At 65.7% G+C, this 55,778-nt stretch carries 55 protein-coding genes and 1 pseudogene; 29 read left to right on the top strand and 27 right to left on the bottom strand.

Annotated features, from left to right (window positions below):
* Positions 1-214 precede the first annotated feature (214 nt).
* Positions 215-709, top strand: coding sequence for a hypothetical protein (locus tag AC1ROK_RS07245; RefSeq protein WP_492845304.1), 495 nt, complete (start codon positions 215-217; stop codon positions 707-709).
* Positions 710-782: 73 nt separating this feature from the next.
* Here the strand turns inward: AC1ROK_RS07245 and AC1ROK_RS07240 are convergent, their stop codons facing one another.
* The gene (locus AC1ROK_RS07240) at positions 783-4,640 is read right to left on the bottom strand and encodes a peptidoglycan-binding protein (protein WP_492845302.1); all 3,858 of its coding nucleotides are present in this window, start codon (positions 4,638-4,640) and stop codon (positions 783-785) included.
* Between the two features lie 240 nt (positions 4,641-4,880).
* Here AC1ROK_RS07240 and AC1ROK_RS07235 point away from each other — a divergent pair, with 240 nt between their 5' ends.
* The 10 genes from AC1ROK_RS07235 to AC1ROK_RS07190 all read left to right on the top strand — a co-directional run bounded on the left by AC1ROK_RS07235 (position 4,881) and on the right by AC1ROK_RS07190 (position 14,911).
* Entirely contained in the window at positions 4,881-5,540 is a 660-nt protein-coding gene (locus AC1ROK_RS07235) for a response regulator (protein ID WP_326870037.1), read from the top strand.
* A gap of 588 nt (positions 5,541-6,128) precedes the next feature.
* Complete coding sequence (locus AC1ROK_RS07230) at positions 6,129-7,418, top strand: ABC transporter substrate-binding protein (RefSeq protein ID WP_492846363.1); 1,290 nt, start codon at positions 6,129-6,131, stop codon at positions 7,416-7,418.
* 6 nt (positions 7,419-7,424) lie between these two features.
* Entirely contained in the window at positions 7,425-8,309 is an 885-nt protein-coding gene (locus tag AC1ROK_RS07225; protein WP_492845300.1) for a carbohydrate ABC transporter permease, read from the top strand.
* Complete coding sequence (locus AC1ROK_RS07220) at positions 8,309-9,160, top strand: carbohydrate ABC transporter permease (protein ID WP_492845299.1); 852 nt, start codon at positions 8,309-8,311, stop codon at positions 9,158-9,160. The genes AC1ROK_RS07225 and AC1ROK_RS07220 overlap by 1 nt, the downstream gene beginning before the upstream one ends.
* Before the next feature lie 43 nt (positions 9,161-9,203).
* Positions 9,204-9,971, top strand: coding sequence for an SDR family NAD(P)-dependent oxidoreductase (locus AC1ROK_RS07215; RefSeq protein WP_492845298.1), 768 nt, complete (start codon positions 9,204-9,206; stop codon positions 9,969-9,971).
* Between the two features lie 44 nt (positions 9,972-10,015).
* Positions 10,016-10,696: an RraA family protein gene (locus AC1ROK_RS07210; RefSeq protein WP_492845297.1), complete on the top strand. Its 681-nt coding sequence runs from the start codon at positions 10,016-10,018 to the stop codon at positions 10,694-10,696.
* Between the two features lie 7 nt (positions 10,697-10,703).
* Positions 10,704-11,564: an amidohydrolase family protein gene (locus AC1ROK_RS07205; RefSeq protein ID WP_492845295.1), complete on the top strand. Its 861-nt coding sequence runs from the start codon at positions 10,704-10,706 to the stop codon at positions 11,562-11,564.
* A 21-nt stretch (positions 11,565-11,585) separates the two neighbouring features.
* Complete coding sequence (locus AC1ROK_RS07200; RefSeq protein ID WP_492845293.1) at positions 11,586-12,758, top strand: mandelate racemase/muconate lactonizing enzyme family protein; 1,173 nt, start codon at positions 11,586-11,588, stop codon at positions 12,756-12,758.
* A gap of 10 nt (positions 12,759-12,768) precedes the next feature.
* Positions 12,769-13,806 carry a M14 family metallopeptidase gene (locus AC1ROK_RS07195; RefSeq protein ID WP_492845291.1) on the top strand — a complete coding sequence of 346 codons (1,038 nt, stop codon included), beginning with the start codon at positions 12,769-12,771 and terminating at the stop codon, positions 13,804-13,806.
* A gap of 67 nt (positions 13,807-13,873) precedes the next feature.
* A complete protein-coding gene (locus tag AC1ROK_RS07190; protein WP_492845289.1) occupies positions 13,874-14,911 on the top strand; it encodes a LacI family DNA-binding transcriptional regulator in 1,038 nt (345 codons plus the stop codon).
* Here the strand turns inward: AC1ROK_RS07190 and AC1ROK_RS07185 are convergent.
* A complete protein-coding gene (locus tag AC1ROK_RS07185; RefSeq protein WP_492845287.1) occupies positions 14,908-16,524 on the bottom strand; it encodes a hybrid sensor histidine kinase/response regulator in 1,617 nt (538 codons plus the stop codon). The genes AC1ROK_RS07190 and AC1ROK_RS07185 overlap by 4 nt on opposite strands.
* Positions 16,525-16,757: 233 nt before the next feature.
* On the opposite strand from AC1ROK_RS07185, the gene mscL reads away from it, so the two are divergent.
* Complete coding sequence (gene mscL / locus AC1ROK_RS07180) at positions 16,758-17,186, top strand: large conductance mechanosensitive channel protein MscL (protein WP_492845285.1); 429 nt, start codon at positions 16,758-16,760, stop codon at positions 17,184-17,186.
* An 86-nt stretch (positions 17,187-17,272) separates the two neighbouring features.
* Here the strand turns inward: mscL and maiA are convergent, their stop codons facing one another.
* Positions 17,273-17,908 (bottom strand): maleylacetoacetate isomerase, encoded by a 636-nt coding sequence (gene maiA / locus AC1ROK_RS07175; RefSeq protein WP_492845283.1) that lies wholly within the window; start codon positions 17,906-17,908, stop codon positions 17,273-17,275.
* A 233-nt stretch (positions 17,909-18,141) separates the two neighbouring features.
* On the opposite strand from maiA, the gene AC1ROK_RS07170 reads away from it, so the two are divergent.
* Both AC1ROK_RS07170 and AC1ROK_RS07165 read left to right on the top strand, forming a co-directional pair.
* A complete protein-coding gene (locus tag AC1ROK_RS07170; protein WP_492845281.1) occupies positions 18,142-18,855 on the top strand; it encodes a glyoxalase superfamily protein in 714 nt (237 codons plus the stop codon).
* A gap of 176 nt (positions 18,856-19,031) precedes the next feature.
* Positions 19,032-19,631, top strand: a complete 600-nt coding sequence (locus tag AC1ROK_RS07165) for a glyoxalase superfamily protein (protein WP_492845279.1) — start codon at positions 19,032-19,034, stop codon at positions 19,629-19,631.
* Between the two features lie 76 nt (positions 19,632-19,707).
* Here the strand turns inward: AC1ROK_RS07165 and hemA are convergent, their stop codons facing one another.
* Positions 19,708-20,988, bottom strand: coding sequence for a 5-aminolevulinate synthase (hemA, locus tag AC1ROK_RS07160; RefSeq protein ID WP_492845277.1), 1,281 nt, complete (start codon positions 20,986-20,988; stop codon positions 19,708-19,710).
* Between the two features lie 384 nt (positions 20,989-21,372).
* Between hemA and AC1ROK_RS07155 the strand changes: the two genes are divergently transcribed.
* The gene (locus tag AC1ROK_RS07155) at positions 21,373-22,698 is read left to right on the top strand and encodes a hypothetical protein (RefSeq protein WP_492845275.1); all 1,326 of its coding nucleotides are present in this window, start codon (positions 21,373-21,375) and stop codon (positions 22,696-22,698) included.
* A 78-nt stretch (positions 22,699-22,776) separates the two neighbouring features.
* Here the strand turns inward: AC1ROK_RS07155 and AC1ROK_RS07150 are convergent, their stop codons facing one another.
* Entirely contained in the window at positions 22,777-23,784 is a 1,008-nt protein-coding gene (locus tag AC1ROK_RS07150; RefSeq protein WP_492845273.1) for an endonuclease/exonuclease/phosphatase family protein, read from the bottom strand.
* 169 nt (positions 23,785-23,953) lie between these two features.
* Here AC1ROK_RS07150 and AC1ROK_RS07145 point away from each other — a divergent pair, with 169 nt between their 5' ends.
* Together AC1ROK_RS07145 and AC1ROK_RS07140 are read left to right on the top strand one after the other, a co-directional pair.
* Positions 23,954-24,724, top strand: coding sequence for an SDR family NAD(P)-dependent oxidoreductase (locus AC1ROK_RS07145; RefSeq protein ID WP_492845271.1), 771 nt, complete (start codon positions 23,954-23,956; stop codon positions 24,722-24,724).
* A gap of 131 nt (positions 24,725-24,855) precedes the next feature.
* Positions 24,856-25,521 carry a YiaD family glycine zipper/OmpA-like lipoprotein gene (locus tag AC1ROK_RS07140; protein WP_492845269.1) on the top strand — a complete coding sequence of 222 codons (666 nt, stop codon included), beginning with the start codon at positions 24,856-24,858 and terminating at the stop codon, positions 25,519-25,521.
* Between the two features lie 47 nt (positions 25,522-25,568).
* Here AC1ROK_RS07140 and AC1ROK_RS07135 read toward each other — a convergent pair whose 3' ends face one another.
* Positions 25,569-25,841 (bottom strand): hypothetical protein, encoded by a 273-nt coding sequence (locus AC1ROK_RS07135; RefSeq protein ID WP_492845267.1) that lies wholly within the window; start codon positions 25,839-25,841, stop codon positions 25,569-25,571.
* A gap of 132 nt (positions 25,842-25,973) precedes the next feature.
* Between AC1ROK_RS07135 and AC1ROK_RS07130 the strand changes: the two genes are divergently transcribed.
* Positions 25,974-26,195: a hypothetical protein gene (locus AC1ROK_RS07130; RefSeq protein ID WP_492845265.1), complete on the top strand. Its 222-nt coding sequence runs from the start codon at positions 25,974-25,976 to the stop codon at positions 26,193-26,195.
* A gap of 65 nt (positions 26,196-26,260) precedes the next feature.
* Here the strand turns inward: AC1ROK_RS07130 and AC1ROK_RS07125 are convergent, their stop codons facing one another.
* The 4 genes from AC1ROK_RS07125 to AC1ROK_RS07110 form a co-directional block, all read right to left on the bottom strand.
* Positions 26,261-26,956 carry a L,D-transpeptidase gene (locus tag AC1ROK_RS07125; RefSeq protein ID WP_492845263.1) on the bottom strand — a complete coding sequence of 232 codons (696 nt, stop codon included), beginning with the start codon at positions 26,954-26,956 and terminating at the stop codon, positions 26,261-26,263.
* 87 nt (positions 26,957-27,043) lie between these two features.
* A complete protein-coding gene (locus tag AC1ROK_RS07120) occupies positions 27,044-27,877 on the bottom strand; it encodes a sugar phosphate isomerase/epimerase (protein WP_492845261.1) in 834 nt (277 codons plus the stop codon).
* Between the two features lie 105 nt (positions 27,878-27,982).
* The gene (locus AC1ROK_RS07115; protein ID WP_492845259.1) at positions 27,983-28,357 is read right to left on the bottom strand and encodes a cupin domain-containing protein; all 375 of its coding nucleotides are present in this window, start codon (positions 28,355-28,357) and stop codon (positions 27,983-27,985) included.
* A 238-nt stretch (positions 28,358-28,595) separates the two neighbouring features.
* Positions 28,596-29,552 carry a S1C family serine protease gene (locus tag AC1ROK_RS07110; protein ID WP_492845257.1) on the bottom strand — a complete coding sequence of 319 codons (957 nt, stop codon included), beginning with the start codon at positions 29,550-29,552 and terminating at the stop codon, positions 28,596-28,598.
* 137 nt (positions 29,553-29,689) lie between these two features.
* Between AC1ROK_RS07110 and AC1ROK_RS07105 the strand changes: the two genes are divergently transcribed.
* Together AC1ROK_RS07105 and AC1ROK_RS07100 are read left to right on the top strand one after the other, a co-directional pair.
* The gene (locus tag AC1ROK_RS07105; protein WP_492845255.1) at positions 29,690-30,553 is read left to right on the top strand and encodes a S1C family serine protease; all 864 of its coding nucleotides are present in this window, start codon (positions 29,690-29,692) and stop codon (positions 30,551-30,553) included.
* The gene (locus AC1ROK_RS07100; RefSeq protein WP_492845253.1) at positions 30,501-31,106 is read left to right on the top strand and encodes a helix-turn-helix transcriptional regulator; all 606 of its coding nucleotides are present in this window, start codon (positions 30,501-30,503) and stop codon (positions 31,104-31,106) included. The genes AC1ROK_RS07105 and AC1ROK_RS07100 overlap by 53 nt, the downstream gene beginning before the upstream one ends.
* Positions 31,107-31,178: 72 nt before the next feature.
* On the opposite strand, the gene AC1ROK_RS07095 is transcribed toward AC1ROK_RS07100, so the two are convergent.
* The 8 genes from AC1ROK_RS07095 to AC1ROK_RS07060 form a co-directional block, all read right to left on the bottom strand.
* The gene (locus tag AC1ROK_RS07095) at positions 31,179-31,634 is read right to left on the bottom strand and encodes a cyclic nucleotide-binding domain-containing protein (protein ID WP_492845251.1); all 456 of its coding nucleotides are present in this window, start codon (positions 31,632-31,634) and stop codon (positions 31,179-31,181) included.
* A gap of 65 nt (positions 31,635-31,699) precedes the next feature.
* Positions 31,700-32,644 carry a type I pantothenate kinase gene (gene coaA / locus AC1ROK_RS07090; protein WP_492846361.1) on the bottom strand — a complete coding sequence of 315 codons (945 nt, stop codon included), beginning with the start codon at positions 32,642-32,644 and terminating at the stop codon, positions 31,700-31,702.
* A complete protein-coding gene (gene coaBC / locus AC1ROK_RS07085) occupies positions 32,644-33,867 on the bottom strand; it encodes a bifunctional phosphopantothenoylcysteine decarboxylase/phosphopantothenate--cysteine ligase CoaBC (protein ID WP_492845249.1) in 1,224 nt (407 codons plus the stop codon). Before coaBC ends, coaA begins: the two co-directional genes overlap by 1 nt.
* A 79-nt stretch (positions 33,868-33,946) precedes the next feature.
* Positions 33,947-34,936, bottom strand: a complete 990-nt coding sequence (locus AC1ROK_RS07080) for an ABC transporter ATP-binding protein (RefSeq protein ID WP_492845247.1) — start codon at positions 34,934-34,936, stop codon at positions 33,947-33,949.
* 8 nt (positions 34,937-34,944) lie between these two features.
* The gene (locus AC1ROK_RS07075) at positions 34,945-35,967 is read right to left on the bottom strand and encodes an ABC transporter ATP-binding protein (protein ID WP_492845245.1); all 1,023 of its coding nucleotides are present in this window, start codon (positions 35,965-35,967) and stop codon (positions 34,945-34,947) included.
* A 3-nt stretch (positions 35,968-35,970) separates the two neighbouring features.
* Entirely contained in the window at positions 35,971-36,885 is a 915-nt protein-coding gene (locus AC1ROK_RS07070) for an ABC transporter permease (RefSeq protein WP_492845243.1), read from the bottom strand.
* Entirely contained in the window at positions 36,882-37,850 is a 969-nt protein-coding gene (locus tag AC1ROK_RS07065; protein ID WP_492845241.1) for an ABC transporter permease, read from the bottom strand. The genes AC1ROK_RS07070 and AC1ROK_RS07065 overlap by 4 nt, the downstream gene beginning before the upstream one ends.
* An 81-nt stretch (positions 37,851-37,931) precedes the next feature.
* Positions 37,932-39,563, bottom strand: coding sequence for an ABC transporter substrate-binding protein (locus AC1ROK_RS07060; protein ID WP_492845239.1), 1,632 nt, complete (start codon positions 39,561-39,563; stop codon positions 37,932-37,934).
* A 365-nt stretch (positions 39,564-39,928) separates the two neighbouring features.
* On the opposite strand from AC1ROK_RS07060, the pseudogene AC1ROK_RS07055 reads away from it, so the two are divergent.
* The 3 genes and pseudogenes from AC1ROK_RS07055 to AC1ROK_RS07045 all read left to right on the top strand — a co-directional run.
* Positions 39,929-40,060, top strand: a pseudogene (locus tag AC1ROK_RS07055) (GH116 family glycosyl-hydrolase); the annotation flags it as partial.
* Positions 40,029-40,373 (top strand): TOBE domain-containing protein, encoded by a 345-nt coding sequence (locus AC1ROK_RS07050; RefSeq protein WP_492846359.1) that lies wholly within the window; start codon positions 40,029-40,031, stop codon positions 40,371-40,373. The pseudogene AC1ROK_RS07055 and the gene AC1ROK_RS07050, both read left to right, overlap by 32 nt.
* Before the next feature lie 47 nt (positions 40,374-40,420).
* Entirely contained in the window at positions 40,421-41,692 is a 1,272-nt protein-coding gene (locus AC1ROK_RS07045) for an L-fuconate dehydratase (RefSeq protein WP_492845237.1), read from the top strand.
* Positions 41,693-41,853: 161 nt separating this feature from the next.
* On the opposite strand, the gene AC1ROK_RS07040 is transcribed toward AC1ROK_RS07045, so the two are convergent.
* A complete protein-coding gene (locus AC1ROK_RS07040) occupies positions 41,854-43,269 on the bottom strand; it encodes a homospermidine synthase (RefSeq protein WP_492845236.1) in 1,416 nt (471 codons plus the stop codon).
* 152 nt (positions 43,270-43,421) lie between these two features.
* On the opposite strand from AC1ROK_RS07040, the gene AC1ROK_RS07035 reads away from it, so the two are divergent.
* Positions 43,422-43,730: a hypothetical protein gene (locus AC1ROK_RS07035; protein ID WP_492845234.1), complete on the top strand. Its 309-nt coding sequence runs from the start codon at positions 43,422-43,424 to the stop codon at positions 43,728-43,730.
* A 42-nt stretch (positions 43,731-43,772) separates the two neighbouring features.
* On the opposite strand, the gene AC1ROK_RS07030 is transcribed toward AC1ROK_RS07035, so the two are convergent.
* Positions 43,773-44,024, bottom strand: a complete 252-nt coding sequence (locus AC1ROK_RS07030) for a hypothetical protein (RefSeq protein ID WP_492845232.1) — start codon at positions 44,022-44,024, stop codon at positions 43,773-43,775.
* Between the two features lie 410 nt (positions 44,025-44,434).
* Between AC1ROK_RS07030 and AC1ROK_RS07025 the strand changes: the two genes are divergently transcribed.
* From AC1ROK_RS07025 to AC1ROK_RS07015, 3 genes are read left to right on the top strand one after another with little or no spacing between them, the layout of a single operon-like run.
* Positions 44,435-44,938, top strand: coding sequence for a PepSY domain-containing protein (locus AC1ROK_RS07025; RefSeq protein WP_492845230.1), 504 nt, complete (start codon positions 44,435-44,437; stop codon positions 44,936-44,938).
* The gene (locus AC1ROK_RS07020; RefSeq protein WP_492845228.1) at positions 44,938-45,603 is read left to right on the top strand and encodes a response regulator transcription factor; all 666 of its coding nucleotides are present in this window, start codon (positions 44,938-44,940) and stop codon (positions 45,601-45,603) included. Before AC1ROK_RS07025 ends, AC1ROK_RS07020 begins: the two co-directional genes overlap by 1 nt.
* Positions 45,600-46,958 carry an ATP-binding protein gene (locus AC1ROK_RS07015; RefSeq protein ID WP_492845226.1) on the top strand — a complete coding sequence of 453 codons (1,359 nt, stop codon included), beginning with the start codon at positions 45,600-45,602 and terminating at the stop codon, positions 46,956-46,958. Before AC1ROK_RS07020 ends, AC1ROK_RS07015 begins: the two co-directional genes overlap by 4 nt.
* 43 nt (positions 46,959-47,001) lie before the next feature.
* On the opposite strand, the gene AC1ROK_RS07010 is transcribed toward AC1ROK_RS07015, so the two are convergent.
* The 5 genes from AC1ROK_RS07010 to AC1ROK_RS06990 form a co-directional block, all read right to left on the bottom strand.
* The gene (locus AC1ROK_RS07010) at positions 47,002-47,424 is read right to left on the bottom strand and encodes a DUF1236 domain-containing protein (RefSeq protein ID WP_492845224.1); all 423 of its coding nucleotides are present in this window, start codon (positions 47,422-47,424) and stop codon (positions 47,002-47,004) included.
* 129 nt (positions 47,425-47,553) lie between these two features.
* Entirely contained in the window at positions 47,554-47,832 is a 279-nt protein-coding gene (locus AC1ROK_RS07005; RefSeq protein ID WP_492845222.1) for a DUF4242 domain-containing protein, read from the bottom strand.
* 15 nt (positions 47,833-47,847) lie between these two features.
* Complete coding sequence (locus AC1ROK_RS07000) at positions 47,848-48,402, bottom strand: hypothetical protein (protein WP_492845220.1); 555 nt, start codon at positions 48,400-48,402, stop codon at positions 47,848-47,850.
* 90 nt (positions 48,403-48,492) lie between these two features.
* The gene (locus AC1ROK_RS06995) at positions 48,493-48,801 is read right to left on the bottom strand and encodes a nickel-binding protein (RefSeq protein ID WP_492845218.1); all 309 of its coding nucleotides are present in this window, start codon (positions 48,799-48,801) and stop codon (positions 48,493-48,495) included.
* Positions 48,802-48,896: 95 nt separating this feature from the next.
* Complete coding sequence (locus tag AC1ROK_RS06990; RefSeq protein WP_492845216.1) at positions 48,897-50,672, bottom strand: winged helix-turn-helix domain-containing protein; 1,776 nt, start codon at positions 50,670-50,672, stop codon at positions 48,897-48,899.
* 165 nt (positions 50,673-50,837) lie between these two features.
* Between AC1ROK_RS06990 and AC1ROK_RS06985 the strand changes: the two genes are divergently transcribed.
* The gene (locus AC1ROK_RS06985) at positions 50,838-52,256 is read left to right on the top strand and encodes a sensor histidine kinase (protein WP_492845214.1); all 1,419 of its coding nucleotides are present in this window, start codon (positions 50,838-50,840) and stop codon (positions 52,254-52,256) included.
* On the opposite strand, the gene AC1ROK_RS06980 is transcribed toward AC1ROK_RS06985, so the two are convergent.
* Entirely contained in the window at positions 52,253-52,978 is a 726-nt protein-coding gene (locus tag AC1ROK_RS06980; protein WP_492845212.1) for a response regulator, read from the bottom strand. The genes AC1ROK_RS06985 and AC1ROK_RS06980 overlap by 4 nt on opposite strands.
* Complete coding sequence (locus AC1ROK_RS06975) at positions 52,956-53,933, bottom strand: hypothetical protein (protein WP_492845211.1); 978 nt, start codon at positions 53,931-53,933, stop codon at positions 52,956-52,958. Before AC1ROK_RS06975 ends, AC1ROK_RS06980 begins: the two co-directional genes overlap by 23 nt.
* Positions 53,934-54,212: 279 nt before the next feature.
* Between AC1ROK_RS06975 and AC1ROK_RS06970 the strand changes: the two genes are divergently transcribed.
* A partial coding sequence (locus tag AC1ROK_RS06970) for a cadherin-like domain-containing protein (RefSeq protein WP_492845209.1) occupies positions 54,213-55,778 on the top strand: 1,566 nt, incomplete at its 3' end.

The following is a 55,778-nucleotide window of genomic DNA, read 5'->3' as shown; positions in this document are numbered from 1 at the left end:
AAGCCTGCCGGTCCCGACGACAAGGCAGTCGGGACCGGTTGCCGAACCGCACAAAGTCCGCTTCCGACCACGGAGCGGACTTTCCGCATTGACTGTCCACGCAACGTCCTCAGAATGATTGCGGCGCGGTCAACCCTTACAAATTGCCACCGGACAGTGCACCATCAGAATCAACGGATGAAGGTGACCATGCGAGGCCGATTACTAGCGTCGTTTGTCTTCGTTCTGGGGGGGGCTGCCGTCGGTAGCGACAGTTGCCTGCGATCTCGTGCCCCCGAGCCGAGAGCCCACGATCGCCGAGCAAGTTGCCGGGCTTAAGGTGATCTTTGGCGGCACGGTTATTGGGTATGTCACAGGCGACGGCGCCAGACGTGTCGGCCCGCTGCCTTCGCAATGCCGTGACGATGCCGGCTACCTTCGGTACGATGAGTCGCTCGCGCCTAAATGCACCGACTACCTCGATACCAGGGCGGCGCTGTTTCGCGTGGATGTCTCCATCGTTGGTCCCGCTGCAGGCGAGGCGATCACGTACGCAATGCACTGGGGCGATGGCGACTGCGACATCGACTTCCGGATCGGCGAAAAGTGGCTGGTAGCGGGCAACGGGTTTACCCAGGAACTGCGGGCCCCCATCCGCGATAATGAAGTCGCTCTACTGCGGCGGTTGGCGTCTCATCCCCCGTTCGATTTCGATCAGCTCTATCGCTGAAGGATACGGCGTTTCTCTAAAAGGCATCGGAGTGCGCTGCACAGAAGCGGGCTGTGCTCGGCAGCCAGTCTAGCTAAACCGGCTGGCTCCCCAGCACCGCCAGCAGCCGCGGGTTGATTTCGCCGCTTTCGCTCATCCCGGTCGAGCGCTCGAAACTCTTGATCGCTTCGGCGGTCTTGGGGCCGGTCATGCCGTCGGGGGTGCCGATGTCGAAGCCAAGCTGGCGGAGCGCCATCTGCACGCCCTTCACCACCTTGATGTTGGTGATCGGAACGCCCGGGTCGAACGTGTCGCTCCAGGTGCCGATCGGCGCGAAGTTGGCGACGAAATCGATGGGTTGCGGCTGGAAGGCTGCAACCTCTGCCGTCACCCTCTGCACCGTCGCCGCATCGAGCGAGGCGGCGATATCGTCGCGCGACTTGGCCGCATCCTTGTCGCCCTTGCTGGCCGCGAGGCTGAACCACTTGAACGAGGCGGCGAGGTCCTGCTTCACCCCCAGTCCGCGGGCGTACAGCATGCCGAGGTTGAACTGGCTGTCCTTCATGCCGCGGCTTGCCGCTTCCTCGAACCACTTGGCGGCCGCGTCGAACTGCTGCGTGCCAAGCCCGCCGCCGGCATAGAGCGCGGCAAGGTTGTGCATCGCCATGCGGTTACCCGCCTCGGCGGCCTGCTGATACCAGAGGCGGGCCTGGGCGATATCCTTCTCCACGCCGCGGCCGTTCTCGTAGAGGTTGCCGAGCCGGTACTGCGCCGGGGCAAAGCCCTGGCCGGCGGCGCGCTCGTACCACATCGCCGCGGCCTTGAGGTCCTCCGGCACGGCGCGGCCTTCGGTGTAGATCGCCGCGACTTCGAATTGCGCCCGCGCATCGCCATTGGCGGCAGCAGCCAGCAGCGGCTCAGGGCCGACCGAAGCCGGTGGGCGGTCGACCTTGACCGGGCTCTCCATCGCGTCGACCAGCGGCTCGATCTTGTCGCTCAGGCTGGCAACCCCGGCGGGCGCCTTCGCCTCGCCTCCGGCCGGCGCCTTCTCGGCCACGGCGGTCGCGGCTTCGAACGCCTGCGGCATCTTCGGCGCTTCGGCGGAGGCGACGAATTTCTGCGGCGCGGCGCCGCCGATCGAGGCGGTGGTCAGCTTGTCGAGCGTCGGGATCACCCGCGGCGTCGCCTTGCCGGGTTGCGCCGAGAAACCCTGCTGGGCCAGCGGCACCGGGGTGAGGGCCGCATCGCCGACATCCTGCGCCGCCTCGGTGGTCGGCGCCGGCGTTTCGGCTTCGGACGATTTCATCCGCTGGTTGATCAGGTTGATGGTGAGAACGGCGAGCGCCACGACGCTGGCTGCGAGCAGGATCGGCTGCTTGTGGCGGAGCAGGAAGCTCTGCCTGGGCTTGGCGTCGTCTGCCGCGGGGCTGGTTTCTTCGGCGCCGAGCGCCACGTGGCTCGGCTCCGGGGCGACCGGCAGCACGCGCGCGGCCGGCTCATCCGGCTGCCACTGGCTTGCCGGTTCTTTGTCACCCGCCAGTTGGCGCGGCGCCTTGGCCTTGAACAATCCGGCGAACGGCAGACCGCCTTTGGCAGTCTCGTCGCCGACCGGCTTTGCCTCCTTGGCCTTGGCGAGCTTTCCCGCCTTCACCGGCTTGCTCTTTTCCGCGGCCGGCTTGGTCGGCATCGTCACTGCCGGAGCGACAGCGGGCGCCTCGGTGTGGCTCGCCTGGAAGCGGGCGAAAGCCTTGCCGATCAGTGAGCCGCCAGCGGCGGAAACCGGTTCGGCCTTGCCGGCTGCTGCCTGGCGGGCAGCGCGACGATGCGCCTCGATGAAGGTGTTGCGGTTGGGCATCGGCGGCTCTTCGGCCACTAGCGCAGCCGGACGCAGCTCGGCCTTCGGGCTGGCGACGAACACCTCCTCGGCCGGCAGGTCGAGGCTGGATTTCGGCTGCGGCGGACGCTCGGCGAGGCTCGGGTCGAACGCCGGTTTTTCGGGTTCGTCTATCAGGTCGAGCGAGGGCACCGGCGCCGGCGGCAGTTCGGAGATCGGCTCGACCGGGCGCTTGCGCGGCCCATTCTTTACTTCGAGCGCCGTGCGCAGCGGGTTGGGGTCGTCGCCGAACGGCCTGTCGAGCAGCGGCGCATCGACGCTTGGGTCGCTCGGCATGCTGTCACCGAGGTCGACGCGCTGCGGGCGCGACGGCAGCTCGTCTTCGAACGACAGGTTGTCGAGCAGCGGCGCGATCGGGTTGACCGGTTCGCTGACCACCGCCGCGGGCGCCACCGCCAGCGGCTTGCTCTCCGGTTTCGCCATCTTAAGCTGGGGCGCCGGTGTCTCGGGGAGCTTGGCGAAACTTGCCGGAGCCGCAGCAGCCGGAGCAGGGGCTTTGGCCTCCAGCGAGCTCTCGAGCCGCTTCAGCCGCTCGTTCACTTCACGGATTGTGGCGTCGAGCGCGACGGTTTCGGCGGCCGGCTTCTCCTTGGCGGCCGCCTTCATCGCCTGGCTGACGCGCTTTTCGATCTCGGCATAGCCGGCCTCGTCGAGCCCGGTCTTGGTCGGCTGGTCGAGCTGCCGCATCGCGTCCGAGGTGCGCGCTGCCACCAGATCGGCGAGCTGGTCAAAGTCCGGCGCCTCTGCCGCGGCCGGCGCCGCATAGAGTTTCGCCAGCCCGGTGAGCTGCTCGCCGGTCTGGTCCATGCGCGCCACCAACTGGCGCACCTGCGCTTCGAGCTGGCTGATGCTGACCTCGGACGAGCGGTCGTCGACCTTGTCGCTCAACACTTCGAGCTGCTGTTCCAGCGCCGCGAAGCGCGGCTCCAGCGCCCCGAGCACAGTGTTGCGCAGCGCCTCCATATCGAGCTTGAGCTCGCCGACTTCGGCGTTACGCCCCTCGATATCGGAGATCCTGACGTTCAGCGCATCGATCAGCTCGATCAGTCCCTGCGGCTGCTGCGGCGATTTCATCGCCTGCGCCACGCGCCCCAGTTCCTCGGTGATCTTTTCGAGTTCGGCCGGTGGCATCGCCATGGTCCGCTCGATCGCATCGACCCGGTCGTAGATATTGCGGACGCCATCCTCGATGGCGCCCATCGCCTCCTTGAGGCCGTCTTTCGGGCTGTCGACCCGATTGGCATACTGCACCTGCAGGTCGGCGAGCCGGCCCACCGTGGCGCTGACGTCGTCGAGCCGCGCCGTCATGCCGCTCATGTCGGAGCGGTCGGCATAGTGCTTCTGCAGTTCGGCGAGCTTGCCGACCGTCAGCGACACGTCGTCGAGCCGCTGGTTCAGCGCCGTCATGTCGACCTTGGGGCCATCGGCGATGAGCTTGGCGAGCCCGGCGATGTGGCCCTCGAGCCGCTTCACCTGCCCGGTTTCGCCCACCGCGCCGGCCAGCAGCTCCACCACATGGCTGAGCTGGCCGACCTGGTCGGCGATCTCGCGCACATTGGCGGTCTGGCCCTTGGCCTGCACCCGAAGCTCGCCCTCGAGCCGCTCGAGGCGGGTGGAGATACCACCCACGGCTTCCGCCAGTTCGTCGAACTGCGGCGCACCCTGCGGCGGCAACTGCTGGTGCGGCAGTTGCGGGGCCGGGGCGACCGGCGCACCGAAATGGCGCGAACGAATCTGCTGGATCGCCGATTCGAGCGTGTCGCGCGGGTTGGTCGGCGCCGCCGGTTCGTCGCGGTCGGAGAACTTGTCGATGGCCCGCTGTACCGAGCGCAGCGCCTCGCGATGGCGCGTGTCGGGTTCGGCCTCGGTCACCTGGTGTCGCAGGTCCCGCATCCGTTCGGCGAGGCCCTGGTAAGACGGCTCGGGCCTTGCCGTGCGGGCGACTTGCGTCTCGACCTGGTCCAGGAGCGCCACCAGTTCGCCGCGCAGCTCCTGCCATTCACCGGAACCCGGCTGGCCGTAGTCTTGCGTCTGGAACGTGGAAGTCGCGCGGGCCATCGGTCGATCCCAAGCACCTGAAACGGAACACCTCAGACCCAGTTCGGGCCATGAGCAATCCGGTTACTCTTGGGAAAACATGGTAAAGATCGCGTTAAGCTCAATCGCATTTTGCGAATCGGCGCGAGGGAGCTGTGGAGAAGGCGAGCGCGCAAATCTCTGTCCCCACGCCCGTCTTAAGTGGGATACAAAAGCGGCAAGCTGCTTGTTAGGTAGGGTGCCCAGGAGTTCACGCGTAAGATGACCACCCGTCGCATCATCATCGTCGACGACCACCCGCTGTTCCGCGCCGCGCTGCGCCAGACGCTGGCCGGCGGCGATCCGTCGATTTCGGTCGAGGAAGCGGGCGACCTTGCGGCGCTCAGTGCCGCGCTCGAGGCCGATCGAGATTGCGACCTAGTGCTGCTCGATCTCAACATGCCCGGCGTGCGGGGCTTCTCGGGCCTGTTGCTGCTGCGCGCCCAGTACCCCGAAATCCCTGTCATGATCGTCACCGCCGTCGAGGATGGCGGCATCATCCGTCGCGCCTTCGAGCTCGGCGCCTCGGGCTACCTGCATAAATCGGTCGGCCCGGCCGATATCCGCCGCGCCATCGAAACCGTGCTGTCGGGCGAGGTGTTCGTCCCCGAAGGCATGGAGTTCCCGGCCGAGGACAACCAGTCCGCCCTGATGCGCCGCCTTGCAACGCTCACCCCGCAGCAGGTCCGTGTGCTGATGATGCTTTCGGACGGCCTGATGAACAAGCAGATCGCCTACGAGCTCTCGATCTCCGAGGCGACGGTGAAGGCTCACGTCTCGGCAATCCTGCAGAAACTCGACGTCGACAGCCGCACCCAGGCAGTGATCGCGGCGTCGAAGATCGAGGAAGGCCAGTTCGACGAGTTGCTGTCGGGGGCCTAAGCCTCCGCCAGCCCGACCCCGGCGGCCGCCAGTGCCGCGCATGGCTGGGCCTGAAACCTCCCGATATCAAGAGCCCTGTCGCTGAACTCACCGCCAGCGGTGCGTTTCGAACGGGATGGCCATCCCCAGGGCCGACAGCAGCGGGACGCACCGCGCTCCGAAGTTCAAGCCGGTTGCGTGGTTCCGCGGCCTCGCCGGCAACATGATCGCTCTCAACCAGGACTGATTTTTGGGTGGCACCCGCCGTGCGGCCCCAGGTGACGGCTGCCAGGGGGCGCCGTACTCGGCTCGCTTGGGCCCGCGCTGCCGTGGTCTTCGGCGAACGTCGCGATGTTGGGGGTCCGTAGGGCGGATCGATCCGGGCGCGCCGGGTCATGATCGTCGCCCAAATGGATTTATCGATATATGTCGGCTGGTTGGCCGGGTTGCGCGAGATGGTGCAGCAATCCGGATGCTTTCGTGCAATCCCGATTGACAAACCTCACGATCGTCGTGCAGTTTCACTTTATCGATAAATCTGGAGGGATACAGATGTCGTTGTCAAACCATAGTGCCGTTGCGCCGGTCACCCGGCGCCGTCTGTTGACAATGTCTGCCGCGCTGATGGCCGGTACCGCGCTCGCCGCGGCTGCCGGTCGCACTTTCGCGCAAGATGGGGTTGCGCTGCAGTTCTGGAAGATGCCGAACATGGCGGCGGAGAGCGAGAACGCCTACTGGGCGACCGCCGTCGCCGGGTTCAGGGAGGCGAGCGGCAACAGCGTCGAGCACCTGCTGGTGCCGTGGGCCGAGTTCCTCGCCAAGTACACCGCCGCTTTCGTTTCCGGCACGGCGCCCGACGTCTCCTACCAGGTCACCAACACGCTCAACCAGTTCGGCACGAATGGCCTCCTCGCCGATCTCAGGGCGATCGATCCGGCGCTCGATACCAGCGCGATCAACGAGGCAATGATCGCGTCCGCCACGCAGGACGGCAAGCTTTTCGGCTACCCTTACATCTCGAGCCGCTTCGTCCTCGCCCTCAACGAAGCGGTCTGGGAAAAGGCCGGCAAGCCGGCGCTGCCGACGACCTATGACGAACTGCTCCAGTTTGCGAAGAAACTGACCTTCGACGAAGCCGGCAAGCCGCTCGGCGATCCCGCCTTCGACAAGTCCAAGGTCGCGATCTACGGCATGGCCTGGCCGGGCTCCTACGAGGTGGTGATCAACTACATCTGGAACGTGCTGTTCTCTTATGGCGTGACGCCGTTCAGCGCCGACATGAAGGATATCGGCTTCGATACGCCCGAGGGCCGCGCCGCGCTCGAGCATCTGAAGGCGCTGCAGGATAGCGGCGCTGCGACGCCGCTCACCCTCTATGCCGATGCAACGCAGTGGGCCGAATTGCTGCCGGCCGGCAAGGCGGGCCTGCAATGGGTGGAAGCCAACGTCCAGCAGTTCGTCAACTTCCCCGATGCCCGGCTGCAAGTGGTGGAGCCGCCGGCGGGCCCGGCAGGGGCGTTCGTTTCGGGGGCGGCGGGCTATCTGGTGATCGCCGAAGCCAGCGCCAACAAGGCGGCGGCGCTCGACTTCATCAAGTATGTGACATCAGGCGCGCCGTACGACGACTATATCGCGCAGTCGCTGCTGTTCCCGGTCAGCACCAATGCCGATGCCGCCGCCATGTACGGCAAGGTGAGCGAGAAGCGGGCCTACGATTTCCTCGCCGCCGCCCTTCCGCAGACCAAGTCGATGCTGTTCCCGGCGGCCCTGCCGTATAACGGCTATGAGTATCTGGTGGGCGAGATCAACAACTACCTCAGCGGCCAGAAGCCGCTGGATCAGATGATCTCCGACGCCAGGCAGCAGACCGCTACCCTCGCCGCCAACGCCGGGCTCTAGCACCTCATGCAGGCGATCAAGGCACAGGCGAGGGCGGAGTTCATCTCCGCTCTCGTCTTCCTCACCCCGAAGGTCGGATTGTTCGGCGCGTTCGTCGTGGTGCCGTTCCTCTACACCTTCTACCTGATGCTGTTTCAAGGTGGCCTGATCGGCAAGTTCAGGTTTGTCCGGCTGGGGAACTTCGGCGCCCTGCTCGGCGATGGGCTGCTGCGCTCGACCATCGGCAACACGCTGCTGTTCATGGCCGTCAACATTCCGGTCACCGTGGGGCTGGCGCTCGGCGTCGGCATCCTGCTCGCCCGCCAGGTCAAGTTTCGCGGCGTCTATCGCTCGCTGATCTACGTGCCTTCGCTGCTCTCGGTTTCGGCCACGGGGCTGGTGTGGAAGATCATGCTCGATCGCGATGCCGGCCCGATCTACGGCTTTTTCAAGCACACATTCGGCCTCGAGCTCAGCTACCTGCAGTCGGGCACGGTGGCGATCATCGCCGTGGCGCTGATCAGCGCCTGGGCCTCGGTCGGCTTTTACAGCCTCATCTTCCTTGCCGGCCTCAACGGCATCCCCAGGGAGCTTTACGAAGCGGGTACCGTCGATGGCATCAGCCCGCGCGGCGCCTTCTGGCACATCACCCTGCCGTTGTTGAAACCGGTGCTGCAACTGGTGCTGATCCTCACCTCGATCAGCGCCATCCAGGTGTTCGACATCATCTTCGTGCTGACCCAGGGCGGGCCCGGCACCTCGACCTACACGGTGATGTGGTACATCTACAAATCGGTGTTCGGGGGCGGTTCGGTCGGCTACGCGGCAACCATCAGCGTCGCGGTGATGGTGTTCTCGATCCTCCTCGCCGGGGCGATCGTCTTGTTCACTCGCAGCCGGGAGGCGCGCTGATGGCGCCTCACTCTCGACCGCGGGTCCGCCTCAGCAGCCGCCAGGTCTGGGCGGCGCTGCGCACCCACACGCTGCTGATCCTCGTGGTCCTCGCTTCTATCTGCCCGGTGCTGTTCGTCGTCGTCGCCTCGTTCAAGCCGATCACCAGCTTCGACTCCCTGGCCAGCAGCACGGCGCCGTTCACCCTCGCCAACTATCTCGGGGTGTTTGCCGACAAGGTATCGATCCAGTGGCTGATCAACTCGATCATCGTCACCACGGCGGTGACCATCCTCACCGTCATCGTCGACATGCTCGCCGGCTACGCCTTCGCCAAGCTGAAGTTCAGGGGCAGCGCCTGGCTGCTCTCGGCGATGCTGGCCACCGTCATGGTGCCGTTCGCGGTGACGCTCCTGCCCAATTACGTGCTGGTGGCGCGGCTGGGGCTGGTCAACAGCTATGCCGGCCTCATCATCCCGCTGCTGTCGGCGCCGGTCGGGGTCTACCTGATGCGGCAGTTCATCTCCGAAATCCCCGACGCGCTGCTCGAGGCGGCCAAGATCGATGGCGCCAATCCGCTGCAGATCCTGTTGAAGATCATCGTGCCGCTGGCGCGCCAGCCGGCGATCGTCTTGGCGGTGTTCACCTTCGTCAACACCTGGAACAGTTTCCTCTGGCCGCTGCTGATCGCCCAGAGCGAGGACAAGCGTACCCTGATCGTCGGCATCGCCACCCAGAGCCTGCAGCACACGCAGAACCTCGGGGCGATGACGGCGCAAACGGTGATCAGCATGGTGCCGACGCTCGTCGTCTTCGCCATCTTCCAGCGCTACTTCCTCATGGGCCTAACGGCGGGGTCGGTGAAATCGTGATCGACAACAGCAACAAGCAGAAGAGCAGCGGGGAGGGCTGGCAATGACCGGGGCAATCTATCCGAGCCTCAGGGGGCAGGTGGTCCTGGTCAGCGGCGGGGCCAGCGGCATCGGCGCCGAGATGGTGACGCGGTTCGCGCGCCAGGGCGCACAGGCGGCGTTCGTCGATATCGACGATACGAGCGCCGAGGCGCTAGTCGCGGCGCTTTCGGCCGAGGGGCACGCAGCGCCGTTCTACCAGCACTGCGATATCCGCGACATCGCCTCGCTGCGGCTGGCGATCTCCACCGTGATCGCACGCTTCGGCCCGATCAATACCCTGGTCAACAATGCCGCCAGCGACGATCCGCACACGATCGCCGAAGTCGAGCCCGAATACTGGGACGAGCGCATGGCGCGCAACCTCAGGCACCATTTCTTCGCCGCCCAGGCGGTGCGCCCGGCCATGGCAGAGGCGGGAGGCGGCTCGATCATCAATATCGGCTCGACCGTCTGGCTGTTCGGCGCCCCCAGGACCATCGCCTATGCCACCGCCAAGGCGGCGATCTCAGGCATGACCCGCTCGATGGCGCGCGAACTGGGGCCCGAGAACATCCGGGTCAACTGCGTAATCCCGGGCTGGGTGATGACCGAGCGGCAGCTCTCCACCTACATCGACGAAGCCGCCGAACAGCAGATTTCGACCCGGCAGTCGCTCAGCAACCGGCGCATCCAGCCCGCTGACATCGCCAACATGGTGCTGTTCCTCGCCGCCGACGAGAGCCGCTCCTGTGCCGGGCAGAACTTCATCGTCGATGCTGGCTGGGTCTGACCGGGCCGCCACCGACCAACCTCCTACTAACGGAACTGACCAAAATGAACGCTGACCGCCAAAGCTCCGACCCGGTCGTGCACTTGATGCGCGAGAGCTTTTTCTCCGCCCTGCTTTCCGATGTGCTCGACGAACTCGGCCACCGCAGCCAGGCGCTCCAATCACGCATCCGGCCGCTCGATGACGCCCTCAAGATGGTCGGGCGGGCGCGTACCATGATCTACGCCGATATCTATCAGCAGCCCGGACCGGACGAGAACCCGCATGCCGGCGAGATCAAGCTGATCGACAGCCTCGCGGCTGGCGACGTGGTGGTCTGCGCCTGCGGCACTTCGGGCCGGATCGCGCCGTGGGGCGGTCTGCTCAGCACCGCATCCAAGGTGCGCGGTGCGGCGGGCGCGCTGATGGACGGCCTAGTGCGCGACATCGCCGAGATCCGCAGCCTCGGCTTTCCGGTGTTCCACGGTGGCATCGGACCGCTCGACAGCAAGGGCCGGGCGCGTGTCATCGACACCGATGTCACGGTGCAGTGCGGCGGCGTCAGCATTCACCCCGGCGATATCGTGTTCGGCGATGGCGATGGCGTCGTCGTGGTGCCCCAGGCCATCGAGGCCCAGGTGGTCGCCGCAGCGACGGAGCGGCTCAAGGGCGAGAACAAGACCAAGGCCGCATTGCTGGCCGGGCGCAGCCTCGCCGAAGTGTACGAAGAATTCGGCGTCTTGTGAGGGCACCATGATCGTCGATTGCCACGTCAATATCTGGAATCCCGAGCATGTCCGCCCGCTGCTGACCACCGGCACCGCCACCTCGCGGCCGGGTTCGGTCAGCCAGCTGGCCGATGCCGACACCGTCTACGCGGCGATGTCGAAGGTCGACAAAGCCATCATCTTCTCGCTGCGCTACGGCGACAGCGCCGGCATCGACGGCGATGACGAGGTGACGGCGGCGGCGGTGAAGAAATATCCCGACAAGTTTGTCGGCTTTGCCGCCATGGATCCACGCCGGCCCGACTACATGGACCTTTTGGTGCACGCCATCGACGATCTCGGGCTCAAGGGCGTCAAGTTCGGCCCGATCTACAACGGGGTGTCGTTGCTCGATCCGAGGATGGTGCCGGTCTACGAGTTCTGCGCGAAGCGCAATATTCCGCTGACCATGCATATGGGCACGACCTTCGCCGAGAACGCGCCGATCGAGTATGGCCGGCCGCTCGATGTCGACACCATCGCGGCGCGCTACCCTGACCTCAAGATGATCATGGCGCACATGGCGCACCCCTGGGCCGAGGAGTGCATCGCCGTCATCCGGAAGCGCCCCAACGTCTATGCCGAAGTGTCGGCGCTGTTCTATCGGCCGTGGCAGTTCTGGAACACCCTCGTCACCGCGCAGGAATACCGGGTGAACGACCGCAACAAGATTTTCTGGGGCACCGATTTCCCCTTCGCCGAGGTGCGGGAATCGATCGATGGGCTGCAAGCCATCAACGAGCAGGTCGAGGGCACGAGGCTCCCACGGATCAGCCAGACGACGATCGACTCGATCCTCTATTCGAACCCGTTCGAGCATTGGTGGCATGGCGGTTTCACCTCGTGATCCGTAACTGAAGAGGCAAAGATGAAGATCACCGAGGTCGAACCGATCCTGTTGCGCGGTACTGCCGCCTATGGCGCAGGGGCCAGCGGCGCCGAGGCTACTGACAATGGCGACTGGCAATTGCTGATCCGGGTCGCCACCGACGAAGGCCTCACCGGCTGGTCGGATGTGGAAACGCTGGCACCCGCGGCGGTCAGCATCATTGCCGGCGAGGGCATGGCGACGGTCGGCTTCCAGACGCTGGGGAGCCTGCTCGTCGGCGAGAACCCGCTCGATGTCGAGCGGCTGTGGGACAAGCTCTATGTCGGCAGCGCCTATTACGGCCGGCGCGGCATCGCCATGCACTGCATCTCGGCCCTCGACAACTGCCTGTGGTCGATCCGGGCCCAGGCGGCCGGCATGCCGCTGGCCGAGCTGCTCGGCGGGCGGCGGCGCCACAAGGTGATGGCCTATGCCTCGACGCTGTTCCGCTCGACGCCCGAGGGCATGATCGAAGCCGCCAACGGCTATATCGACAAGGGCTACCGCGCCGTGAAGTTCGGCTGGGGGGTGTTCGGCCAGGATCCGGGCAGGGACCGCGAACTGGTCGCGGCCGCCCGGCAGGCGCTCGGGCCCGATCGCTACCTGATGGTCGATCCCGGCTGGTATCCGACGGTGACGCCGAACCGCATGCAACCGCGCAGTCGCGCCGATAACCAGACGCTCTGCCAGTGGCTGGGCGACTATGACGTGCGCTGGGTCGAGGATTTCATCCACCCCGAGAATTTCGACGAGTATGCCGCGGTGCGGGCCGCGAGCCCGGTGCCGGTCGCGGCGGGCGAGCAGGTCTCGACGGTGTGGGAGTTCGCCCGCTTCATCGAGAGCGGCTGTGTCGACGTCATCCAGCCCGACCTGACGCGCTGCGGCGGCCTGACCGTGGCGAAACAGGTGGCGCAACTGGCCACGCGGGCAGGCATCGACCTCGTGCCGCATTCCTGGCTGACCCACCTGTTGACCGGTTACAGCCTGCAGCTCATCGCGACTTTGCCGCGGGCGCATTTCGTCGAGTTCAACGTTAGCCAGAGCCCGCTGACGGCAGGCATCGCGCCGACCTCGCTGATGCTGGATGCCGAGGGCTGCATCGCCATCCCCGCTGGCGTCGGCATCGGCATCGATGTCGACACCGATTTTGTCGACGCGCATCGAGCCCGCTGAGGAGACAGTCATGGACCGTCGCATCGTCAAGGCCGCCGAACTCGATCTCACCTCGCCGGGCCGCCGCGACTATTGGGTGGCGCTGCCGCATGATGGCATCTGGGGCGACCATCTGGTTCCGCTCACCGTGTTCGTCGGCCCCGAGGCGCAGCCGGGGAGGGGGCTGGTGGCTTTTGGTTCGACCCATGGCAACGAGTATGAGGGGCCGATAGCGATCAAGCACCTGCTGGGTGAGATCGACATCGCCGATGTGCGCGGCCGCGTCATCCTGGTGCCGGTGCTCAATGTCGCGGCGTTCCGGGTGGGGACGCGGGATTCGGTCGACGATGACGGGGTGAACCTCAACCGGGCCTTCGTCGAGCAGGCGGGCCGCACGCCAAGCTTGGGGCGCATTACGCACCGCATCGCCGATTTCGTCCGCACCACGATCTGGCCACACGTGCACGTGGTGTTCGACATGCATGCCGGGGGCGAGGTGGCGCAGTTCGCGCTGGGGCCGAGCTTCCACCCGATCCCCGATCCCGAGCAGAACCGCCGCATCGAAGAGACGGCGCGTTGGTTCGGCTCGCCGATTGTCCTCGTTTACCAGAACGAAACGCCGGGGCTGCTGACCAGCGAAGCGGAGCAGCTGGGCAAGATCACCATCGGCGCCGAGCTCGGCTGGGGCCGTTCGGCCCAGCCCGACGGCATTCGCTTCGCCCGCCATGGCATCCGTGCAGCAGCGATCCATTGGGACCAGCTCAGCGGCGAGGTCGTGCCGATTGCGCACCACGCCGCCGGCACGCAGCGCAAGATTTCGACGGTCGACCGCCGCTGCATCACCGTCGCCCCGTTCGATGGGCACTATGAGGCGCTGAAGAAGCCTGCCGATCCGGTCAAGGCCGGCGAGATCGTAGCCATGCTGCACGATTTCCAGCGGCCCGACGCAGCGCCCTGGCCGGTTCGCGCCGAGGTTGACGGGCTGCTCGCCGCGCAAGCCTGGGGCACCCGGGTCAGCCAGGGCCAGCACATCGCCATTATTGGCCAGATCGAGGACTGGGTGAGCTGACAGACATCGAGAGCTCAAGCGGATAATATGCCTCAAAAAGGCAGATTCTAATGCCCTTGGAGGAAACTTGCCCCCTAGCAAGAAGGCGGTAACGCTCAAGGACGTGGCGCGGCTGGCCCAGACAACGCCTATGACCGTCTCGAACGTGCTCAACAACCGAGCGGGCGCCGTGGGGCCGGACCTCTCGGCGCGCGTCCGGCGCGTGGCGCAGGAGCTCGGCTATCGCCCGCACGCGCTGGCGCGGCGCCTCAGGACGCAACGCAGCCAGATCATCGGCGTGGTGCTGGTCGATGCCTCGCCGTTCTTTCTCTCCGACCCCTTGACCGCCGCCATGCTCGCCGGCCTCACCGCCGAGCTGCATCGGCTCGACTACAACACGATCCTGCATGGGGTCGGCCCCGATGAGGTCGAGCAGGCCTCGTTCCTGCGCAATATCGAGACCGACGGCTTCTGCATGGTGCTCTCCGGCTCCAGATCGACCCGCCGCCGCGTGGTCGAACGCATCGCCGCCACCAACCAGCCGCTGGTCATCCTGCAGGAGGAGGTGCCGGACGACGTCCGCGATGCCGCCTCTATCCATTTCGATGACCGGGGTGGCGCACGCGAGTTGGCCCGCGCCCTGGTGACCGACACGGTACGTCACGTGCTGTTCCTCGTTCCGGCGCTGGAATGGGCTGCCATGCAGCGTCGTGAGGGTGGCATCCGCGAAATCCTCGCCGGGCGGCCCGAGGTTCGCCTCAGCGTGGTCAAGTCCGCCAACGAGGGCTTTGAGGCTTGCCAGGCCGCGCTGGGCGCGTTTCTTGCCAAAGGCGATGCACCCGACATCGTCATCGGTGGCAACGACCAGATGGCAATCGCTGCGATGCGCTACCTGCAGGACATTGGCCGCAAGGTCCCCGACGACATCCAGGTTGCGGGGTTCAACGGCCTGGAGTTCGGCCGCTATTCCACGCCCGAACTCACCACGGTCGCCGCCCCGGCATTTCGGCTGGGCAAAGCCGCCGCCAATGCCATGTTCCACCGGCTCGACACCGGCAGCTTTTCCTTCCGTGAGATGGTGGTGCCGGTCGAGGTTGTGCTGCGCGGCTCGACGCGCGCGGCCTAGGCCTCGACGCGCTTCCGGCCGCGCTGGCCGGCCAACTGGCTGATCGTGGCGCGCAGCGCCGCCGGCTTCACCGGCTTGGTCACCACGGTGATGCCGCGATCCTCGGCCAGCGCCCGCACCGCCGGACTGCGATCGGCGGTGACCAGGGCCGCGGGGAGGTGGCCGCCGACATTGTGGCGCAGCCACTCGATCGCATCGAGGCCGGAGGTCTGGTCGAGGTGGTAGTCCATCAGCACCAGGTCGGGCAGCCAGCCGAGCAGCAGCCCGTCCTTGTCGATGTCCTTGAGCGAGCGGGCCGAACGCACGTCGCATCCCCAGCCGCCAAGCAGCCCTTCCATGGCATCAAGGATGGCGCGTTCGTTGTCGACGCAGAGAATCCGCAACCCATTGAGGTTGGAGGTCGGTTCGCGTGCCGGCCCCTCCTCGGGCATCACCTTGAGCGAGCGATGGTGCGGCAGGTAGAGCGAGAAACGTGAACCGCGCGCCTCCTTGCTCTCCAGCTCCATGGTGAGGCCAAGCGCTGTCACCAGGCGTTTGACGATCGACAGCCCGAGGCCGAGCCCCTGCGCCATCCGCGCCCCGTGCTCCAGCCGGCTGAACTCGGCGAAGATCAGCGCGTGCTGGTCCTTGTTGAAGCCAATGCCGGTGTCGATCACGTCGAACCGCACCCTGGTGCCGCGCAGTCGGGCGCCGACCAGCACCCGGCCGCCGGGCCGGGTATACTTGATTGCGTTGGAGACGAGGTTCTGGATGACGCGCGCCGTCAGCGCCCGGTCGCCCACCACGGCGAGCGAAGTGTCGACCAGCCTCAAGTCGATCTCCTTCTTCAGCGCCAGCGGCGCGAACTCGACATCGACCTTCTTCAAGAGGTCACGCACCTGGAACGGCATCGCCGCCGGCTTCACCGCACCGGCATCGATGCGCGAGATATCGAGCAGCGCCGCCATGATCTCTTCGACCGCGGTAAGCGAGGCTTCGATCGAGTGCGCCAACTCGTCGAGCCCGGTACCCCCGGCGCGCTCGACCAGCGTCGAGGTATAGAGCCGCGCCGCGTTCAGCGGCTGCAGCAGGTCATGGCTGGCGGCAGCAAAGAACCGGGTCTTGTCACGGTTGGCGGCGTCGGCCTTGGCTCGCGCCACTTCGAGCTCCGAGTTCACCCGGATCAGCGCCGCGGTGCGCTCCTCGACCCGGCCCTCGAGCGATTGGTTGATGCTGGCGAGCTCGGTTTCGGCATCGACGCGCGCCGTCACGTCGGCGAAGCTGATCACCAGCCCGCCATCGGGCAGGCGCGAGGAGTGGAACTCCAGTACCTGGCCCTTGGCGCCGAGCCGCTGGCTGACGGTGGTGTGCGACTGCGTCAGCGTCTGCACCCGCTGCGCGGCGAGCGAGATGGCGTCACCGGCGCCGAGATCGCCGCGCCGGGCGACGAACAGCGCCATGTCGTAGAGCGCCGTCCCCGCATGCATCAACTCGGCCGGCACGGCCAGCAGTTCGCCATAGCGCGAGTTGCAGGTGACCAGCCGCAGGTCGCGGTCGAACACCGCCACCCCTTGCGGGATGTGCTCGATCGCCTGTCGCAGCGAATCCTGTGTCTCGGTCAGCGTCTCGACCATCTCGAATTCCGTGCCCCACCCCAATATCTGCCCCGGCTCCCGCTGTCGCAAGGCCGCACAAAGTCGGGGCTGTTATCACGGTATCTTCAATGGGGGGTGGCAACGCCGCGCGGCCGACGCAACAGTTGAGTTGCTTTGTCGCCCAAACAGAGAAAAACTCAATCGAGGGCGCGGCTTGGGTCATCTGCCGAGAACGGGGAGGCCAGTCGGCGCCGCCAACCAAGGGGACTTACATGTTCAAGGAATTCCGCGATTTTGCCCTGAAGGGCAATGTCATTGACCTCGCCATCGGTGTGATCATCGGCGCCGCGTTCGGCGCCATCGTCTCGTCCATCGTCGACGACCTGTTCATGCCGATCATCGGCCTGATCCTCAACGGCATCGACTTCTCGAACCTGTTCCTCGTCATCTCCAACCCCAACAACGTCCCGGTCCCGTCCGTTGCCGCAGCCCGCGCCGCCGGCGTCGCGACGCTCAACTACGGCCTGTTCATCAACGCCGTGGTGAAGTTCACCATCATCGCCTTCGTGCTGTTCCTCGTGGTCAAGGGCATCAATCGCCTGCGCAGGAAGGAAGCTGCCGCTCCCGCCGCGCCGCCGGCCCCCACCACCGAAGAAAAGCTGCTCACCGAGATCCGCGACGCCATCAAGGCGCAGAAGTAAGCGCGTGACGTCTGCTGCGTTTGGAACGCACGCCGCTTGCCCGGCGTGCGTTTGCCATTTCAGCGCCGTTCGCAGGTGTGGACAACCTACCCCGGATAATCCACCTGCGTCTCCGGCCGGGCCGCGACGAACGCCGGCAGGTCGCGGCAGGACGCGTCGAGTGCCTCGAGCAGCGGGTAAGGGGCGAGGTCACAGCCGAAGCGGCGAGCATTGGCCATCTGCGGCACGAGGCAGGCTTCGGCGAGCCCGGGCGTGTCGGTGAAGCCGTAGCGGGTGGCGCGGATGCGGCGCGCCAACGCCGTCTCGAGGCTCTCGAAAGCCGCGGCGATCCAGTGCCGGTACCAGCCGTCGATCTGCGCCTCGCTGGCGCCCATCGGACCGGCGAGATACTTGCGCACCCGATTGTTGTTGATCGGATGCACGTCGGCCGCGATCAACAGCGCGAAGGCCCGCGCCTCCGCCCGATCGAGTGGGTCGGCCGGCAGCAGCGGCGGGTCGGGATAGAGTTCCTCGATCAGCCCGATGATCGCCAGCGACTGCGCCACGATGCGTCCATCGATCTCCAGCGCCGGCATCAGCCCCTGCGGGTTGATGGCGCGGTATTCGGGGGAGCTGGCCGAGGGCACCGGCACGTATTCGTAGCCGATGCCCTTGAGGTTGAGCACGATCCGCACACGCTGGCCGGCGGAGTTCTGATAGCGGGAATGGAGACGGAGCTGCATGCCGACAAGCTTGGCTGCAGCCGTTGTCACAATCCAGCGGTTTGCAGGCTCGCCACGGTTTGACAGACTCGACGGCGCCGATATCTTAGCGGCAGGGCTGGTGCAGCCCGCCGCTCGCGCCCGCACGGGCAAGGTGAATGCACTACTGTCAAAGCCGGGTTTGAGCCCTTAACGGACAGCCCGTCGGCAATGCGAGCACTGACCCTACGCGCTGTCCGCCAGAGGATCAGACCATGCATTCCTTTCTCGATTCCAAGCATATGGCCAAGGCGCTGCGACAGGCCCTCGCCGAACGCGGCCAGGAGATTTCGCACTCCGACGCGCTCGAACTCGTCGCTCGCCAGTATGGCTTCGCCAACTGGAACATGCTGTCGGCACGCATCGAGGCGGCGCAGCTGAAGCCGCTCGACCTGCCGTCTGGCTGGCATGTCGCCGGCCACACCAATGAGGGCAACTATCGCCTTGGCATCGACCCACGGGCGCCGGGCACCGCCTTGATCGAAAGCCGCCCGGATCGTGACGAGGCGATCGACCGCGCTTCCGGTGAGACGGCAGTGCTGATGCAGTCGATTCTCGCCGCCCCCTGGCGTGGCCGCCGGCTGCGGCTCACGGCGGAACTGCGCACCGAACACGCCGAGACCGCGACGCTCTGGATGCGCGTCGATCCGCCCGAGGGACGGTACCTGCATTTCGACAACCTGATGCAGCGCCCCGGCGGCCCGCTCGCCGGCACCGTCGGCTGGACCGAGCGCCAAGTCGTGCTCGAGGTGCCCGAGGCAGCAGCGACCATCCATTACGGCTTTTTCTTGCGGGGAAGCGGCAAGGTCTGGGCCCGGCGCTTCAACCTTGAACCGGTAGGACTGGACGTTGCCACCACCGAGCCAGGGCCCCGCTACCTCAGCCGCCCGACCAACCTCGACTTCGGCGGCGAACAGCCAACGGCCTGAGCCAGTTGACTTCGCAGCGCCGAAGGTGAGACTGAGTGGCAGGCCCGTGCAGCCTGCCGCTCGCACCCCCTTGGGGACGGTGAACCGCGCGACTTCATCCTTGTGGTTTGACCTCGGGCAAGCCGTCAGCAATGCGAGCACTGACTCTTCTTGCTGCCCGGCGAAAGGTTCAGACCATGCACAGTTTCCTTGATGCCAAGCAGATGGCCCGCACGCTTCGCCAGGGCCTTGCCGACAGAAAACTCGAACTCAGCCACTCCGACTGCCTCGAGCTGGTGGCGTTGCAGTTCGGTTTTGCCGACTGGAACACACTCGCCGCCCGCATCAACGCTGAAGCGCAGCCGCCGGCGCTGCCGCATGGCTGGACCGTCACCGGCATCGGCCGCGGCAATGCCTATCGCGCCGGGCTCGATCCCGACCTGCCGGGCGCTCTGCGGGTCGCCTCGACCAGCCCCAACGACATCGTCGACGTCGATGAGTTCGGCGGCCTGATGCGCACCATCTCGGCCGACGCCTGGCGCGGCAAGACCATTCGGCTCGGCGCCGAACTGATGGGCAAAGCGGTGGAACGCGGTGCCATCTGGCTGAAGCTCGACGCCGCCGACGGCCGCCCGATCAATGTGGCCAACACCCCGGCGCGCGGCGATTTCGGCTGGACCGGCCGCGAAGTGGTGATGGCGGTGCCGGAAACGGCCGCACTGATCCGCTACGGCCTGCAACTGGCAGGCGGCGGCGAAATCTGGGCGCGCGGGTTTCGGCTGGAAGAGGTGGTTTAGCTAGAGCCTCTCGGCGAGCGCCTTCTCCCGCAAGGGGAGAAGGCAAGCTGGCGCTCGGGGAGAGTTCGATGGGCGATCAGCCGCCGGCGCCAGTGAGCGTCAGGTCCCCGCTGATCAGCTTGTTCGAGCTGACCCTGGCCGTCGGGCGTTCGCGCGGCAACTCGAGGCTGGCCCAGACGCTGACCAGCGCATGGCGGAGTTCGATGATCATCTCATCGGTGTGGAGCGGCGTCGGCGTGATGCGCAGCCGCTCCGTGCCCTTGGGCACGGTGGGGTAGTTGATCGGCTGGATGTAGATGTTGTGCTTTTCCAGCAGCATGTCGCTCGCTGCCTTGCAGAGGCGCGCGTCGCCCACGATCACCGGCACGATATGGGTGTCGGTCTTCAGCACCGGCAGGCCGGCATCGCCCAGGATGTCCTTGGTCAGTTGCGCCTGGCGCTGCTGGCCGTCGCGTTCCACCGAGGAGACCTTGAGGTGCTCGATCGAGGCGCGCGCCGCGGCACACAGCGCCGGGGGCAGGGCGGTAGTGAAGATGAACTCCGGCGCATAAGAGCGGATCGCGTCGATGATCGCCTGGTTGGCGGCAACGTAGCCGCCCATCACGCCAAAGCCCTTGGCCAGCGTCCCCTCGATGATGTCGATGCGGCCCATCAGGCCGTCGCGATCGGCAATGCCGCCGCCGCGCGGGCCATACATGCCCACTGCGTGCACTTCATCGATATAGGTGAGCGCGCCGAATTCTTCGGCGAGGTCGCAGATCTCGGCGATCGGCGCCACGTCGCCATCCATCGAGTACACCGACTCGAAGACGATCAGCTTGGGCCGCTTGCGATCGACCGACGCCAGGAGCTCACGCAGATGCGCTACGTCATTGTGGCGGAAGATCTTCTTTTCCATGCCCGACTGCCGCACGCCCTGGATCATCGAGGCGTGGTTGAGCTGGTCCGAGAAGATCACGCATTCGGGGAGCAGCCGCGCGATGGTCGAGATCGCGGCCTCGTTGGAGACGAACCCCGAGGTGAACACCAGCGCCGCTTCCTTGCGATGCAGGTCAGCAAGCGAACGTTCGAGCTCGACCAGCGGTCGGTTGGTACCGGAGATGTTGCGCGTGCCGCCGGCGCCAACGCCGAGCCGCGCCGCGGTATCCTGCATGGCGGCTATGGTAACCGGGTGCTGGCCCATGCCGAGATAATCGTTCGAGCACCAGATGGTGATCTCGCGCTGGTTGTCGGCATTGTCCCGAAAGATCGCTCGGGGGAAACGCCCGGCGATCCGTTCGAGATCGGCGAAAACGCGATAGCGCTTTTCCTGCCGCAAGGTGTCGACGGCGTCCTCGAAAAACCCGCGATAGTCCATAATTCCACTCTCAAAGCGCAGGCCTTTCGCCTGCTGGCGACCTTACCGGCCAAGGAGATAGCTATTCCCCGGACTCTGGCTTTGACATAGGTCAATTCGCCGCGCGGCGGCTTATACAAGTCATTGGCCGGGCTGCAGCTTGCCGGTGCAGCTTGGAACCATCCTAAACAATGCCGCCCCCGGTGCCAATCAACAGATGTGCGCCGCTCGTCGCATCCGCCTTATCCGACTGATGATATTCTCCGTTCAGAATGGGTTCAGCGCTATCGTGTCACTGCGCTCGCACTGGCCGTTGCGACGTGGGATTAACGGCCCCGATGCCTTTCCGTTGACCCGGTTCCGGCGTCCGCTAGTATCAACCTTACGGAAACAGGGGGATCCGCCATGAAGAGCTTCTCTTCGTCCAGCTTCGCCAACGACCATGCCGAAGTGCTCGACCTGGCGCTTGCCGCCGTCAACAAGCACCCGCAGGCGCTGTTCACCGATTTCCAGTGGTTCCTCTACGAGGCGCGCGACACGGTGTTCTTCACCGCTGCTTCGAAGTCGCATTTCGACAAGGAAACGCTGGGCAATCTGGTCGCCGACATGGTGGCGCTGGCCCCGCAGCTGAGCCACGGCTTCGTCGGCGCCCGCCCGGGCCAGCCGTTCCCGAAACACCTGCTCGATGCCATCACCCATGTCGAGGAAGTCGACGAGTTCGACGGCTATCCGGACAAGTGGGTGTCGAAATCGCCCGACATCTTCGAGCGTGACGACCTGCCGCTGTTCCGCGTTTCCGCCGTGGTCCGTCGTGGTGGCCCCGACGAGATGGGCCGTGCCTCGATGATCCAGGTGCGCTCGAGCCACGCGCTGCTCGAAGGCTCCGACTCGGCGCTCCTCACCCGCTCGGCTTCCGCCGGCCACGGCGTGATGAGCGACAAATCCAACAAGGTCGGGCTCGGCGCCCGCATCAAGGGCACGCTCCGCGGCTGGGGCATGACCTTCATGTACGTGACCCTCGCCAACATCCTTGCTCCGGCGGAAAAGCCCTGGGGCTTCAAGACGCTGGCGTTGAAGCGTCACCGGCTGCGGCTCCTCGCCAACAAGCTCGGCGTGCGCCAGCGCTCTCTGATGTTCGCGCTCGTTACCCACGCGCTGAACGGCGAGGGCGAAGAGCGGCACATGTCGAAAAAGGTGATCGGCGCCGCCTACACCATGCTCGACGGCAAGCGCCACGATGCCGATGACGACTTCTTCCGCGTCCGCGCGCTGGAAGCCAAGTTCGAAGTGATCGACGATTTCGTCGCCTATGTCCGCAAGGTCGACGACACCATCGACAAGATCGAGAAGAAGGACATCACCAAGTTCCAGGTGATGATGAACTCGATGTTCCGCTCGCTGCGCGCCCTCAACCGCGCGCTGCCGTTTCTGCCGGGCAAGCGCTTCTGGCGTTTCAACGGCGGCATCCACGTGGTGCTGACCCTGGTGCCGCCGCACCGCACCTACGGCCCTATGACCCACGGCATGATGGAGCCGATCTATTGCGGCGCCTGGCACCCGGCCGCCAATATCTGCACCTTCTGTCCGGGCCGTGAGTACATCACGCTGAACTTCTCGATGGAAACCCGCCACATCGCCAACGTCGAAAAGATCGAGCAGCTGCTGCTCAAGGTCGAAGCGATGGACGTCGCCCCGACCGGCAAGGTGATCGTCGAGGACGACACGGTCTGAACTGAGGGTCTAGACCGGCGCCTCAGTAGTAGCCTTCTCCCGCAAGGGGAGAAGGTAGGCCGTTGGCTGTGGCTAAGCTCAGCCCCTGAACCCACCCAGCTTCGCCACCACCATGTCGTGGTCCGACAGCACTTCGCCATCTTCGGCCAGCGACGGCACGATCCGGCTCTCCTCCACCAGCAGTCCGCGCGTCAGGAACCAGTCGAGCTTCCAGGTGCCGCGGGGGCTGCGGCTGACGCGGCTCGGCCGCGTCGTGGTCTGGCCGATCGGCCCGCCATGCCGCTCGAAGCCGCGGCCATAGGCGTGGGCGAACAGCGTCTCCTTCTCGAAATCGCCGCCATCGGCGAGCCCGGTGTTGAGGTCGCCGCCAATGATCACGGGCGTATCACCGGAGAGCTCGTCGATCGCATCGATGAGGCGCTTCACCTGCGCCTCGCGATATCCAGCGTCGCCGCGGTTCTCGAGATGCACCGATACGGCGTAGAGCGGCCCCTCGGTGGTGAGCACTGCCGTCGCGATGGCGCAACGCGTGCCCACCCGGCGGGCCGGGCTTTCGGGGGTGAACCAGTGCCCGTGCGGCTCGAGCCGGATCATCACCGGCGCCTGCAGCACCGCTTTCGACAGCAGCGCGTTGCCATGGAAGCCGTGGCGATTGAAATCGTCTTTGCAGAACTCGAGCTCCACCTCGGCGCCGAGCTCCAGTTCCAGGAACTCGACCCCGAAGGCGTAGTTCATGCCAAGCTCGGCCGCGATGTCGCGTGAGGTGTGCCTTTGCCCGGTCCGCGCCATGCCGTTATCGACTTCCGACAGCAGCACCAGCTCGGCGCCTTCGCGCCCCAGGACTGCGGCGGATTTCTCGACATTGTAGCAGCGCTCGAGGTTCCAGGCGGCGACGGTCAACGGGAAGGCCAGCACCTCGCTGCGTTCGGCCACAGGCGCTTCGACACGCTGCAGGCAGGCGAGACCGGCGAGGGCTTCGGCATGGTTGGCCTCGGTCCGCTGCAGCGCATCCAGCCGGTCACGCTCGGCCTGCGGCGGGCCTTCCAGCAGAGCGATCTGGGCGGGTTTGACGGAATCGGGAGACATGGGCGTTGGTACTTCGTGAGCGAGGAGGGGAAGTGCTCCACTAGCCAGCCGATATGTCGTGCCGGTGACAAATCGTGTGCCCACGTACCGCCGCGTACGGAAGTCGCCTTGTCGGGCGACTTTCCTCACGCTAAATCCCCCGCCAACAACTGTTTCCCGGGGGTTCTTCGTGTCTGAATATGCAACCTATCCCAGCCTGAAGGGCATGCCGGTGATCATCTCCGGCGGCGCCTCGGGCATCGGCGAGGGCATGGTCCGCGCCTTCGCCGCACAGGGCTCGAAAGTCGGGTTCGTCGATATTGCCGGCGAGGCGGGCGACAAGCTGGCGGCCGAGCTGAACGCAGCCGGCGGCACAGTGAAGTTCACCCGCTGCGACGTCACCGACATTGCCGCCTACCAGGCAGCCATCAAGGGTTTTGAGGCGGCGCATGGCCCGACCCTGGCGCTGGTCAACAACGCGGCCAACGACCACCGGCACGATATCGCCGATGTCAGCTCCGAGGATTGGGACAAGCGCATCGCCGTCAACCTGAAGCACGCTTTCTTTGCGGCGCAGGCCGTGGCGCCGGGTATGGTTGCCGCCAACCGTGGTTCGATCATCAATTTCGGCTCGGTCAGCTGGATGACGCTGTCGGCGCAGCTCACCGTCTACACCGCCGCCAAGGCCGCCATGCATGGCATGTCGCGCTCGATGGCCAAGGAATATGGCCAGCATGGCGTGCGGGTGAACACGCTGGTGCCGGGTTGGATCATGACCGAGCGTCAACTCTCGCTCTGGGCCACTCCCGAGGCGCTTGCCTCGCTCGATCAGCAGCAGGCGCTGAAGGGCCGGCTCTACCCCGAGGATATCGCCCGCATGGTGCTGTTCCTCGCAGCGGACGATTCCAAGATGATTTCTGCACAGGACTTCATCGTCGATGGCGGCTGGGCGCACGGCTGATCGGCCGGTAAACGACCGCTTCAATACGGCGCCTTCCTGATCTAGTCTCGCCGCGGGCAAAGGCGGCGAGGCGAACACCTTGCTGCCGCAATCGGTGGCGAGAACGTGCGCCACACCTACGGGGGACGTGAATGAAATCCAAGATTCTGATCGCCGGGCTCGCGGCCCTGTCGCTGAGCGCCTGTACTTCGGTCAATCCATATACCGGCCAGAGCCAGCTCTCGAACACCACTGGCGGCGCGCTGCTCGGTGCGGGCGGCGGCGCGGTGGTCGGCGGCATTATCGGTGCAGCGACCGGCGCTGACCCGCGTGTCGCAGCGCTGATTGGCGCCGGCGTCGGCGGCCTCACCGGCGGCATGATCGGCAACTACATGGATCAGCAGGAAGCCGAGCTCCGCGCCCAGTTGCAGGGCACCGGCGTTTCGGTGACCCGCGTCGGCCAGCAGATCATCCTCAATATGCCTTCCAACATCACCTTCGCCACCGACTCGGCGACGGTGCAGCCCAAGTTCAGCGAGACCCTGGTCTCGGTCGGCCTGGTGCTGAAGAAGTTCAACAAGACGGTCATCGACGTCTACGGCCACACCGACTCGCAGGGTTCGGACACCTACAACCTGGAGTTGAGCCAGAAGCGCGCCACGGCCGTGGCGACTGTCCTCGCCAGCCAGGGCGTCGACCAGCGCCGCTTCTACATCACCGGCAAGGGCGAGGAGGATCCGATCGCCTCCAACGGCACTGAGTCGGGCCGCGCGCAGAACCGCCGCGTCGAAATCCAGCTCTCGCCCATCCAGGGCTGAGTTCGGCAATTCTCCGATTGAAGGCCCGGGCGCGTCCCGGGCCTTTCTCATTGCGCGGCAGGTGTCGCGGCAGGGGCGGTCACCGGCGACCGGGTATTGCTGGCAAGCAGCTGGAAAGCGAGCAGGATCACCACCACGATCCCCACCCCGATCAGCCCGCGCTTCCACCAGTTGGTCGGGCCGGTGCCGCCGACCGTCTCCTCGACATCGCGCGTCACCTGCAAAGTCGAATTCTCCGGCAGCGAGATCGGCTGGCCGTTCTCGTCGATCAATTGATCCACTCGCGCCACCTTGGGCGTTCGTCTCACGTCGGCACTCATCGCCTCTCCCTCCGATAGCGATCGAACAAGTGTGTCCCTCAGGCTTTGGTTCCCTGAACGCGCCCCTCAGCGCCCATTCAGTCGACCCAGCACACGCTAGGAACCATAGAACCAGCCGAGAGGACCAAGACCATGCTCCGCATCGCTCTGCTTTCCGCCGTTCTCGTCACCGCCCTTGGCGCTGCGCCCGCCTTAGCCGAGCGCAACAACGGCGACAGCATTCCGCCCAACTGCACGCTTGACCCGTTCACCAAGAAGCTGAACTGCCACATCTGGCCGACCTGCACCCTCGATCCGTTCACCGGCAAGATGAACTGCCCGGTGCCAAAGGCGACGACCCGCAAGCTGAACTGATCAAGGCCAGCTCGACGCCCGTCTCCCCCGCCCAGGAGGAGTGCGGCATCGTGGCCTTCACTCAACTAAGCCCGCACGATGATGGGCGTGCCCACCGACACGCGTGAGTAGAGATCGATCACGTCCTGGTTGATCAGCCGCACGCAGCCCGACGACACCGCCTTGCCGATGCTCCAGTACTCGCGCGTGCCGTGGATCCGGTAGATGGTGTCGACGCCGTTGCGGTAGATGTACATCGCCCGTGCGCCCAGCGGATTGTTGATGCTGCCGGGCATGCCGCCGGCGAACTCGCGCGTCTCGGGCTGCCGCTCCATCATCGAGGCCGGCGGATACCAGGTCGGCCACTGCGCCTTGCGCCCGATATTGCCGCGTCCCGACCAGGTGAAGCCGTCACGCCCGATGCCGACGCCGTAGCGGATGGCGGTGCCGTTGTCCTGCACCAGGTAAAGGTAGCGCGCCGAGGTCTCGACCACGATGGTGCCCGGCTTCTCGCCGGTGGGATCGTCCACTTCGGTTCTGAGGTGACGCTGCTCGACCTTGTTGAGGTCGACTGCCGGTACGGGGAACTTCTCGTTTGGCAGGGCGCCGTAGATATCGAGGTAATAGGGCGAGATGATCGCGGGCAACAGGTTGGGCACCGTCACCTGCCGATTGCCGATGGTGGTCGAGCAACCCGCCAGCGCCAGCCCGCCGAAACTCGCCGCACCCAAGATAAAGGCCCGCCGCGACGGGCCGTTATTGCCGATCGTCTTTGTCTGCACGGAACCGGCCCCCTGAAAGGCTGCCCACCAGAACGGATTACTACTTCAGCTTGCGCACCATTATGGCTGCGGCAAGCTGGCTGTCGATCAATTTATCGTTCGGCCCCACGCCGCTCGCGCCAGGTCACGCAGCTGCAGCGACTCTGCCCAGCGGTCGGTGAGGTCGGTCCCGTCGGCGCCGGCGATGGCGTAGGGCTGCGGGCCGAGCTCGCAGAGGAAGCTCAGCTCCGCATCCGGGTCGGCGCGGCTTTTCCAGTCGGCGAAGCCGTTGCGCCACCAAGTGCCAAACTGCTCGAGCCAGGGTGCGTGCTGGGGGAACGACAGCGGCAGCTGCACCTGCTCGCTGCTGGCGATGCGGCCGTGGAAGGCCCAGCAATGCTCGAGGATCGTTGTCATCTGCGCCTCGATTTCCGCCGACACCGGCAGGGCGATCTCGCGGCCGACCACATAGTGCGACAGGTCGCCGAGCAGCTTCAGCTCGGGGAGGGCGCCGATCAGGTCGAGGGTGAAGTGCAGGTCGTTGGTCATCCGGTCGCGATGCGTCTCGACATAGACCGGGAACGGCACCTGCTCGGAAAGCTTGAGCCAGCCCTCCGCCACCCGCACCGCCTCGGCCAGCGTCCGCGGGCGGAGGTTGGGCTGGATGTTGATGTGGTGCACGCCATAGGCCGCGCCCCATTCGAGCACCGGCAGGAGGCTGTCGATATCGGTGGGAAAGCAGAGGCCCTCGACCACCAGCCCGGCGGATTTCGCCAGCCGGCCCGCCCGCTGCGCCACCTCGGGATCGATCCACTGGGTGCCGAAGCCATCGAACCCGGCATTGGCGATGATCTCGATATTGGCCTCGAGCGAGCGCTCGCGCGGCGCGCCCTTGAGGCCGATCATGGTCCACAGCGATTGGAGGACGAGGAGTTTCTGCATCGTGGAGTTTCCGGAGCGTGATCAGGAAAAGTTGTGGGACTTTTCCGGTTCGATGGCGCGACAAACAAACTGGGCGGGATCGAGGAAAGTGGCGAACAACGGCGACTAGATCAGCACCACGCTTTCCTGCTCGTTGGGGTCGGTTCGGGCGATGATGGCCCGCGCCATCCTGGTGGTCGGATTGAACGGCTGATGCGGCACGCCGGCTGGGATGTAGACATAGTCGCCTTCGTTCACGACATCGGTGAACTCGAGGTTCGGCCCGTGCCGGAACGAGGTCGAGCCCTCGATCTGGAAGATCGCTGTCTCATGCGCCTCGTGATAGTGCGGCTTGGCTTCGGCGCCGGGCGGGATCACCGCCATATGCATGCAGATGCCCTTGGCGCCGGCCGATTGCGCCGAAACGCCGGCGAAATAGTCGAGCCCCTGCTTGCCGTGGAAGCCTTCGCCGCCCCGGATCACCTTGCACCCAGCCGCCATGACATGTCCTCCGCCAATCAGCCGCACCGTAGTGAACGGGCGTCACAGCAGCAAGACGGTGGTGGGCGTGACAGCGATCGGTCCGCCCACGTCCTGAGCCCAGTCACCGGCGTCATCCCCGCGCAGGCGGGGATCCAGTGGGAAGTTTCAGTGTTCGCCGGCCTGGAGAGATTCAACTAGGTTCCCGTCTGCGCGGGAATGACGCCGGTGGGAGGATGCGGGACCGAGCGCCAGCGCCCTATTTCGCATCCGGCCCGCTCGGCCGCTGCGTCAGCACCACATCCAGCTCGAGCAGCCGCCCCTGGCGCAACAGCTGCAGCCGCACCCGTCGGCCGATCGCATCGGCGGTGAGCATCCGCAGCAGCGGGCCCGGGCCCTCGACCGGGCGACCATCGAGGCTCAAGAGCACATCGCCCTCGCGCACCCCGGCCCGCGCCGCCGGACCATCGCCGACGATCGAGTGCAGCACCGCCGCGGTCCGCGTGCCGACATGGGCGGCGTCAGCCACCCGACGCGGCAGGTTCACCGTGTCGGCCGCGACGCCGAGATAAGCCCGCCGCACCCCGCCATGCTGCAGCACTTCGCCCAGCACCAGCTTCACCGTGTTGCTGGCCACCGCGAAGCAGATGCCTTGCGCTCCAGCAATCATCGCCGTGCTGATCCCCACCACCTCGCCGAGGCTCGAGACCAGCGCGCCCCCGGAGTTCCCCGGATTGAGCGCCGCGTCGGTCTGGATCACGTCCTCGATCGGCCGCCCGGACGGCGAACGGAGGCTCCGCCCGAGCGCCGAGATGACGCCGGCCGTGACCGTCGACTCGAACCCCAGCGGATTGCCGATGGCGATCGCGATATGGCCGCGCTTCAGCCCGCTGCTGTCGCCGAGTGCCGCGATCGGCAGCGCGCTGCCATCGACCTTGAGGATGGCAAGGTCGGTATCCGGATCGGCGCCGAGCACCCGCCCGGCCAGCCGGTGTCCGTCGGGCAGGGCCAGGTGCACATCCTTGTGCGTGCCGACGACATGCGAGTTGGTGACCACCAGCCCATCCTGCGACAGCACCACGCCCGAGCCATGGCCCTTGCCGTCCGTCGTCACCATGCCCACCGCCGGCCCGACGGTCTCGGCGACCTCGGAAACGGTGAGGGAATAGACATCGAGCAGGCGCTGATCAGTGGGGAAGGGCAAGGGCTGAGCCATCGGGATGCTCCGGCAGTTTCGGGTGCAGCAAATGTGGGTTTTGCGCCGGCCTCCCGCGATCCTGCCCATATGGGGAGCTTTCGAGCCGCCGGGTGCGGGCGCAAGTCTCTGCCAGCATCCGCAACAAGGCCACTCACATGTCCTTCCCCGAACTCCAGGCGCTTTCCGCTTCCCTCGCGGCGCTCACCGCCAGCGTCGCCCCCCGCATCATCGCCCTCCAGGGCCGCGATGGCCGCGAACTCTCGGGCTTCATCTGGCGTACCGGCCTTGCCATCACCGCCGATGAGGTGCTGGAGGGCGACGACGAAATCGCCGTGCTCGGCGCCGACGGCAAGCTCGCCACCGCCCAGATCATCGGCCGCGATCCCAGCACCGACGTGGCGCTGCTGAAACTCGAGACCCCGGAGTTTGCCGACTGGGCTCACGCCGCGCTGCCGGTACCAGGCTCGTTGGCCGTGCTGGTCGGCCGCGGTGAGGACTCGGTCCTGTCGGGCCTCGCCTCGGTCACCGAGGTCGGCTCGGCCTGGCGCAGCATGCGCGGCGGCGAGATCGATGCGCGCGTCACACTCGGGCTTCGGCTGTCGCCGCGCAGCGAGGGCGGCGCGGTGGTGGCGCCCGATGGCAGCCTGATCGGCATGGCCGTCACCGGCGCGCGCCGCCGCACCATCGCCATTCCGGCTTCGACCATCGCGCGCTCGGTCGCAACGCTCAGCGAAAAGGGCTATATTCCCCGCGGCTGGCTCGGCGTCAGCCTCCATCCGCTGGGCCAGGATGGCGGCGCCATCGTCGTCGGGCTCGAGCCGGCGAGCCCGGCTGCCAATGGGGGCTTCCTTGTTGGCGACATAATCACCACATGGGGTGGAGACCAGGTCCGTTCGGTCAGCGACGTCGCCGATCGCCTGAACGCCGGTACCGTCGGTAAGAATATCAGCCTGGGAGTGCAACGCGGTGGCAGTGCATTGGAACTCGAGATCACTATCGGCGAACGCCCGCGGAGCTGAAGCTTCGGTTGGGCAGTCCGTCCTCGGCGGGCTGGTCCTCGGCGTCGCCTTCGATCTCACCGACCCGGCCCTTGAACAGGTGCTCCGCACCCTGATCGCCGGCCGTCATGACCTTTACGAGGCCGACGCTGAAGAGGCGGCGGTCACCATCACCGATCGCCCGGCTGCGCTGGGCGGCGTCACCGGTGCGCATCGTGTGCTGCGCGTCGGCGCCGACGAAGCGCGCCGCAACGCCATCGACAGCCTCGATCCTGGGCTGATCCTCGCCGCCGCGCTGCTGATCGGCGCCGGCTATGCGCTGGAGCGCGAGACGGTCGAGCGCGCCGGCAACGAGCGGCTGCCCGCGTCGCTTTTGCCGCGGCTCAGCCAGCGCGAACGCCAGGTGGCGGAACTGCTGGTCGACGGCGCCTCTAACAAGGTGATCGCCCGTGCGCTCGACATCTCGGTGCACACGGCGAAATTCCACGTCACCGCGATCCTCGAAAAGCTCGGCGCCCGCAACCGCGCCGACGCGGTGTCGATCATCCTGCGCGAAGGGTTGGTCGCGATCTAGTTGAACGCTGTGGCCTTCGTCTCCTCTCCCCTGAGGGGAGAAGGGACAGGGGGCTCAGCCAATCAGGCAGTCCTAATGCGACCCCGGAGCCTTCCCCGGCGCCATCAGCGTCGAAAAAATCCGGCCGATCAGGTTCTGCTCGGCGGGCTTGTCGACATGCTCGTGGTTGAGTTCCACCAGCAGCGCTGAGGTGGCGTCGAGCCGCTGGCTCTGCACCTGGGCGATCCGGAGCGCCAGCTCGGGGTGCTTCTCGAGGATGCGCATGGCGTCGCGCACCACCCGCACCTTGCTGTCGCGCTCGGCCCGGACGGTGGCGCTATGCGGCCGGCCGAGCAGCACCGACATCTCGCCGATCATCGCATCGGAATGCTCGATCGTCGCGATCGCCAACCCGTTCCGCTCGACCACGAACTTGCCGCTCTCCAGTACGTAGAGATCGCGTCCGGGCGTACCCTGGGTGACCAGCTCCTCGCCCTTGGCAACATCGAGCGTCGGCGACGAATAGGTGAGTGTCAGGAGGCTGGCCATGGTTCATCCCCACATGAATGGGCCCCGGAGCCTAACCCGTTGCGGGCGCGCCATGAAGGGCCATTCTACACCATGCGCAGCAGCACGTCGGCAACCAGGTGGTCGCCGCCCTTCTTGAGGATCAGGTCGGCGCGTGTCCGCGTCGGCGCGATGTTGTCCATGAGGTTGGGCAGGTTGATCGAGCGCCAGTTGTCGAGCCCGAACTTGCCCGCCTCGTCCTTGCTCATGTCGGCGTAGCGCTTGAAGAACGAGTCCGGGTTACGGAACGCCGTCTCCCTGAGCCGGAAAAAGCGTTCGAGATACCAGGCTTCGAGATCCTCGGCGTCGGCGTCGATATAGATCGAGAAGTCGATGAAGTCCGAGGCATAGAGGATCGGCGCGCCGGCCTTGCCTGGGGCCCCCGGCTGCAGGATGTTGAGCCCCTCGACGATCAGAATGTCCGGCTGGTCGACGATCAGGTGCTCGCCCGGCACCACGTCATAGACGAGGTGGGAGTAGATCGGCACTTCGAGCGCCGGCGTTCCCGATTTCACCGCCGCGAGGAAGGCCACCAGCCGCGCCCGGTTAAAACTCTCCGGAAAGCCCTTGCGCCGCATCAGCCCACGTTCGATCAGCACCGCATTGGGGTGGAGGAACCCGTCGGTAGTGACGAGATCGACCTTCGGGCTCGATGGCCAGCGCTGCAGCAGCGCCCTCAGGATACGCGCCGTGGTGGATTTGCCCACCGCCACCGAACCCGCGACGCCGATGATGAACGGCACCTTCGGCGCCCCGATGTTGAGGAAGCGCTGCGACACCCGGTGCAGCCCCTGGATCGCTTCGACATAGAGCGAAAGGAGCCGCGCCAGCGGCAGATAGACCTGCTCGGCCTCCTGAAGCGAGATCGGGTCGGAGAGCGCGCGCAGCCGCAGCACGTCGTCGGCGCTCAGCGTCATCGGCTCGTCGGCGCGCAACGCCACCCATTCCGCCTTGCTGAAATGGTGGTAGGGGGAGAGTTCGGCCGGCTGCATCATGCGCGCGTCGGCCCGCCGTTGAGCCGCGCGGCGATCACCATTGCGAGCCGCTCCGCCACCTCAAGCTTATCCATCTCGGGCCACGCTTCGGCGCCCGCAGCGCTCAGCAGCGTCACCCGGTTGCGGTTGCCGCCCATCGCGCCGCCTTCCGCCGAGACGTCGTTGGCGACGATCAGATCAGCGCCCTTGCGTTTGAGTTTGGCCTCGCCGTTCGCCACCACGTCGCGCGTTTCGGCGGCGAAACCGACGACGATCCCGGGGCGCTGGGGATGATGCCCCACCGTCGCGAGGATGTCGGGGTTCTCGACCATGCTGAGGTTGGGCACAGCGCTCGTTCCTGGCTGCTTCTTGATCTTGTCGGTTGCGACGCTGTCGACCCGCCAGTCCGCCACCGCGGCAACGAACACCGCGCCGTCGGCGGGCAGGGCGCCTTCCACGGCCGCCAGCATCTGGCGCGCCGTCTCGACATGCGTGGTGGTGACGCCATCAGGATCGGCGATCGATACCGGTCCGCTGATCAGCCGCACCTTCGCCCCGAGCTTCGCCAACGCTGCTGCAATGGCGTGCCCCTGTTTGCCCGACGAACGGTTCGCAATGTAGCGCACCGGATCGATCGGCTCATGCGTCGGCCCAGAAGTGACGATGAATGTCTTGCCCGACAGCGGCTTCGCCGGCGCCAATTGCCCAACGATGGCCGCAAGGATTTCCGCCGGTTCGGCCATCCGGCCTTCGCCGGCCTCGCCTGCTTCTGCCATCGCTCCGGATTTCGGCCCGATGAACTGTACCCCGTCGGCCAGCAACGTCGCGTGGTTCCGCCGGGTCGGCGCCGCCGACCACATCAGTGGGTTCATCGCCGGCGCCATCAGCACCGGCTTGTCGGACGCGAGCAGTACAGCGCTGGCGAGATCGTTCGCTACCCCGGTCGCGACCTTGGCCATCAGGTCCGCCGTCGCCGGCGCCACCACGATCAGATCAGCCTCGCGCGACAGCCGGATATGGCCGACATCGTGCTCGTCATTGCGGTCGAACAGGTTGGTGAACACCCGGTCGGCGCTGAGCGTCGCCACCGAGAGCGGGGTCACGAACTCGGCCGCTGCCGCCGTCATCACGCAGCGCACCTTTGCGCCTTCGTCACGCAGCCGCCGGATCAGCTCCAGCACCTTGTAGGCAGCTATCCCGCCGCCGATGATCAGCAGCACCCGCCGATTTTGCAGTTTCATACCGAGCGACCATCGTCCGTTGAGACCGCTAGCCGTCTACACGATCCGGCTGCGATCTCCTACCCGCCTGGCACATAGCTCATGCCGGCTCCGCCGCCAACGCGCCGGCATGGTAGCAGGCAACCGCCTGTTTCGCCCCTGGCTTGGGCTCCAGTGGCGGCACCTGCTGTGCACAGATTTCGGTGGCCTTCCAGCAGCGGGTGCGGAACGCGCAGCCCGACGGTGGCTTGGCGGGGCTCGGCGGATCACCCTGCAGCACGATGCGCTTTCGCTTGCCGCGCAGGTCCGGGTCGTCGATCGGCACAGCACTGAGCAGCGCCTGGGTGTAGGGATGCTGTGGCCGCTCGAAAATCTCCTCGCGGGTGCCGATCTCGACGATCCGCCCCAGATACATCACTGCGATGCGGTCGCAGATGTGGCTGACCACCGACAGGTCATGGGCGATGAACAGGTAGGCGAGGCCAAGTCGCTCCTGCAGGTCCTCCAGCAGGTTGATCACCTGCGCCTGGATCGAGACGTCGAGCGCCGAGACCGGCTCGTCGAGGATCAGCAGCTTGGGGTTGAGCGCTAGGGCCCGGGCGATGCCGATGCGCTGGCGCTGGCCACCCGAAAATTCGTGCGGGAAGCGGTTGCCATGCTCCGGCGCCAGCCCGACCAGCCGCATCAACTCTGTCACCCGGACCTGCGCGTCGCCGGCCTTCATCCCCGAGAGCCGCAGCGGTTCGGAGAGAATAGCGAACACCGTCATCAACGGGTTGAGCGAGGCGAACGGATCCTGGAACACGTATTGCATGTCGCGCCACATGGCGGTCAGCGCCGCCCGTCGGCCATGCTGCACCGGCTTGCCGTCGAAGATGATACGCCCGCCGGTCGGTTGCTCCAGGCCGATGATGCAGCGCCCAGTGGTGGACTTTCCGCAGCCGGATTCGCCGACCAGCCCCAGCGTCTCGCCGGCCCGCAGCGTCAGGCTGATGTCGCTGACCGCCCGTATCGCCGGTTTCCTACCGCCGCCGCGCGCACCATAATGCTTCACCAGATTGTCGATCTTGAGCAGCGGTTCCTCCGTCATCGGTACGCTCATGCCTCGGCCCTTTTCCGGCTTTGTCCGAGTTCCTCCGCGTAGTGGCAGGCCGACCAGTGCGCCGGCTCCACTTCACGCATCGCCGGCAGCTCGGTGCGGCACGGCAGCCGGCCGACCGAATGGGCACAGCGTGGGTGGAAGGCGCAGCCTGAGGGACGGTTGACCAGGCTGGGCGGTGCGCCAGGGATCGGCGTCAGCCGCCCGGAGCGCTCATGCATCCGCGGCAGGCTGCCGAGCAGCCCCCTGGTGTAGGGATGGCGCGGCGCATGGAACAGCGTCCGCACGTCGGCGGTCTCGACTACCCGGCCGCCATACATCACCGCCACCCGGTCGGCGAGCTCGGCCACCAGCCCCATGTCGTGGGTGATCAGGATCATCGCCGCCTGTGTCTCGGCCTGCGCCAGCCGCAGCGCTTCGAACACCTGCGCCTGGATCGTCACGTCGAGCGCTGTGGTCGGTTCGTCCGCGATCACGAGGCGTGGCCGGTTGGCGATTGCCATGGCGATCAGCGCGCGCTGCCGCATGCCGCCCGAAAACTGGTGCGGGAACTGGTGATAGCGCTCGGCGGCGTTGGGTACGCCGACGGTCCGCAGCAGCTCTACCGCGCGCCGCGCTGCCTCGGCCCGCCCCATGTCGCCATGCGCCAGCATCGCTTCGGCAATCTGGAAGCCGACCGTGAGCACCGGGTTGAGCGAGGTCATCGGATCCTGAAAGATCATCGAGATGGCCTTGCCGCGGATGGCCCGCATCTCGGCCGGCGCTACCGTCAGGAGATCCCGCCCCTCGAACAGGATGCGCCCACCGGCGATCCGCCCGGGTGGCCTCGGGATGAGCCCGAGCACCGACATGGCGGTGACGCTCTTGCCCGAGCCGGACTCGCCGACCACGGCCAGCGTCTCGCCGGGCCAGATCTGGTACGACACCTCGTCGACGGCTCGCAGCGTGCCTTCCGCGCTGCGGAACTCAGTGATGAGGCCTTCCACCGACAGCAGCGGCTGGCTGGAGTGTACTCGGGTCATCGATCAGTTCCGCTGTGCCTGCCGGGCGTCGAGCGCATCGCGCAGCCCGTCGCCGATGAAGTTGATGGTGAGGCAGATTGCGATGATCACCAGCCCGGGGAAGGTCACCAGCCACCACTGCGTCTGCATCGCCCCGCGACCATCCGAGATCAGCTGGCCCAGCGCCGGGGTAGGGGGTTTTACCCCGAAGCCGATGAACGACAGCGCCGACTCGATGAGGATCGCCGACGACACCGTCAGCGTGGCATTGACGATGATCGGCCCCATCATGTTGGGCAGCATGTGCCGCCAGATCACCCGCCACGGCGAAGCCCCCGACAGCGTCGCCGCCTCGACGAACTCGCGGGTGCGCATCGACAGCACCTGCGCCCGCACCACCCGGGCGATGAGCGTCCACATCAGCGACGAGAGGATGATGGCGATCTGCAGCGGCGAGCCTTCACCGATGAAGGCGATGAGGATCATCAGCAGCGCCAGTCCCGGTAGGATCAGCACCAGGTCGGTGAAGCGCATGAACAGATCGTCGATCCAGCCGCCGAAATATCCGGCGACGGCGCCAATCAGCGTGCCCATCAGCGTCGACAGTAAAGCCACCACCAGCGCCACGAAGATCGAGGTGCGGGCGCCATAGAGCACTCGAGTAAAGTAGTCGCGCCCCAGCTTGTCGGTGCCGAACAGATGTCCGCCTTCCAGCGTCGGCCCTAGCCGCGCGGCGCGCAGGTTCATCCCGTCATAGCTGTAGGGCGTGACCACCTCGGCGCTGAACGCGACGACGACGATGATCGCCAGGATTATGAGGCTCGCCATCGCCACGCGGTGGCGAAGGAACCGCCCCAGCGCCAGCCGGAACTGCGAGCGCACCTTGACGTCGAGCCCTTCGCGATCGGCAGCCGCAGCCGCCACGCCGTGATCGGTCATTTGTTGATCCTCGGGTCGAGCACGCCATAGAGCAGGTCGGTGATGAGGTTCATCAGCAGCATCACCGCCGAGGTGACCACCAGCCATGCCATCAGCGAGTAGGTGTCGCGGGTATTGAGCGCGTTGAAGAAGTAAAGGCCCATGCCCGGCATCGAGAAGATCGTCTCGATCAGGATCGTGCCATTGAACAGGTGCCCGATGCTGACGCCGATCACCGTAACCAGCGGCAGCGTGGCGTTCCTGAGGCTATGCCGAAGCAACACCGTGCGCTCATCGACGCCCTTGGCCCGGGCCGTGCGCACGTAGTCCGAGTTGATCACCTCGAGCATCGAGGCGCGCACGTAGCGGCTATGCGAGGCGATCGAGGCAATCGACAGCACCAGCACCGGCAGCACCAGGTGCTGGACGCGGTCGACCAGCCAGGCAAGGCCGGTCCCTGCATTGTCCGAGCTGAGCCCAGAGATGTAGAAAATGCGGACACCGGTGGCTTCATAGAAGTTGACGGTAAGGATCTGCAGGATCAGCGCCAGCCAGAAAACCGGGATGGCGTAACCGATGAAGCTCGCCAGCGTCGTACCGTAGTCGAACAGCGAATACTGGTAGCGGGCGGCCAGCGTGCCAATGACGATAGCGACGAGGATAGCCAGCACCTCGGCCGCCAGCACCACCTGCAGCGTCGTGCCCAGGGCCCGGCTCAGTTCCGGCCAGACCGGCCGGTCGTACAACAGGTCGGTGCCGAACTGGTTGAACACCAGGTCCCGCAGCCAGTAGCCGTACTGGATGATCAAGGGGTCATCGAGATGCTTCTTGTCGATCAGCCGCTGCAGCGCCTCCTGGCTGATGCCGGGCTGCGAGCGGATTTCCCCCAGGGGATCGCCGATCGCCGAGATGCCGAAGAAGATGATGATGGTCGCGACGAACAGCACTACGAGGCTGAACGCGAGACGCTGGAACACAAACCGCATGGATCAAGCTCGGGGCTACCGGCGGGAGTCGACAGGTCCCGGCGGGCGTGTGCCGCCGGGACGAGACGTTGCGGCGGGGCGTTACTGCACCCGATGGAACTCGTGCGAGTTCCAGTTCCAGTACCAGCCGCCGATCGACACGCTGCCGTCCTGCGCCGGGCTGACATTGAAGCCTTCGACGCGCTTGGAGTTGTAGACCACCATGCGCGGCAGGCCGAAATACGGGATCAGCGCTACATCCTTGGCGATGATCGCCTCGTACTGGTTCATCAGTTCGGCGCGCGCCGTGGCATCCGGCGTCTTTAGCGCCTCGTTGGCGAGTTTGTCGGCATCCGGGTTGCAGTAGCCCGTGGTGTTGGTCGGCGAGTCGCAGCCATAGACCGTTAGGATTTCCTTGGCGTCGTTGTAGGGGCCGCCATGGCTGATGATCTGGAAGTCGCCTTCCGGCAGGCGGGTGCCGAACTGGATCGCCGCCGGCGCGAAGTCAGCATTCACCTTGATGCCGATCTCGGCGAGGAACGACTGCACGATCTCGAAAGTCAGCTCGCGTCGCTCGTTGCCCGAGGTGCTGAGATAGCCGAACTCCAGCCGCACCCCGTCGCACTCGAATACCGTATCTGCGCCGCGCACGCAGCCATTCCGTTCGAGCAGCGTAACGGCGCCGGCCGGATCGTAATCGAGGCTCGAGAAGTTCGGCTTGTAATACGGGCTGGTCGGCTCGAAGAACAGGCTTTGGGTCGGTTTGGCCTCCGGGTCGATCGGCCCCATCAGGTTCTCCACCAGCGCAACGCGGTCGATGCCCATGCCGATCGCCTGGCGGACGAACACTTTGTCGAGGCCCGGCGTCTTCAGGTTGAAGCGCATGAACTCGGTGACGAGGCCGGAGCGGGCATTGACCTTCATGCCGTCGAGCCCGGCCACCGCGCTGATTATTTGCGGCTGCGGCTGCGGGTCGGAGGCATCGATCTCGCCGCTGCGCAGCAATTCGAGCAGCGTGTTGGTTTCCGGCACAAAGCGGATGACGATGCGGTCAAGCTTGGGGCCATCAGCCCAGTAATGTTCGTTCTTGACGAACGAGATCTGCTGGCCCTTTTCCCACGCCTCGAACTTGAACGCGCCGTTAGTGACCCCCGGCCCGTCGCGCCAAGCGGTATCCCAGTCCTTGCCCTCGAGATCGTGCTTGGGCAGCAGCAGCGGGAACATCTGCTGGTAGTACGCGTAGGGCTGGCTGAAATCGAAGCGGATCACCTTGTCGTCGATGATCTCGTAGCCGGTGATCAGGTCGTAGGGCCGACGGTTGGCAATGGTCCAGTCCGGGTTGACGATGGTCTCGTAGGTGAAGGCGTAGTCCGCCGCCGTGATCGGCGTGCCGTCATTCCACACCGCATCGTCGCGGATTGTATAGGTCACCGTGAACGGGTCGTTGGTGATCTCGGCTTCCTTGGAGATGATGAACGGCACCGGGTCTTCGCCAGGCGGGAAGCGGTAGGTGCCGACATTGAACAGCCCGCCAGTCGCCGAAGCAGCGCCGCCGCCGGCGCTTGGGTGCAGGATGTTGAGGCTGCCCGGTTCCTGCTCGTGCGCGAAGACCATGGTGCCGCCTTCGGCTGCGCTTTGTGCGGCTGCCGGCGACAGTCCAGCGACGGCCAGGAACAGTGATGTTAGGGCGAGTTTGAACAAGCCGCTGCCAGGGCGGCTGCCGAGTATGTTCATTGCTAGCTTCTCCTCCAGGTCGGCCCAGCGCTTTGCTTTTGACCGCACTCAACGCCTCCCCCTCAGGAGGCAAAATACTTACGTCATGCGGGAAGAAAGTGTCCCATATTTGGAACAAGTCGTTCCAATGCTGAGAATATTCGACGCGAAGGCCAAACGTGTCAATGCTGAGCGGCTTCGCAATCCGTCCCACTTTAGGCTATGCCGACCCGTCAGCACCGGTCGCCCGGCGCGGGTGGATACGACCGATGTGCACAAATGTCCTCACGACAGGATTGAACGCGCACTGTCGCGGATCACGCTATTAGGCAGGCAATGACGGGGGACCGAACCCTCCGTGTCCTGCCTCTTGGAGCGATGTGCACATGGATCGTGCAGCCTATTTCCGTTACGCTGGCGAAAACGCCCGCAACGTTGTGTTTCCGCTCGGCGGCATCGGCGCCGGTTCCATCGGCATCGGCGGCGATGGCCGTCTGCGCGACTGGGAAATCTACAACCGTCCGAACAAGGGCAGCGTCAACGGCTTCTCGCGGCCGGTTGCCCCTGCCGCAACCGGCCAGGCCGGGGGAGAGCATCGAGATCGGCATCCGGCCCGAGCATCTCGAAGTGGTATCGCCCGAAGGCGCCGCGGCGCGGGCCCGGGTGCAGTTCACCGAGCAACTGGGTGGCGAGACCTTCCTCTATTGCGATGTCGGCGAGGCGGCCGAACCTTCGCGTATCGTTATCAAGCGCCCCGGGACAGCAGCGCTTCAGCGACAACGAGGTGATCGGCCTCGCCATCGGGACGTCCGACGTCTATTGCTTCGATAGCAAAACCGGCGCTGTCCTCGCCGCCTGAAAGACCCAAGACCACGACCATGACCCGCATCACCGCCCTTCGAACCTACGACCTCCGCTTCCCGACTTCCGCCTCGCTCGATGGCTCCGATGCGATGAACCCGGACCCGGATTACTCCGCCGCCTACGTGGTGCTGGAGACTGATAGTGCGTTCGAGGGGCACGGCCTGACCTTCACTATCGGCCGTGGCAATGAGGTGGTGGTGGCGGCGATCGAGGCGCTGCGCGATCGCGTCAGCGGGCTCGAACTGGACTGGATCGCCGAGAACCCCGGCCGCTTCTGGCGGCACGTCACCGGCGACAGCCAGTTGCGCTGGATCGGGCCCGACAAGGGCGCCATGCACCTCGCCACCGGCGCGGTGGTCAATGCGGTGTGGGACCTGCTCGCCAAGCGGGCGAAGAAGCCGGTCTGGCGCTATGTCGCCGACATGACCCCCGAGCAGCTCGTCTCGATCATCGACTTCCGCTACTTGACCGACGCCATCACGCCCGAGGAGGCGCTGGCGATCTTCAGCAAGGCCGAAGCCGGCAAGGCCGAGCGCATCGCCGAGCTCGAGGCCAATGGCTACCCCTGCTACACCACCTCCGCCGGCTGGCTCGGCTATTCCAACGAGAAGCTGACCCGGCTCGCCACCGAGGCGGTGGAGGCCGGCTTCTCGCATATCAAGATGAAGGTCGGCCGCGACCTCTCAGACGATATCCGCCGGCTGGAGATCGTCCGCTCGATCATGGGGCCGGACCGCTACCTGATGATCGATGCCAATCAGGTGTGGGAAGTCGGTCAGGCGATCGACTGGGTCAAGGAGCTATCCCGCTTCAAGCCGTACTTTATCGAGGAGCCGACCAGCCCCGATGATGTCGAGGGGCACAGGAAGATCCGTGAGGCCATCGCGCCCGTGAAAGTCGCGACCGGCGAGATGTGCCAGAACCGCATCTTGTTCAAGCAGTTCATCACTCGCGGCGCGATCGACATCGTGCAGATCGACGCCTGCCGCATCGGCGGCCTCAACGAGGTACTGTCGGTGCTGCTGATGGCCGCCAAATATGGCCTGCCGGTCTGGCCGCATGCCGGCGGCGTCGGCCTCTGCGAATATGTGCAGCACCTGTCGATGATCGACTACCTCGCCGTCTCGGGCAGCAAGGAGGGCCGGGTGATCGAGTATGTCGACCATCTGCACCAGCACTTCCTTGATCCCTGCGTCATCGAGAAGGCCGCCTACATGCCGCCGAAGCGGGCCGGTTTCTCCATCGAAATGAAGTCCGCCTCGATCGAAGCGCACCGTTTCGGCTGAGGTACGATTTTTTTGGTGAAGCTGTGGAACCCACGGTGCCGGGTGACGTTCTATTTGTGCGATCGGTGAACACTCGAAAGAGTCGATCAGATTGCAAAGCGGCAGGGAAGCGGATGAAAATCGCTCCCCTGCTGTTTTATGTGGGCTTCTGAAATCGCCGGTCAGTTCACGCGGATGTTCTTGAACTGCCAGGGGTCTTCGCGGTCGAGATCTTCGCTGAACAGTTGGCCGCGCCCCTGGAGCGGCGTCCAGTCGGTATAGACCCCCACCACGTCGCCCAGATAGGGCCGGGCAATCTGCATCACCTCGTCATAGCCGAGATCGTCCGGTTCCAGGATGCCTGAGCTTGGGTGCTGCGCCGCCCATACGGCGCCCGCCAGTACGCCCGCCGCCACCTGCAGGCTGGTGGCGTTGTTATGCGGCACCAGGGCCCGCGCCTGGGCAATGCTGAGCCGTGAGCCGAACCAATAGGCGCCTTTGGCGTTACCCATCAGCAGCACGCCCAATTCGTCCACCCCGCAGGTGATCTCATCGCGGATGATGCGCCGTATGCGTTGCGCCGACCAGTTGCTGCCGCAGAGTTCATGCAGGGACAGCACGGCGTCGTCGCAAGGGTAGTAGGCGTAGTGGACCGTCGGCCGATAGGCGACTTCGCCCTTCTCCCACACCGTCAGGTGGTCGCTGATCGAGATCGACTCGCCATGGGTGATCAGGAAGCCGTGATAGGGCCCCTCGAGCGGCGTCCAGCTGCGCACCCGCGTCGCGGCGCCCGGCCGGTTGAGGTAGATCGAGGAATCGCAGCCATTGCCGTGCCGCGAGGCGTCCGCCGGCCAATGCAATTCGTGCGTGCCCCAGCCCAGTTCGGCTGGTTGCAGCGCCTCGCCGATGAACCCCGCCACCGACCAGGTGTTGACGAACTCGCCGCGTTGCTTGCGCCGGCCGGTGACCTGCGTGTCGCGCTCGGCGATGTGGATGGTCTTGATGTCGAGCCGGCGCGCCAGCTCCGCCCAATCGATCTTCTGAGTCGGTGACACCTGCAGTCCGTTCTCTGCAGCGATGCGCAACAGACCCTGCTTGACGAAGATCGAGGCTAGGCCCGGGTTGGCGCCCATGGTCAGTACGGCAGTCGGACCGTTGGGGTACTTCTGCCGCAGCGCCAGCGCAGCTTCGCGCAGCGCATAGTTCGAGCGTTGTGCCGGCGGACGTGATGGATCGACATAGCCGCCCGGCCAGGGCTCGAGGCACATATCGAGATAGAGCGAGCCGTTCTGCTGGCAGAGTTCGATCAGCGCCGTGCTGGAAATCCCGACCGACAGGTTGAGCAGCAACGTGCCCTCGGCAAGCAGCGGGCCGAGCAGCGCCCGGTAATTCTCCGGCGTCACCGCCTCGACCACCAGCCTGGCGTTCGACTCGCGCGCGATTTCAGCGCCGTTCGCATCGGCGGCGAAGATCGTGATCGGTTCGTCTGGCAGGTCAAGATGGCGGATGAGAAGTGGCAGTACTGCTTGTCCAATGCTGCCGAAGCCGAGCATGACGATTTGGCCCGGAAGTCGCGCGTACTTTGCATAGGTCGTCATGATGATCGACTCTTGGTTCACGGCGCCGCGTCACTGCCGCAATACCTAAACACGGCTGGCCCGCGGTTCGTTCCCGCGCTGCGCACTTGTACGGAACCATGGCGGCGTCGCGAGGTTGAGGGCGTGGAGATGGACGCCAAAGGAGAAGAGCAATGAAAACCCTACCCATCCTTGTCGTCATCATGGCGCTCGGTGCTGCGCCGGCTTTGGCGCAGGGCAACAACGCCAACCCGGAAGCTCCGGGCCAGGACCGTGTTTGCCTGGTCACCACAGGCACGCCCAACAGCTTCAACGATGTTGATGTGATTGGCACCAAGTGGCTGCCGCGCAAGGCGGCCGAGGCGCAGGCCAAGAAGGACCCCACCCGGGAGCGGGTATTCGACTACACCAACGACCCGCTGGTGACCGGCGGCAAGTACGCGTCGGCCGAAGAGCTTTGCAACACGCACTTTGACAAGTGACCATTGGTCCCGGGCCCAGCGCCCGGGACCTCTCATTTCAGATCAGACGGGCTGGAACCGGACGGAGATGTCAATCCGCGAGCGGCGGACGACGGTGCAGCTCAGTGTTTCCCCGGGCTGCATTTCAAGATCGAAGGAAGATGGCACGTTGGCTGCCCGGTTGACCCGCAGCGTCGCGCCGGCGCGCGAGCCGTTGTGCACCTCGCAGGTGAGTCGTGTTCCGAGTTTGTCGAGAATGATCTGGGCTCGGCGAACCTGTCGTTTCGCCGAGAACCACGCTTCAGTTATTGGCAAGTCGGTCCCTCATGGTCGGGTCGGCTGGTAGGGATGGCGGCACCGCGGGGTCGCTGCGGAGATGGACTTGCGATGCCGCCATGATCGGAGCGCTGTTCGGCGCTCGCGCCCAAACCCTGGGGGCAGGGTGGGCAGTTGAGGTTAGCACTCGCCGTCTGATGTGCCGCTGAGCCGCCGTTTCAGCGAAATTGCAGGTTCGCTCGCGCCTCAAGTATTGGCGCAGTATTACTCAGCGCGGCCTGTTTGCAGGCTGCCGTTGGCTACCCGGATCGGATGGAGCGGGTGGCGGCATCGCGGGCTAGCGGAGTGGGGGCGCACGATGCCGCCGGGTTGGGAGGTGCCTCTCGGCACCGTCCCGGCGGTGTGTGCAACCGCCAGGACAGCTCACACTAGCAGGTGCATGCTGACGCATGCCTGAGGTCGAATTTCAGGGAAATTACAGCTGGGCTTGGTTACAATTGCACATCATGCGCATCTTCACTCCCATCCTGGCCCTGCTACTGGCCGCCGCTCTGACCGCCCCCGCCCTCGCCGATCCGGGTAATGGCAACGGCAATGGCAATGGCGGCGGCAATGCCGGCGGCCAGGGCAGCGAAAATTCCGGCAACGCCAATGCCGGCGGCGGGAACAACAGCAGTGGTTCGAACGGCAACGCAAATGCGAACGCCGGCAACCAGCTCACCAAGGTTCCCAAGGACCAGAACGTCGCGCGCGAGGCGGTCAAGAAGCGCGAGGTGCTGTCGCTGGCGACCGTCACGGCGCTCGTCGGCGAGACCACCAAAGGCCGGGTGCTCGATGTGGAATTGGTGCGGCTTGCCGGCGTATACCTCTACGAGGTCACCGTGCTCGAGCCGGACGGCCGCCTGTTCAAGCTTTACTATAATGCGCGCTCCGGAGCGCTGGTGGATCACTGATGCGCATTCTCATCGCCGAAGATGACCAACGCATCGCCGAGCCACTGAGCGTCGCGCTGACCAGCGCCGGCTTCGTGGTCGAGATCGAGGCCGACGGCGAGGTCGCCTGGTACCGCGGCGATACCGAGGAATTCGAGACGGTGATCCTCGACCTGGGCCTGCCGACGCTCGATGGCCTCACCATACTCAAGCGCTGGCGCAGCGCCGATCGCAACTCTCCTGTCCTGGTGCTGACCGCACGGGGCCGCTGGGAGGAGAAGGTCGAGGCCATCGAAGCCGGCGCCGACGACTACGTGGTCAAGCCCTGCCGCGTCGAGGAGGTGCTGGCCCGGGTCCGCGCCATCATCCGCCGTTCCAATGGGCTGGCCTCCTCACGCATCAACTTCGGCGAATACGTGTTCGACGCAAGGCAGATGCAGGTGAGCAAGGACGGCGTGCCGATCGAACTGACACCGCTCGAGTTCCGGCTGCTGTCGCAACTGCTGCACAGCCGCGGCCGCGTGCTGTCGCAGATCGAATTGACCGATCACCTCTATAGCCAGGACAGCGACCGCGATCCCAATTCGATCGAGCAACTGGTCGGCCGACTGCGGCGTCGCCTCGGACCGGGAATCATCGAGACGCGACGCGGGTATGGCTACGTGCTGCCCGGTGACGACGGGTGAAGCTGCACTCGCTGCGGCTGCGGCTATTGGCTGGCGCGGGCCTCTGGATCCTGGCAGCGCTGCTGCTCGCCGGCATCGCCATCGTCTCGATCTTCGCCGCGACCGTCGAGCGCGACCAGCGCGAGGACCTGCTCGCCAGCCTCGACCGCGTGCTGAGCGGTATCGACTCGGAGGTTTCGCTCGCTGACCTGAGCCCCCGCCTCAGCGACCCCCGCTACACCGCGCCGGCCGGCGGTCTCTACTGGCAGGTCATCGACCTCGATAGCGGCGAGCTGGGCCAGTCGCGGTCGCTCTGGGACACCGAAGTGAGCGCGCCGGAGCCGGCGACCACCGGAGAGCCTACCTTTGCCCACGTACCGGGACCGCAGGGCCAGATGCTGAGCATTGCGACACAGGATGTCCTGATCGACGCCGCGACAGGGACACGGCATCTGCGGGTCAGCGTCGCCGAGGACCTGAGTTTGCGGGGGCATGACCTCCGGCGTTTCGCCATCGACATCGCTACCGCACTGCTCGCGGTGGGGGCGGCGCTGGTGCTTGCCGCCTGGCTGCAGGTCTATCTGGGGTTGCGGCCGCTTCGGGCCCTGCAGCGTGCCGTCGAGGACGTCGTGCAGGGGCGCACCAAGCGGCTCGACGGGCCTTACCCGGCGGAGGTCGGCCCGGTCGTGCACGAGGTGAACGCGCTGCTCTCCAGCCACGAGCGCGCCATCCAGTTCGCCCGCACCCGTGCCGACGACCTGGCGCATGGGTTGAAGACCCCGCTGGCCGTGCTGACGGCGACCGCCGGGCGCCTCAGGGTCGAGGGCGACACCGGCAATGCCGAGGTGCTGGAACTCCTCAGCGAGGAAATGGCGGAACGGATCGACTACCAGTTGCGGCTGGCGCAACTGCGGATGCGCAGCGCCGAACACGTACTCACGGCCTCGCTCGACCAGGTGTTGCTGCGCAGCGTCACCGTGATGCGCAAGGCGGGGCGGGGACCGGAGCTGTTCTGGAAGCTCGATGCCGACCCGGCCAGCGTCGACATGGACCCCCACGATCTGATGGAACTGGTGGGCGTGCTGCTCGAGAACGCTGCGAAATGGGCGCGCACCCAGGTCGAAGTCGCCTGTCGTCCGAGCGGCGAGATGGCCGAGTTCATTATCGGCGACGACGGTCCGGGACTGTCCGACGAGGATATAGCCAAGCTCGGCAAGCGTGGCGGGCGTCTCGACGAAGAGCGATCGGGCACCGGCTTCGGCATCTCGATCGCGCGCGAAATCCTAGAGCTCAACGGCGGTACCCTGAGCATCGGCCGCTCCAAGGCCGGCGGGCTTGAAGCCATGGTGCGCATCCCATCCGCCCGCGTGACCTAGCCGGGATGCGGCGCGGGACATTGCCCGCGCCGCGCCAGTTTCGTTACTCTTTCGCCGCGACGACGATGCCCGGCGAGTAGACGACCGTCCGCCCTTCCAGCTCGACGAAGTAGAGGCGGTCGTTGGTGTAGAAGTAGGCGTGGTCAGGATCGCCATCGATCACGTGCAGCTCGATAGTATCGGGCACCACATAACCGACGTCGATATCGCCTTCGATGATGACCGGTTCGGTCGGGTTGAGGCGCGCATACTCGATGGAGGTGTCGGCAACTGCGCTCGCGCCGATCACGGCGCCGGTAAAGCCGCCGATGACCGCGCCGATCGGGCCAAAGATCAGGCCGCCGGCGATGGCGCCGCTGACGCCGCCTGCCGTACCGCCGACCGCGGCGCCGGCATCACTTTGCGCGAGCACCGTACCGCTGCCAAGGGTGAACACCGCCAGGGTGGCCAAGATGAGTTTCTTCATTTTTGTGATCCTTCTTCTTGTCTCCGCCGCCAAAGGGGGAAGTCCCGTGGGCTCGATCGGTTCCAAGAGAAGTTCACCGGTACGACCCGGGCGAAGCGCCATGCGAGGCACTCCGCCCGCGTCGCAGAGTCAGGCCGCTTCGGCCGTGCCCGGATCGACGACTACCCTGATCTGGGTGATCTTGTTGGCCGGAAAGCCGCTGAGTTCGGCATGGCGCCGGATGTCCTCGGGGTCCTCGGCGAGATAGACACAATAGGTCATGTCGTCGGCAAAGTACGAGTGCACCCACTGCACCCGCGGCGCCAGCTTGGCCAGCGCCTCGTTCGAGACGCGGGCTGCCTCGCGGTGCTCCTCGGCGGTGAGCTTGCCGACACCCGGGATCATCCGTTCGATCACATAGCGTTTCATTTGTTCAGTCCTTCCTCAGTTGGTGGCCGCGACGGTCGCGTCGCAGGAGACGTTGGGGTTCATGTCGGCGAAGGTGCCGGTCGGGTTGGCGCGCCAGGCCCAGACATGCAGCTCGTAGAAGGGCGGCAGGCCGTAGCGGTTGGGCGCGTTGGTGAAGCTGAACAGGTGCCCGTCGAGATTGGCCGGGCCCTTGGTGGTGATGTACTCGACCGCCACCAGTTGCATGCTGCCATCGGCCTGCGGTTCGTACATCACCGCTTCGGGCTTGCCGATATCGACGGCGCCGTCCTCGATCAGCGCGCCGTTGACGTAGTGGATGCCCATGGCGCCGCCTTCGATGCCCGAGACACAGGGGATCGGGGCGTAGCCTTCGGCCGTCGCCACGCCGACATCGGCGAAGCGGGCGTTCACCTCGCGCACCTTGTTGGCGAGCGGGTTGTCCGGCGACACGCCGGCGGCTTGGTCGTGCGCCAGGGATGGCTGGGCGATGATTGCCGCCGCCAGCATGCAGGTTGCGAGCAATGCTCGCTTGCTGGCGTCATGCGCCAGACGGGGTAGGGAGACGTTCATTTGTCTTGGTCCTGAACAGAGTGCGGTGATGCCCCCCTGCCTCGGCGGCGCATGGCGCCCCGCCGGTAGGGTCTATCGAAACTTCCAACCTCAGGATTGTCGCTGCTCGGGCCGCCCGCCCGGATCGGGGCGAACCACCAGGGTCTCGGCCACCGGGTAGAACTCTTCCCCCGGGATGCCGGCACGCCTCGCATGTTCGCGGATGGCCTCGCCGTCGGTCGCTTCGTACACACAGAATGTGCCGAGGCGGCCGTCCGGCTCGCGCACGGCGTAACTGCGGATCCAGCGGACGCGACCCTGCATTTGCTCGTCGCCGATGCGGGCGCAGACCCGACCGACATGCTCGATATCGGGCATGGCAACCCAGGCGCTGGGACGGCGGACGACGTAGAGCTGCATCTCAATCCTCATTCGATGCAGCCGCCCAGGCGAGAGGCTGCGGAACGGGGACTGCAATAGGCGGACTGGTGCTGACTGTCCTTACCGCGGCCTGATCAGATGCTGATCATTTTGCCGATGCTCGCCTCGTGGCGCAGCGCCGCAGCGGCCTCGATCAGCCGCGGCGAACCGATGCGGCGGGCGGTCATCTCGGCGGCCCCGAGCTCCGCCTCGGCGCCCGGGTTGTCACCTGCTGCGATGTAGCCCTCCGCCAGTTCCAGCCGCACTCGGGTGGCGTGATAATCGACCTTGGCGCTGGTCCACAGCTGGCGGGCGAGGATGCGCAACTGCGTCGCCTGCAGGTCCCCCACCGGCAGCAGGGCAGCCCGCGTCTCGGCGATCATGGCGCGGATGGCGGGCTGCGGCCAGCGCTCCTGGCTGCCGGTGAGCTCGGCGAGATAGCCCTCGGCGCGCGCCGCGTCGCCGGACTTGGCGGCGATGCGCGCCGCATTGACCAGCAGCACGCCATGGCGCTGCAGGTGGAACCAGCCGCGCCCCTGCATTGTCCGATCGAGCGCCGTCAGCGCCGCCTCCGCGTCGCCCTGCTCGAACAGCCGCACCGCGTGGCCCGGCTCGGCGTCCCAGCCCAGCGCATAAGCCATGGCATAGTCCGCGTCGGCGGTGACGAAATCGCCCAGCATGGCAGCGACGTCGCCACGCACGCGATACCCGTCGCCCAGCGACCAGGATTCCTCCTCGATCAGTTTCGGCAAGGCACGGCTGATTGCGTCGAACGCTTCGATCAGCGTGCCGCGGGCGCCCAGGATCTCCGCGCGGTGCAGGTTGCACGAGCCCGGGCGCTCGGCAAAGCTCGCATCGCACCAGCTATCGAAGCCATCGCTCCATTGCAGCGCGCGCTCCCAGTCGGCAAAGGTCCGGCATGTCCACAGGATGTTGCAGTAGACCAGGCTCCCGGTGATCGGGTCGACATGGCTGGAGAGCGCGATCGCGGCGGCATGGTTCTGCAACCTGCTGCCTTCCTCGATCTGGCCCAGCGACATCTGGAAGAAGCCCTTGTAGACCAGCGTCAGCGCCTCGAGGCCTGGGTCGCCTGCGCTGGCCCCGAGCTCTGCCGCGCTGGAGGCGAGCCGCAAGGCGTCTTCCGGCCGGCCGCTGGAGGCCGCAAGGCGCGATCGCATCCACAATAGGTGCGCCCGCACGCCGGCATTGTCCGCGTCGGCGAGGATGGTGTCGGCGCGTTCGAGCCAGCCTTGCGCTGCCGCGCTCGAGCCACGTTCGAGTTCCACTCGCGCAACCGTCGTTGCGGTTCGCGCTGCCCTGTCGTTCCGTCCCGCCGCCAGGTGCGCCTCGATCGCCCGGTGCAGTGCCGGCAACGCGGCAACCGGATGGCCGCGGCACTCGTCGGCGAGTGCCCAGAGCTCGAAATCTTCGGCGTCGAGCGGGCCGGCTGCCGAAGCTTCAGCAAACAGGCCGGTGGCCGCGTCCCAATCGTATTTGCTCATAGCCGCCCGGGCAGCCGCCAAACCTGCACCTTCGGCGACGGGCGGTATCGGTGCTGGCCCACCAAACCCCTGCGCGTCGAGCGCAAAACGGTAGCCGTGGCGGGCAAAGTTGCGCAACGCCTCGCCGACCCCGCCTTCCGCCAGCACTCGCCGCGCCAGGCTCGCGGCGCGCTGCAGCGATGACTCGGTCACGGTGACGTTGGGCCACAGCGCGTCCAGCAACTCGTCCTTGGGCACCACGCGTCCGGCATTCCTGACCAGGTAGGCCAGCAGATCGAAGACCCGCGGCTGTACATGCCGCGCCTGGCCGCGCAACATCAGTGCGCGAGCTTCCTCGTCGAGGACGAAGGGACCAAAGGTCAACTGCATAGGCGCTACCCCGGCATGGCACGCGGCCGCCCTCGCCACGTAGACCAGGCCGCCGCTTCTTCCACCTCCCGACTGAACGTATGATGAATAACATATGATGAATCTTGAGAAGCTGGTGGCGGGCAGCCTGACGACTTTTGTGGCGCGGCGTATTTCGTGTAACGTTTGCACGTTGCAGCCCAACCGAGCTTCGACTTGATGCATTACACTCGCGTCGCCCGGCGCATCAGAACCGTGGTGGCCCGAGTCTGGCGCCGGGTTTCGCTTTCGCAGCGGTTTTTCCTTGTAGCCTTGGCGGTTGTGCTCGCGGCGATGCTCGCGCTGGGCAACTGGACCAACGCCTATATCAGCCAGAGCATCACCAGGGGGGTGGCCGAGACGGCCGCGGCGAGTTTCGAGGCCCTGCTCGCTGAAAGCCTCGACGGCGCGATGTCGGCAGCCGACAGCCAATCCGCGTTCGAAGCGGTGTTCAAGGTGGCCAACAGCGCCGACAGTACGCGGCTGCTGCAGATCCGTGTGCGGGACGCTGACGGCCGGGTGGCCTTCGAATCCCTCGGTGGGCTGGAGGACGAGGCATCGGCAGTCGGCCTGTCCGAGGCTGCGGGCGGCATGGTGACCGCGCATGTGGTCGATCTGCCGCTGCGCTCTGTCGGCGATCTGCCCAGGTCGACCTTGCCGATCCTCAAGATTTACACGCCGCTCCGACGTGACGGTGATCGGGTGGCGGCTATCGCCGAGCTCTATTTCAGCGCCAGGACCGTTCGTGAACTGCAGGCGCAGGCGCGCTCCGATGTGTGGATCATCGTGGCGGTGATCGGGATGGTGTCGGTTGGCGCCCTGGCGCTGCTGGTGGATGTCACCGGTCGCATCATCACCGGCCAGCGGCAGCGGCTGGCCGCCAACCTCATCGCCACGCGGGCGCTGCTCAAGGAGAACGTGGCGTTGCAGCTCGCCTCGGAGAAACTGCGCGTCGACTCCGGCCTCGCCAACGAGCACGTGCTGGCCCAGGTGGGGTCCGACATTCACGACGGTCCGGTGCAACTGCTGACCCTGCTGATCCTCAAGCTGACCGGATCGCGAAGCGGCTCGACGAGCGACCAGGCAGCAGCGGGGGCCAGGCTGGCGAGCGAGGCCCTGGAGGATCTGCGCGGCATTTCCGCCGGGCTCGTCCTGCCCGAGCTCGCAACCCTTGGTATCTCCGAGACCATCTCGCTGGCGATAAGCCGCCACGAGAACCTGACCGGGACGCGGGTCCGGCACGATCTGAACGTTGCCCAGGATGTCGAGGTGCCGATCACCGTCAGGATTTGCGCCTATCGGGTGGTCCAGGAGGCCCTGAACAATGCCTACCGGCACGGTGGTGGAGAAGACCAGAAGGTTCTGGCCAGTGTCGACGGCGGCCAGCTTCGTCTCGAGGTCACCAACCGTACGACCCTGCGCCAATCCAACTCATCGTCGGCCGACAGTGTGGGCCTCAGGGCAATGCGCTTCCGCGTCGAGTCGCAGGGCGGCAGCCTGTCGGTCGACATCGATGCCGATCAGGCCAGGGTCAGCGCTCACATTCCGGTTGGCAGAGTGGTCTAGTCGTTCTCGTCGGGGACCAGGGTCTCGATATTGTACGGCGACCCCAGGCGTTTTGCCGCGAGCACGACCTCGAGGCGGCTCTTCACCTTCAGCTTGGTCATCAGGTTGGTCATGTAGTGCTTGACGGTCTTCTCCGTCAGGCCCAGCGCGCGTGCGATTTCCTTGTTGGTCTTGGCCTCGAACAGCCCCTGCAACAATTGCTGCTCCCGGGCGCTCAGCTTCGCGGCCGGACGCTCGCGCTCGCGCCGCGCGCGATTGCGGAAGCCACCGATCAGCATCGGGGAGAAATCGGGCGAAACGAACAGGCCGCCATTCTTCACTGTTTCGATGGCCGCAAACAGGTCCTCCGACGGACGCCCCTTCAGGACGAATGCGTGGGCCCCGGCATCGAGGGCGCGTAGCGCCATATCGACGTCGGCATAGGCGGTGAAGATCACCATTCTGGTGGAGGGAGAGCACTCGGCAATCGATCGGATGGCGGAGAACACGTCGCCCGGCATGCTCAGGTCCAGCGTCATGATGTCCGGCCGACCCGATGCGGCCAGCTCCACGGCTCCGTCGGCCGAGGATGCCGTGCCCGCGATGCTGTAGCGGCGATCGTCGGCGAAGAGCGAGGCGATGCCGGCCAGCAGGGTCGGATGATCATCCACGAAGGCGATGCTGGTTGGCTGGCTATCGGCCGCTGAGCGATCGGCGGCGTCACTCACTGGGTGTGTTGCCATTTCCGCCACCGTTGCCGTTGCCATTGCCACCTGCATTGCCGTTACCGCTGCCCCCGCCGTTACCGTTCCCCCCTGCGTTGCCGCTGCCGCCTGCGTTGCCGTTGCCTCCGGCATTGCCGTTGCCTCCGGCGTTGCCGTTGCCTCCGGCGTTGCCGTTGCCTCCGGCGTTGCCGTTGCCTCCAGCATTGCCGTTTCCACCAGTGTTGCCGTTGCCGTTTCCGCTGCCTCCGGCGTTGCCATTACCGCCGGAGTTGCCGTTGCCACTGCTTGCCGTGTTTCCGTTCCCGTGTCCGTTTCCGTTGCCACCGGTATTGCTGTTTCCGCCGGCGTTGCCGTTGTTCCGGCCATTGCCAGTTTCCAGCAGCGTCGCGTCTGCCTTGGCTTCGGCAAGCGTGACGCCGGCGGGAACAGTCTGCTCCTGTCCCGTCACCAGGTCGACCACGGTTGCCTTGCCCAGGTCCACGGTCACCTCGCCGGTGTCGCCGGCGACGATCAAACGACTGTGGCCCGTTCCGAGGACCACCGTCATTTTCGGCGTCCTCAGCATCAGTCGCTGATTTGAAGGGATGCGGGCATCGATACCGACTGTTCCAGCAAACTGGGTAACCAGGGTAAGGTTATGCGCCGCCTGGTCGACCCGCAGTGCGGTGTTGGGCCCCAGCTTGAGCGTGATCTCGCCCCGCACGAGTTCGGCCTTGGCCCCCTGCAGCGTTCGGACCGGAACACCATCGAGCACCTGCGAGCGTGCCGGCAGCTCAGCCCATTGATCGCCATTCATCGACAGGACCGTGCCGCTGACCGCCACGGCAACCCACTTTGCGCCTCCGGCGATGGCGGGCCAGCTCAGCAATACGCCGAACGCGGCGATCATACAGCAAAGATCAACGAGGCGTCGGCGTCCGGATGGTCCGGACGAGTATGGACGCCGATGGTCTTTGGTCAGCAGTTCGGTCACCCTATGGTCTCAGCGTTGCAGTTGGTCGCGACGATGAACGGACAATGCTCTGACGCGGAAGGTCGCTATATTGTCTTGCTGGTCTGTCGCAAAATAGCGTCACAGACTAGCGGAACGCCAGCGTTAACCTTACCGGGGAATCTGGAGGCGGCCGATGGCGACCTTGGTCCCTAGTGGTCCATCCGGATATTGTCGCCTGCCTCGGTCCTGCTTCTCAGGCGCAACGGTGGATATTGCGGCAAGAGGGGCCCCCTCCCTAAGCCATATCCTGCGAATCTGATGGCGACCTCGGTCCATATTCCAGGTATTAAGGGGCTGCATCTAAAGTCATTCGAAGTAGTAATTGCTAATTATGTCTTAACTCCCGTTGCGGCCGGGATCTGGGGCAGATTTAGAGCAGGCCGCGCTCAGACGCGGCCAATGGGGGATTTTCGAATGGCCGCGATCACCAAGGGTATTGTCACGTCGTTTGGAAACACGCCTCAGGCAGTGGACGACGTCTTCAACGCAAGTGCGCTTGGTATCGGTTCGAGTGGGTCATACGTCCCTATCCTCATCGATGTCATGGCGAACGACAAGGCTGGCGGCGCCAAGACGCTCTACTCGCTTGATAATGCGGACAGCGCTGGCGGCATTCGCCCGACCGACCTGCTGACCCAGGATACCGCACGGACCGAAGCAGACAGCACCGACACCAGCGCCAACGGCGCCCGGATCTGGATCACCGCCGACGGTCGGGTAGGCTATGACGCGAGCACGCTGAGTGCCGCGGCGCTCTCCCAGATCCAGGGACTCGGTGCGGGGCAGTACTTCACCGACACGTTCACCTATGCCATTCGCATGGCCAACGGCACGTTGAGCTGGGCGACCGCAGAGATCAAGATCGCCGGCACCAACGATGCCGCGACGATCTCAGGCACCTCCACCGGCAGCACGATTGAAGATACTGCCGGCCAGATGCAGGCCCTGGGAACGCTGACCGTCAACGACCTCGATGTCGGCCAGAACGTCTTCCAGGCGCCCTCGGCGGCCAGCCTCAACGGCACCTACGGCACTTTCACCTTCAACGCGCTGAACGGGCAGTGGACCTACAACCTCGATCACGCCAAGGCCGATCACCTGTATGGCGGCGAGGTGGTGCATGACACTCTGGTGGTCACATCCTTCGACGGAACGGCAAGTCGGACGATCGATGTTACTGTTACGGGCACCAACGATGCGCCGGTGGCGGTCGACGACGAGGCGACGACGGCCGAGGACACGCCGCTCAACAACATCAACGTGCTGGGCAACGACACCGACGTCGATGACAATCCTCTGTCGATCTCTGGGACGCCGACGGCGCTGCACGGCACCGTCACGGTCAATCCGAACGGTACGCTGAACTACACCCCGAATGCCAACTACCACGGCGGCGACACTATAACCTACACGGTGACGGACGGCACGACTACCGACACCGGCCAGGTGGCGGTCACGGTGACGCCGGTCAACGATGCGCCTGTTGCGGCCGATGATGCAGCGACGGTGGCGGAAGCCGGCTCGGTGACCACGCTCAACGTGCTGGTCAACGACAGCGATGCGGACACCACGCTGACCGCGGCGATGATCACCGGCAACAGCCAGGGTGCGCACGGCACCGTGGTCTACAATGATGACGGCACCTTCACCTACACCCATGACGGCTCGGAGACGCTGACCGACAGCTTCACCTACACCGTCGATGATGGCGAGGGCGGCACCGACACGGCGACGGTCAACATCACGGTGACGCCGGTCAACGATGCGCCTGTTGCGGCCGATGATGCAGCGACGGTGGCGGAAGCCGGCTCGGTGACCACGCNC

It is taken from the genome of Devosia sp. GW821-FHT12F11 (assembly GCF_058806655.1).
The sequence above is the reverse complement of the archived record's forward strand: the minus strand, read 5'-3'. Positions and strand labels throughout refer to the sequence as shown.

Coding starts and splice junctions, on each gene's coding strand:
- AC1ROK_RS07155 (WP_492845275.1), top strand. CDS start 21,373: ATGAAGAGCTTCTCTTCGTCCAGCTTCGCCAACGACCATGCCGAAGTG.
- AC1ROK_RS07140 (WP_492845269.1), top strand. CDS start 24,856: ATGAAATCCAAGATTCTGATCGCCGGGCTCGCGGCCCTGTCGCTGAGC.
- AC1ROK_RS07105 (WP_492845255.1), top strand. CDS start 29,690: ATGTCCTTCCCCGAACTCCAGGCGCTTTCCGCTTCCCTCGCGGCGCTC.
- AC1ROK_RS07120 (WP_492845261.1), bottom strand. CDS start 27,877: ATGCAGAAACTCCTCGTCCTCCAATCGCTGTGGACCATGATCGGCCTC.
- AC1ROK_RS07110 (WP_492845257.1), bottom strand. CDS start 29,552: ATGGCTCAGCCCTTGCCCTTCCCCACTGATCAGCGCCTGCTCGATGTC.
- AC1ROK_RS06995 (WP_492845218.1), bottom strand. CDS start 48,801: ATGCAGCTCTACGTCGTCCGCCGTCCCAGCGCCTGGGTTGCCATGCCC.
- AC1ROK_RS06980 (WP_492845212.1), bottom strand. CDS start 52,978: ATGGCAACACACCCAGTGAGTGACGCCGCCGATCGCTCAGCGGCCGAT.
- AC1ROK_RS07065 (WP_492845241.1), bottom strand. CDS start 37,850: ATGCGGTTTGTGTTCCAGCGTCTCGCGTTCAGCCTCGTAGTGCTGTTC.
- AC1ROK_RS07040 (WP_492845236.1), bottom strand. CDS start 43,269: ATGACGACCTATGCAAAGTACGCGCGACTTCCGGGCCAAATCGTCATG.
- AC1ROK_RS07170 (WP_492845281.1), top strand. CDS start 18,142: ATGCATTCCTTTCTCGATTCCAAGCATATGGCCAAGGCGCTGCGACAG.
- maiA (WP_492845283.1), bottom strand. CDS start 17,908: ATGCAGCTCCGTCTCCATTCCCGCTATCAGAACTCCGCCGGCCAGCGT.
- AC1ROK_RS07235 (WP_326870037.1), top strand. CDS start 4,881: ATGACCACCCGTCGCATCATCATCGTCGACGACCACCCGCTGTTCCGC.
- AC1ROK_RS07200 (WP_492845293.1), top strand. CDS start 11,586: ATGAAGATCACCGAGGTCGAACCGATCCTGTTGCGCGGTACTGCCGCC.
- AC1ROK_RS07025 (WP_492845230.1), top strand. CDS start 44,435: ATGCCTGAGGTCGAATTTCAGGGAAATTACAGCTGGGCTTGGTTACAA.
- AC1ROK_RS07075 (WP_492845245.1), bottom strand. CDS start 35,967: ATGACCCGAGTACACTCCAGCCAGCCGCTGCTGTCGGTGGAAGGCCTC.
- AC1ROK_RS07035 (WP_492845234.1), top strand. CDS start 43,422: ATGAAAACCCTACCCATCCTTGTCGTCATCATGGCGCTCGGTGCTGCG.
- AC1ROK_RS07095 (WP_492845251.1), bottom strand. CDS start 31,634: ATGGCCAGCCTCCTGACACTCACCTATTCGTCGCCGACGCTCGATGTT.
- AC1ROK_RS07195 (WP_492845291.1), top strand. CDS start 12,769: ATGGACCGTCGCATCGTCAAGGCCGCCGAACTCGATCTCACCTCGCCG.
- AC1ROK_RS07165 (WP_492845279.1), top strand. CDS start 19,032: ATGCACAGTTTCCTTGATGCCAAGCAGATGGCCCGCACGCTTCGCCAG.
- AC1ROK_RS07220 (WP_492845299.1), top strand. CDS start 8,309: ATGGCGCCTCACTCTCGACCGCGGGTCCGCCTCAGCAGCCGCCAGGTC.
- AC1ROK_RS07230 (WP_492846363.1), top strand. CDS start 6,129: ATGTCTGCCGCGCTGATGGCCGGTACCGCGCTCGCCGCGGCTGCCGGT.
- AC1ROK_RS07240 (WP_492845302.1), bottom strand. CDS start 4,640: ATGGCCCGCGCGACTTCCACGTTCCAGACGCAAGACTACGGCCAGCCG.
- AC1ROK_RS07005 (WP_492845222.1), bottom strand. CDS start 47,832: ATGAAACGCTATGTGATCGAACGGATGATCCCGGGTGTCGGCAAGCTC.
- coaBC (WP_492845249.1), bottom strand. CDS start 33,867: ATGAAACTGCAAAATCGGCGGGTGCTGCTGATCATCGGCGGCGGGATA.
- AC1ROK_RS07010 (WP_492845224.1), bottom strand. CDS start 47,424: ATGAAGAAACTCATCTTGGCCACCCTGGCGGTGTTCACCCTTGGCAGC.
- AC1ROK_RS07205 (WP_492845295.1), top strand. CDS start 10,704: ATGATCGTCGATTGCCACGTCAATATCTGGAATCCCGAGCATGTCCGC.
- AC1ROK_RS07080 (WP_492845247.1), bottom strand. CDS start 34,936: ATGACGGAGGAACCGCTGCTCAAGATCGACAATCTGGTGAAGCATTAT.
- AC1ROK_RS07130 (WP_492845265.1), top strand. CDS start 25,974: ATGCTCCGCATCGCTCTGCTTTCCGCCGTTCTCGTCACCGCCCTTGGC.
- AC1ROK_RS07150 (WP_492845273.1), bottom strand. CDS start 23,784: ATGTCTCCCGATTCCGTCAAACCCGCCCAGATCGCTCTGCTGGAAGGC.
- AC1ROK_RS07215 (WP_492845298.1), top strand. CDS start 9,204: ATGACCGGGGCAATCTATCCGAGCCTCAGGGGGCAGGTGGTCCTGGTC.
- mscL (WP_492845285.1), top strand. CDS start 16,758: ATGTTCAAGGAATTCCGCGATTTTGCCCTGAAGGGCAATGTCATTGAC.
- AC1ROK_RS07225 (WP_492845300.1), top strand. CDS start 7,425: ATGCAGGCGATCAAGGCACAGGCGAGGGCGGAGTTCATCTCCGCTCTC.
- coaA (WP_492846361.1), bottom strand. CDS start 32,644: ATGCAGCCGGCCGAACTCTCCCCCTACCACCATTTCAGCAAGGCGGAA.
- AC1ROK_RS07070 (WP_492845243.1), bottom strand. CDS start 36,885: ATGACCGATCACGGCGTGGCGGCTGCGGCTGCCGATCGCGAAGGGCTC.
- AC1ROK_RS07050 (WP_492846359.1), top strand. CDS start 40,029: ATGGCCGTCTGCGCGACTGGGAAATCTACAACCGTCCGAACAAGGGCA.
- AC1ROK_RS07020 (WP_492845228.1), top strand. CDS start 44,938: ATGCGCATTCTCATCGCCGAAGATGACCAACGCATCGCCGAGCCACTG.
- hemA (WP_492845277.1), bottom strand. CDS start 20,988: ATGGACTATCGCGGGTTTTTCGAGGACGCCGTCGACACCTTGCGGCAG.
- AC1ROK_RS07045 (WP_492845237.1), top strand. CDS start 40,421: ATGACCCGCATCACCGCCCTTCGAACCTACGACCTCCGCTTCCCGACT.
- AC1ROK_RS07135 (WP_492845267.1), bottom strand. CDS start 25,841: ATGAGTGCCGACGTGAGACGAACGCCCAAGGTGGCGCGAGTGGATCAA.
- AC1ROK_RS07185 (WP_492845287.1), bottom strand. CDS start 16,524: ATGGTCGAGACGCTGACCGAGACACAGGATTCGCTGCGACAGGCGATC.
- AC1ROK_RS07210 (WP_492845297.1), top strand. CDS start 10,016: ATGAACGCTGACCGCCAAAGCTCCGACCCGGTCGTGCACTTGATGCGC.
- AC1ROK_RS07000 (WP_492845220.1), bottom strand. CDS start 48,402: ATGAACGTCTCCCTACCCCGTCTGGCGCATGACGCCAGCAAGCGAGCA.
- AC1ROK_RS07060 (WP_492845239.1), bottom strand. CDS start 39,563: ATGAACATACTCGGCAGCCGCCCTGGCAGCGGCTTGTTCAAACTCGCC.
- AC1ROK_RS06990 (WP_492845216.1), bottom strand. CDS start 50,672: ATGCAGTTGACCTTTGGTCCCTTCGTCCTCGACGAGGAAGCTCGCGCA.
- AC1ROK_RS07115 (WP_492845259.1), bottom strand. CDS start 28,357: ATGGCGGCTGGGTGCAAGGTGATCCGGGGCGGCGAAGGCTTCCACGGC.